This window comes from Nonomuraea marmarensis (genome assembly GCF_043197025.1).
Classification (GTDB): Bacteria; Actinomycetota; Actinomycetes; order Streptosporangiales; family Streptosporangiaceae; genus Nonomuraea; species Nonomuraea marmarensis.
Genome location: NZ_JBICRM010000001.1, coordinates 109,802 through 164,711, shown reverse-complemented (window position 1 = coordinate 164,711; position 54,910 = coordinate 109,802). Strand labels below are relative to the sequence as shown.

59 protein-coding genes and 1 riboswitch (2 of these 60 cut by a window edge) are annotated in these 54,910 nt (G+C 69.8%); of the genes, 32 read left to right on the top strand and 27 right to left on the bottom strand.

All coding sequences use genetic code 11. The features are described 5' to 3' along the window. Positions 1-616, top strand: partial view of a DEDD exonuclease domain-containing protein gene (locus ACFLIM_RS00870; RefSeq protein WP_393160773.1) — the 3' end only. The gene continues 1,109 nt to the left of window position 1, outside the view; 616 of the gene's 1,725 nt are visible here — the last part of the coding sequence; its start codon lies off the left edge, out of view; it ends in the stop codon at positions 614-616. A 17-nt stretch (positions 617-633) separates the two neighbouring features. Further along, positions 634-921 (top strand): Lrp/AsnC family transcriptional regulator, encoded by a 288-nt coding sequence (locus ACFLIM_RS00865; RefSeq protein WP_393160771.1) that lies wholly within the window; start codon positions 634-636, stop codon positions 919-921. Between the two features lie 233 nt (positions 922-1,154). On the opposite strand, the gene qcrB is transcribed toward ACFLIM_RS00865, so the two are convergent. From qcrB to ctaE, 4 genes are read right to left on the bottom strand one after another with little or no spacing between them, the layout of a single operon-like run. Then, on the bottom strand, positions 1,155-2,819 hold the full coding sequence (qcrB, locus tag ACFLIM_RS00860) for a cytochrome bc1 complex cytochrome b subunit (protein WP_393160769.1): 1,665 nt from the start codon (positions 2,817-2,819) through the stop codon (positions 1,155-1,157). Beyond that, positions 2,816-3,928, bottom strand: a complete 1,113-nt coding sequence (qcrA, locus tag ACFLIM_RS00855; protein ID WP_393160768.1) for a cytochrome bc1 complex Rieske iron-sulfur subunit — start codon at positions 3,926-3,928, stop codon at positions 2,816-2,818. Before qcrA ends, qcrB begins: the two co-directional genes overlap by 4 nt. Continuing rightward, entirely contained in the window at positions 3,925-4,734 is an 810-nt protein-coding gene (gene qcrC, locus ACFLIM_RS00850) for a cytochrome bc1 complex diheme cytochrome c subunit (RefSeq protein ID WP_393160767.1), read from the bottom strand. Before qcrC ends, qcrA begins: the two co-directional genes overlap by 4 nt. A 14-nt stretch (positions 4,735-4,748) precedes the next feature. Next, on the bottom strand, positions 4,749-5,402 hold the full coding sequence (ctaE, locus tag ACFLIM_RS00845) for an aa3-type cytochrome oxidase subunit III (RefSeq protein ID WP_393160765.1): 654 nt from the start codon (positions 5,400-5,402) through the stop codon (positions 4,749-4,751). A 205-nt stretch (positions 5,403-5,607) separates the two neighbouring features. On the opposite strand from ctaE, the gene ACFLIM_RS00840 reads away from it, so the two are divergent. Then, on the top strand, positions 5,608-6,006 hold the full coding sequence (locus ACFLIM_RS00840) for a hypothetical protein (RefSeq protein ID WP_393161581.1): 399 nt from the start codon (positions 5,608-5,610) through the stop codon (positions 6,004-6,006). 6 nt (positions 6,007-6,012) lie between these two features. After that, the gene (trpD, locus tag ACFLIM_RS00835; RefSeq protein ID WP_393160763.1) at positions 6,013-7,059 is read left to right on the top strand and encodes an anthranilate phosphoribosyltransferase; all 1,047 of its coding nucleotides are present in this window, start codon (positions 6,013-6,015) and stop codon (positions 7,057-7,059) included. 11 nt (positions 7,060-7,070) lie between these two features. Here the strand turns inward: trpD and ACFLIM_RS00830 are convergent, their stop codons facing one another. From ACFLIM_RS00830 to ctaC, 4 genes are all read right to left on the bottom strand, one after another. Beyond that, positions 7,071-8,276 carry a L,D-transpeptidase gene (locus ACFLIM_RS00830; RefSeq protein WP_393160761.1) on the bottom strand — a complete coding sequence of 402 codons (1,206 nt, stop codon included), beginning with the start codon at positions 8,274-8,276 and terminating at the stop codon, positions 7,071-7,073. Between the two features lie 142 nt (positions 8,277-8,418). Continuing rightward, positions 8,419-8,832 (bottom strand): cytochrome c oxidase subunit 4, encoded by a 414-nt coding sequence (locus tag ACFLIM_RS00825; protein WP_393160759.1) that lies wholly within the window; start codon positions 8,830-8,832, stop codon positions 8,419-8,421. Then, entirely contained in the window at positions 8,832-10,493 is a 1,662-nt protein-coding gene (gene ctaD, locus ACFLIM_RS00820) for an aa3-type cytochrome oxidase subunit I (RefSeq protein ID WP_393160757.1), read from the bottom strand. The genes ACFLIM_RS00825 and ctaD overlap by 1 nt, the downstream gene beginning before the upstream one ends. Then, positions 10,490-11,320 carry an aa3-type cytochrome oxidase subunit II gene (ctaC, locus tag ACFLIM_RS00815; RefSeq protein ID WP_393160755.1) on the bottom strand — a complete coding sequence of 277 codons (831 nt, stop codon included), beginning with the start codon at positions 11,318-11,320 and terminating at the stop codon, positions 10,490-10,492. The genes ctaD and ctaC overlap by 4 nt, the downstream gene beginning before the upstream one ends. Positions 11,321-11,463: 143 nt before the next feature. Between ctaC and ACFLIM_RS00810 the strand changes: the two genes are divergently transcribed. The 3 genes from ACFLIM_RS00810 to ACFLIM_RS00800 all read left to right on the top strand — a co-directional run bounded on the left by ACFLIM_RS00810 (position 11,464) and on the right by ACFLIM_RS00800 (position 13,344). After that, on the top strand, positions 11,464-12,606 hold the full coding sequence (locus ACFLIM_RS00810; RefSeq protein ID WP_393160753.1) for a cysteine desulfurase family protein: 1,143 nt from the start codon (positions 11,464-11,466) through the stop codon (positions 12,604-12,606). After that, entirely contained in the window at positions 12,603-12,848 is a 246-nt protein-coding gene (locus ACFLIM_RS00805; RefSeq protein ID WP_043638353.1) for a sulfurtransferase TusA family protein, read from the top strand. The genes ACFLIM_RS00810 and ACFLIM_RS00805 overlap by 4 nt, the downstream gene beginning before the upstream one ends. Before the next feature lie 61 nt (positions 12,849-12,909). Next, on the top strand, positions 12,910-13,344 hold the full coding sequence (locus ACFLIM_RS00800; RefSeq protein ID WP_393160751.1) for a CBS domain-containing protein: 435 nt from the start codon (positions 12,910-12,912) through the stop codon (positions 13,342-13,344). Between the two features lie 61 nt (positions 13,345-13,405). Here the strand turns inward: ACFLIM_RS00800 and ACFLIM_RS00795 are convergent, their stop codons facing one another. Both ACFLIM_RS00795 and erpA read right to left on the bottom strand, forming a co-directional pair. Next, positions 13,406-14,392, bottom strand: a complete 987-nt coding sequence (locus tag ACFLIM_RS00795) for a carbohydrate kinase family protein (protein WP_393160749.1) — start codon at positions 14,390-14,392, stop codon at positions 13,406-13,408. A 97-nt stretch (positions 14,393-14,489) separates the two neighbouring features. Beyond that, complete coding sequence (gene erpA / locus ACFLIM_RS00790) at positions 14,490-14,843, bottom strand: iron-sulfur cluster insertion protein ErpA (RefSeq protein ID WP_393160747.1); 354 nt, start codon at positions 14,841-14,843, stop codon at positions 14,490-14,492. A 156-nt stretch (positions 14,844-14,999) separates the two neighbouring features. Here erpA and nadA point away from each other — a divergent pair, with 156 nt between their 5' ends. Then, a complete protein-coding gene (gene nadA / locus ACFLIM_RS00785; protein ID WP_393160745.1) occupies positions 15,000-16,157 on the top strand; it encodes a quinolinate synthase NadA in 1,158 nt (385 codons plus the stop codon). A 117-nt stretch (positions 16,158-16,274) separates the two neighbouring features. Here nadA and ACFLIM_RS00780 read toward each other — a convergent pair whose 3' ends face one another. Together ACFLIM_RS00780 and ACFLIM_RS00775 are read right to left on the bottom strand one after the other, a co-directional pair. After that, positions 16,275-17,168 (bottom strand): amidohydrolase family protein, encoded by an 894-nt coding sequence (locus ACFLIM_RS00780; RefSeq protein WP_393160743.1) that lies wholly within the window; start codon positions 17,166-17,168, stop codon positions 16,275-16,277. 114 nt (positions 17,169-17,282) lie between these two features. Continuing rightward, complete coding sequence (locus ACFLIM_RS00775; protein ID WP_393160741.1) at positions 17,283-18,059, bottom strand: SDR family NAD(P)-dependent oxidoreductase; 777 nt, start codon at positions 18,057-18,059, stop codon at positions 17,283-17,285. Between the two features lie 140 nt (positions 18,060-18,199). Between ACFLIM_RS00775 and ACFLIM_RS00770 the strand changes: the two genes are divergently transcribed. After that, entirely contained in the window at positions 18,200-18,838 is a 639-nt protein-coding gene (locus tag ACFLIM_RS00770; RefSeq protein WP_393160739.1) for a TetR/AcrR family transcriptional regulator, read from the top strand. 14 nt (positions 18,839-18,852) lie between these two features. Here the strand turns inward: ACFLIM_RS00770 and ACFLIM_RS00765 are convergent, their stop codons facing one another. The 7 genes from ACFLIM_RS00765 to ACFLIM_RS00735 form a co-directional block, all read right to left on the bottom strand. Continuing rightward, complete coding sequence (locus ACFLIM_RS00765) at positions 18,853-19,452, bottom strand: SIMPL domain-containing protein (protein ID WP_393160738.1); 600 nt, start codon at positions 19,450-19,452, stop codon at positions 18,853-18,855. 98 nt (positions 19,453-19,550) lie between these two features. Beyond that, a complete protein-coding gene (locus tag ACFLIM_RS00760; protein WP_393160736.1) occupies positions 19,551-21,659 on the bottom strand; it encodes a protein kinase domain-containing protein in 2,109 nt (702 codons plus the stop codon). Positions 21,660-21,717: 58 nt separating this feature from the next. Next, entirely contained in the window at positions 21,718-23,196 is a 1,479-nt protein-coding gene (locus ACFLIM_RS00755; protein WP_393160734.1) for an alpha/beta fold hydrolase, read from the bottom strand. 46 nt (positions 23,197-23,242) lie between these two features. Continuing rightward, on the bottom strand, positions 23,243-23,800 hold the full coding sequence (gene pspAB, locus ACFLIM_RS00750) for a PspA-associated protein PspAB (RefSeq protein ID WP_393160732.1): 558 nt from the start codon (positions 23,798-23,800) through the stop codon (positions 23,243-23,245). 6 nt (positions 23,801-23,806) lie between these two features. Further along, positions 23,807-24,706 carry a zinc metalloprotease HtpX gene (htpX, locus tag ACFLIM_RS00745; protein ID WP_393160730.1) on the bottom strand — a complete coding sequence of 300 codons (900 nt, stop codon included), beginning with the start codon at positions 24,704-24,706 and terminating at the stop codon, positions 23,807-23,809. Between the two features lie 5 nt (positions 24,707-24,711). Next, positions 24,712-24,990, bottom strand: a complete 279-nt coding sequence (gene pspAA, locus ACFLIM_RS00740; protein ID WP_393160728.1) for a PspA-associated protein PspAA — start codon at positions 24,988-24,990, stop codon at positions 24,712-24,714. Then, a complete protein-coding gene (locus tag ACFLIM_RS00735) occupies positions 24,987-25,817 on the bottom strand; it encodes a PspA/IM30 family protein (RefSeq protein WP_393160726.1) in 831 nt (276 codons plus the stop codon). Before ACFLIM_RS00735 ends, pspAA begins: the two co-directional genes overlap by 4 nt. A gap of 125 nt (positions 25,818-25,942) precedes the next feature. On the opposite strand from ACFLIM_RS00735, the gene ACFLIM_RS00730 reads away from it, so the two are divergent. Further along, positions 25,943-26,554, top strand: coding sequence for a DUF3043 domain-containing protein (locus ACFLIM_RS00730; protein ID WP_393160724.1), 612 nt, complete (start codon positions 25,943-25,945; stop codon positions 26,552-26,554). A gap of 37 nt (positions 26,555-26,591) precedes the next feature. Here ACFLIM_RS00730 and ACFLIM_RS00725 read toward each other — a convergent pair whose 3' ends face one another. After that, entirely contained in the window at positions 26,592-27,611 is a 1,020-nt protein-coding gene (locus ACFLIM_RS00725; RefSeq protein WP_393160722.1) for an SMI1/KNR4 family protein, read from the bottom strand. Positions 27,612-27,668: 57 nt separating this feature from the next. On the opposite strand from ACFLIM_RS00725, the gene ACFLIM_RS00720 reads away from it, so the two are divergent. Beyond that, positions 27,669-28,670, top strand: a complete 1,002-nt coding sequence (locus ACFLIM_RS00720; protein ID WP_393160720.1) for an aldo/keto reductase family protein — start codon at positions 27,669-27,671, stop codon at positions 28,668-28,670. A 67-nt stretch (positions 28,671-28,737) separates the two neighbouring features. On the opposite strand, the gene ACFLIM_RS00715 is transcribed toward ACFLIM_RS00720, so the two are convergent. Then, complete coding sequence (locus ACFLIM_RS00715; RefSeq protein WP_393160718.1) at positions 28,738-28,944, bottom strand: hypothetical protein; 207 nt, start codon at positions 28,942-28,944, stop codon at positions 28,738-28,740. An 83-nt stretch (positions 28,945-29,027) separates the two neighbouring features. On the opposite strand from ACFLIM_RS00715, the gene ACFLIM_RS00710 reads away from it, so the two are divergent. Further along, the gene (locus ACFLIM_RS00710; RefSeq protein ID WP_393160716.1) at positions 29,028-29,726 is read left to right on the top strand and encodes an SCO2322 family protein; all 699 of its coding nucleotides are present in this window, start codon (positions 29,028-29,030) and stop codon (positions 29,724-29,726) included. A 20-nt stretch (positions 29,727-29,746) separates the two neighbouring features. Then, entirely contained in the window at positions 29,747-30,796 is a 1,050-nt protein-coding gene (locus ACFLIM_RS00705; protein WP_393160714.1) for a bifunctional adenosylcobinamide kinase/adenosylcobinamide-phosphate guanylyltransferase, read from the top strand. Between the two features lie 28 nt (positions 30,797-30,824). Here the strand turns inward: ACFLIM_RS00705 and ACFLIM_RS00700 are convergent, their stop codons facing one another. Next, positions 30,825-31,625 (bottom strand): ABC transporter ATP-binding protein, encoded by an 801-nt coding sequence (locus ACFLIM_RS00700; protein WP_393160712.1) that lies wholly within the window; start codon positions 31,623-31,625, stop codon positions 30,825-30,827. A gap of 34 nt (positions 31,626-31,659) precedes the next feature. Here ACFLIM_RS00700 and ACFLIM_RS00695 point away from each other — a divergent pair, with 34 nt between their 5' ends. Continuing rightward, the gene (locus ACFLIM_RS00695; protein WP_393160710.1) at positions 31,660-32,403 is read left to right on the top strand and encodes an adenosylcobinamide-GDP ribazoletransferase; all 744 of its coding nucleotides are present in this window, start codon (positions 31,660-31,662) and stop codon (positions 32,401-32,403) included. A gap of 16 nt (positions 32,404-32,419) precedes the next feature. On the opposite strand, the gene ACFLIM_RS00690 is transcribed toward ACFLIM_RS00695, so the two are convergent. Genes ACFLIM_RS00690 through ACFLIM_RS00680 form a run of 3 tightly spaced genes read right to left on the bottom strand, consistent with a single transcriptional unit; the run spans position 32,420 to position 34,622 of the window. Then, complete coding sequence (locus ACFLIM_RS00690) at positions 32,420-33,307, bottom strand: CPBP family intramembrane glutamic endopeptidase (RefSeq protein WP_393160708.1); 888 nt, start codon at positions 33,305-33,307, stop codon at positions 32,420-32,422. Further along, a complete protein-coding gene (locus ACFLIM_RS00685; protein WP_393160706.1) occupies positions 33,304-34,278 on the bottom strand; it encodes a hypothetical protein in 975 nt (324 codons plus the stop codon). The genes ACFLIM_RS00690 and ACFLIM_RS00685 overlap by 4 nt, the downstream gene beginning before the upstream one ends. Beyond that, on the bottom strand, positions 34,275-34,622 hold the full coding sequence (locus ACFLIM_RS00680; RefSeq protein WP_393160704.1) for a GntR family transcriptional regulator: 348 nt from the start codon (positions 34,620-34,622) through the stop codon (positions 34,275-34,277). The genes ACFLIM_RS00685 and ACFLIM_RS00680 overlap by 4 nt, the downstream gene beginning before the upstream one ends. A gap of 105 nt (positions 34,623-34,727) precedes the next feature. Between ACFLIM_RS00680 and ACFLIM_RS00675 the strand changes: the two genes are divergently transcribed. The 14 genes from ACFLIM_RS00675 to ACFLIM_RS00610 all read left to right on the top strand — a co-directional run bounded on the left by ACFLIM_RS00675 (position 34,728) and on the right by ACFLIM_RS00610 (position 49,857). Continuing rightward, a complete protein-coding gene (locus ACFLIM_RS00675) occupies positions 34,728-36,197 on the top strand; it encodes a leucyl aminopeptidase (protein WP_393160702.1) in 1,470 nt (489 codons plus the stop codon). A 51-nt stretch (positions 36,198-36,248) separates the two neighbouring features. After that, positions 36,249-37,613, top strand: coding sequence for a dihydrolipoyl dehydrogenase (gene lpdA / locus ACFLIM_RS00670; protein WP_393160700.1), 1,365 nt, complete (start codon positions 36,249-36,251; stop codon positions 37,611-37,613). A gap of 39 nt (positions 37,614-37,652) precedes the next feature. Further along, a complete protein-coding gene (sucB, locus tag ACFLIM_RS00665; RefSeq protein ID WP_393160698.1) occupies positions 37,653-39,110 on the top strand; it encodes a 2-oxoglutarate dehydrogenase, E2 component, dihydrolipoamide succinyltransferase in 1,458 nt (485 codons plus the stop codon). 83 nt (positions 39,111-39,193) lie between these two features. Beyond that, positions 39,194-40,087: a TIGR01777 family oxidoreductase gene (locus ACFLIM_RS00660; protein ID WP_393160696.1), complete on the top strand. Its 894-nt coding sequence runs from the start codon at positions 39,194-39,196 to the stop codon at positions 40,085-40,087. A gap of 42 nt (positions 40,088-40,129) precedes the next feature. Further along, positions 40,130-40,867 (top strand): Type 1 glutamine amidotransferase-like domain-containing protein, encoded by a 738-nt coding sequence (locus tag ACFLIM_RS00655; RefSeq protein WP_393160694.1) that lies wholly within the window; start codon positions 40,130-40,132, stop codon positions 40,865-40,867. A gap of 37 nt (positions 40,868-40,904) precedes the next feature. After that, positions 40,905-41,597 (top strand): lipoyl(octanoyl) transferase LipB, encoded by a 693-nt coding sequence (lipB, locus tag ACFLIM_RS00650; RefSeq protein WP_393160692.1) that lies wholly within the window; start codon positions 40,905-40,907, stop codon positions 41,595-41,597. A gap of 58 nt (positions 41,598-41,655) precedes the next feature. Then, the gene (locus ACFLIM_RS00645) at positions 41,656-42,639 is read left to right on the top strand and encodes a hypothetical protein (protein ID WP_393160690.1); all 984 of its coding nucleotides are present in this window, start codon (positions 41,656-41,658) and stop codon (positions 42,637-42,639) included. Between the two features lie 42 nt (positions 42,640-42,681). Beyond that, positions 42,682-43,611, top strand: a complete 930-nt coding sequence (gene lipA, locus ACFLIM_RS00640) for a lipoyl synthase (RefSeq protein ID WP_393160688.1) — start codon at positions 42,682-42,684, stop codon at positions 43,609-43,611. 132 nt (positions 43,612-43,743) lie between these two features. Beyond that, positions 43,744-44,700, top strand: a complete 957-nt coding sequence (locus tag ACFLIM_RS00635) for an AraC-like ligand-binding domain-containing protein (RefSeq protein ID WP_393160686.1) — start codon at positions 43,744-43,746, stop codon at positions 44,698-44,700. Between the two features lie 86 nt (positions 44,701-44,786). Next, positions 44,787-45,173, top strand: a complete 387-nt coding sequence (locus ACFLIM_RS00630) for a VOC family protein (protein WP_393160684.1) — start codon at positions 44,787-44,789, stop codon at positions 45,171-45,173. Further along, complete coding sequence (locus tag ACFLIM_RS00625; protein ID WP_393160682.1) at positions 45,149-45,955, top strand: alpha/beta fold hydrolase; 807 nt, start codon at positions 45,149-45,151, stop codon at positions 45,953-45,955. The genes ACFLIM_RS00630 and ACFLIM_RS00625 overlap by 25 nt, the downstream gene beginning before the upstream one ends. 65 nt (positions 45,956-46,020) lie before the next feature. Then, positions 46,021-48,351: a beta-glucosidase gene (locus tag ACFLIM_RS00620; RefSeq protein ID WP_393160680.1), complete on the top strand. Its 2,331-nt coding sequence runs from the start codon at positions 46,021-46,023 to the stop codon at positions 48,349-48,351. A 64-nt stretch (positions 48,352-48,415) separates the two neighbouring features. Beyond that, positions 48,416-49,096, top strand: coding sequence for a DUF4191 domain-containing protein (locus tag ACFLIM_RS00615; protein ID WP_393160678.1), 681 nt, complete (start codon positions 48,416-48,418; stop codon positions 49,094-49,096). Beyond that, positions 49,096-49,857, top strand: coding sequence for a class I SAM-dependent methyltransferase (locus ACFLIM_RS00610; RefSeq protein WP_393160676.1), 762 nt, complete (start codon positions 49,096-49,098; stop codon positions 49,855-49,857). The genes ACFLIM_RS00615 and ACFLIM_RS00610 overlap by 1 nt, the downstream gene beginning before the upstream one ends. Before the next feature lie 99 nt (positions 49,858-49,956). Here the strand turns inward: ACFLIM_RS00610 and ACFLIM_RS00605 are convergent, their stop codons facing one another. Next, a complete protein-coding gene (locus ACFLIM_RS00605; protein WP_393160674.1) occupies positions 49,957-50,418 on the bottom strand; it encodes an RDD family protein in 462 nt (153 codons plus the stop codon). 77 nt (positions 50,419-50,495) lie between these two features. On the opposite strand from ACFLIM_RS00605, the gene ACFLIM_RS00600 reads away from it, so the two are divergent. The 4 genes from ACFLIM_RS00600 (at position 50,496) to ACFLIM_RS00585 (ending at position 54,693) form a co-directional block, all read left to right on the top strand. Beyond that, positions 50,496-51,539 (top strand): hypothetical protein, encoded by a 1,044-nt coding sequence (locus ACFLIM_RS00600; protein ID WP_393160672.1) that lies wholly within the window; start codon positions 50,496-50,498, stop codon positions 51,537-51,539. A gap of 92 nt (positions 51,540-51,631) precedes the next feature. Beyond that, positions 51,632-53,056, top strand: coding sequence for a type I glutamate--ammonia ligase (gene glnA, locus ACFLIM_RS00595; protein WP_393160670.1), 1,425 nt, complete (start codon positions 51,632-51,634; stop codon positions 53,054-53,056). A 361-nt stretch (positions 53,057-53,417) separates the two neighbouring features. Next, positions 53,418-53,564: riboswitch (cyclic di-AMP (ydaO/yuaA leader) on the top strand. Between the two features lie 12 nt (positions 53,565-53,576). After that, positions 53,577-54,305 (top strand): glycoside hydrolase family 25 protein, encoded by a 729-nt coding sequence (locus ACFLIM_RS00590; protein ID WP_393160668.1) that lies wholly within the window; start codon positions 53,577-53,579, stop codon positions 54,303-54,305. A gap of 37 nt (positions 54,306-54,342) precedes the next feature. Further along, positions 54,343-54,693, top strand: a complete 351-nt coding sequence (locus ACFLIM_RS00585; RefSeq protein ID WP_393160666.1) for a DUF488 domain-containing protein — start codon at positions 54,343-54,345, stop codon at positions 54,691-54,693. A 15-nt stretch (positions 54,694-54,708) separates the two neighbouring features. On the opposite strand, the gene ACFLIM_RS00580 is transcribed toward ACFLIM_RS00585, so the two are convergent. Beyond that, positions 54,709-54,910, bottom strand: the end of a protein-coding gene (locus ACFLIM_RS00580) for a B3/B4 domain-containing protein (protein WP_393160664.1). It continues 530 nt past the right edge of the window; 202 of the gene's 732 nt are visible here — the last part of the coding sequence; its start codon lies off the right edge, out of view — the gene reads right to left on this strand; it ends in the stop codon at positions 54,709-54,711.

Below are 54,910 nucleotides of genomic sequence, written 5' to 3'. Positions count from 1 at the left end.
CGTGCTGCACGAGATGGGCCGCTGCGGCGCGCCGTGCGAGGGCAGGGAGAGCCAGGAGGAATACGCGATCCACGCGGAGAGCGCCCGCCGCGCCATGACGCTCGACGCCTCGCTCGTCTTCACGGCCGTGTCGGCCCGTATGGAGCGGCTGTCGGTGGAGCAGCGCTACGAGGAGGCCTCCATCGACCGTGACCGGCTGGCCTCGTTCGTCCGTACGGCGGCGCGCATGCAGCGGCTGACGGCCATCACGCGCATCCCGCAGCTCGTGGCCGCCAGCCCGGCGTTCGACGGCGGCTGGGACCTCCACGTGGTCCGATACGGGCGGCTCGCGGCGGCCGGGGTCATGCGGCGGGGCACCCACCCGACCCCTTTCGTGGCCTCCCTGACCGCCACCGCCGAGGTCGTCATCCCCGGGCCTGGCCCCGTCCACGCCGCCAGCGCCGAGGAGACCGAGTGCATCCTCCGCTGGCTGGAGTCCCCGGGGGTGCGGCTGGTGGAGGTGGACGGCGAGTGGAGCCTGCCGGCCCGGGGCGCGGGCCGCCACAAGGCCCGCATCGACCTCGCCTACCGGCACCTCGACCAGCGGCGCGGGCGGGAGGGGCGGCCTTTGAGGTGACCCGATAGAGTTGCCGCATGGTCACGGCTATCGTCCACATCAACGCAGAGGTAGACCGGATCCCGGAGGTCGCCCAGACGATCGCCGAGATCGACGGGGTCAGCGAGGTCTACTCCATCACCGGCGAATACGACCTGCTGGCCATGGTCCGGGTGGCCGCCTACGAGGAGATCGCCGAGGTCATTCCCGGGCGGATCAACAAGGTGGCCGGAGTGCTGCACACGGAGACGCACATCGCCTTCCGCACCTACTCCAAGCACGACCTGGACGCGGCCTTCTCCATCGGCTTCCCTGAGGCCGACTGACCCCCTTCCCGCTGACGTTCGGCCCAGCCGTTCTGACGGCGCCACCGGTTCACCCGTGCCGCGCAGAGCGCGTCCGGCACGTGCCGACCGGCCGGTGCCAGGGTCTGGCGCCCGAGCCCGGTCCCGAGCGACACCCGCGCGTCTGAGCACTCCCGGTCGGCCCGCAAGGGCGTCGGACGCCGACGGACCCGGACGGAGTGCTCCGTCCGGGCCCGTGTGCCGTGGCGGCAGGGTCAGTGCGTGAGGCTGCGGTCCTCGTCGCCACCCGAGCCGATGGCGGCGTGCTCCTCCTCGTCGTGCCCGTGCCCATGCCCGTCGTCCAACGGGATCTTCTCCCCGCCGTACGCCTTCGACATGCGCGCGCGCAGCTTGCCGAGCGGCCCGCGCATGCCCTTGGGCGGGATGCCCGCGGCGTCCTCGGCCACCGGCAACATCAGCACCGGCTGCTTGCCGCGCATGTGAGCCTCGATGTCCTCCGCCGCCGGCGTGTGGACCTCGATGAACTCACCGTGCGGCAGCCGCTTGATCACGCCCGACTCCACGCCGTGCGAGATGACCGCCTGGTCGGAGCGTTGCAGGCCGAGGCACATGCGGTAGGTGATCAGGTAGGCCAGCGCCGGAGCCACGATGATCAGCACCCGCCCGCCGATCGTCGTCCAGGTGAGGCTGATGTGGAAGTTCGCCGAGATCTCGTCGTTGGCGCCGAGCAGCCACAACACGCCGTAGAACGTGATTGCCGACATGCCGATCGAGGTCCGGTGCGGGTTGTTGCGCGGCCGGTCGGCCACGTGGTGCTCGCGGTTGTCGCCCGTCACCCAGCGTTCGAGGAACGGATAGAGCGCCAGACCCGTCATGACGATGCCCATCGGCACCAACGCCGGGATGATCACGCTCAGTGGCAGCGTGCCCGCATGGCTCGCGCCGAAGAGGTTGATCTCCCACGCCGGCATGATGCGCAACGCGCCTTCGAGGAAGCCCATGTAGAAGTCGGGCTGCGAACCCGCGGACACGTCGGCGGGCGTGTAGGGGCCGAACAACCAGATCGGGTTGACCTGGGTGAACGTCGCCAGCCCCGCGACCACGGCCAGCGTGAACAGGAAGTACGCCCCCGCCTTGGCCATGAAGGCCGGGTAGAACGGCGCGCCCACCACGTTCTTGTTGTCGCGGCCCTTGCCGGGCATCTGGGTGTGCTTCTGCACCCACATGAGCACCATGTGAGCCGAGATCAGCGCCAGCAGGATGCCCGGGATGAGCAGGATGTGCAGCGAGTAGAACCGGGCGATGACATCCTCACCCGGATATTCCCCGCCGAACAGGAAGAACGTCAGATACGTGCCGATCAGCGGCAGCGAGATCGCCACGCCCTCGGTGATCCGCAGACCGGCGCCGGACAGCAGGTCGTCGGGCAGCGAGTAGCCGGTCAGGCCCTCGGCCAGCGCCAGCGTCAGCAGCAGCACACCGATGATCCAGTTGAGCTCGCGCGGCTTGCGGTAGGCGCCGGTGAAGAACACCCGCAGCATGTGGACCATCATGCCGGCCACGAACATCAGGGCCGCCCAGTGGTGCATCTGCCGGATCAGCAGTCCACCGCGGACGTCGAAGCTGAGCTCCAGCGACGACGCGTAGGCCTCGGACATCATGACGCCCTTGAGCGGCGCGTACGAGCCGTCGTAGGCGATCTCCATCATGCTGGGCCTGAACCAGAACGTCAGGAACGTACCGGTCAGCAGCAGGATGATGAACGAGTAGAGCGCGATCTCACCCAGCAGGAACGACCAGTGGTCCGGGAAGATCTTGCGCAGGTTGCGCTTGAGGAAGTTGGCCCCGCCGAGGCGGTCGTCGAGGAAGCTCGACGGCCCGGCGATGCCCTTGGGAACTGAGTTCAGATCATCACTCATGCCTGGCCTCCCTTCGCCCTGGCCTCGGCCTCGGCGTCACCGCGTTCCCAGTAGCTGGGACCGACCGGCACGTTGAAGTCTCCCTGGGCGATGAGGTATCCGTCCTGGTCGACCGTGATCGGCAGCTGCGGCAGCGGCCGCGCGGCCGGGCCGAAGATGACCTTCGCGCCGTCAGCGGCGTCGAACGTCGACTGGTGGCACGGGCAGAGGATGTGGTGGGTGTTCTGCTCGTAGAGGGCCGCGGGGCAGCCCACGTGGGTGCAGATCTTGGAGTAGGCCACGATGCCGTCGTGCGTCCAGTTCTGCCGGACGCCGCTCTTGATCTCCTCCGGGCGGAACTTGATCAGGATGAGCGTGGCCTTGGCCAGGGCGGTGAGGTCGTGCTGGTAGCCCTCGGGGACCACCGACAGGATGCCGCCCGGCGAGTTGAAGTCGGCGGCGCGGATCGGCTGGCCCGTGCCCTCGACGACGAGCCGCAGCGGCTTGCCCTCCTTGGTCTTCTCACCCCAGACCGTGTGGCGCAGCACTTTGTTGAACTTGGCGCCGGCCATCTTGCTGTTGTCGAGGTCGCGCAGCAGCACCAGCGGCACCAGGCCCAGCGGCGCGGCCGCCAGCAGCAGCGTGCGGCGCAGCAGCTTGCGCTTGACGAACCCGCTCTCGTTGGCGCCCTGGACGAACGTGTCGGCCACGACCTCGCGGTCGTCCTCGGCGGAGGCCATCGGGTGGCGGTCCTGGACCAGGGAGTATTTCGGCATGATCTGGCGGACCCAGATCACGATGCCGACCGCCAGCCCCAGGATCGCCACGGTCAGCGAGGTGCCCAGCGCGAGGTTGGACACCCCGGTCGCCTCGGGGCTGCCGACCTGGAAGACCACGTAGGAGATGATGAACGCGATGGCGGCCAGGAACGTGATCGTGAAGCAGAGGGCCACGATCCGCTCGGCCCTGCGGGCCTTGGACTCGTCCTGCAGCGTGACGCCCGGGACCTCCCGCTCGACGTCCGCCGCTTCCGCGGTGCCGAGCATCGAGGTGCCCGGCGGGGGGGTGCCGATGACGCGCTTGGGTACGCGTTCGTCCGGCTGCTCGATCTCGTGCTCGTTGTCTGTCATGACTTCTGTCGCTTCTTCGCGGTGATCCAGATGGCGGCGAGTGCGAGGGCGCTCAGGCCCACTATCCACGCTACGAGACCTTCGGTGACCGGGCCAATGCGTCCGAGGCCGAAACCTCCCGGGTCCTTCTGCTCGCGGACCTGGGTGATGTAGGCGATCATGCTGCGCTTCTCTTCGGGCGTGATCGTCGTGTCGTTGAAGACCGGCATCGCCTGCGGGCCCGTGACCATCGCCTCGTAGATCTGCTGGGGGGTCGCCTCGTTCAGGTTGGGCGCGTATTTGCCCTGTGTCAACGCGCCGCCGGCGCCGACCCAGTTGTGGCACTGGATGCAGTTGGCGCGGAACAGCTCGCCGCCCTTGCCGGCGTCGCCGAGCTTGGGGTCGACCTGCTCCTGGCCGGGCACCTGCGGGCCGCCGCCGAGCGACTGCACGTAGGCCGCGATCTGCCTGGTCGTCGTCTCGTTGACCCAGTGCGCCGGCGGCTTGCGCGGGGCCTGGGGCCCGGGGTTGGCGGCGGGCATGCGCCCGGTGCTCAGCTGGAAGTCGACGGCCGCGGCGCCGACGCCGACGAGCGTGGGCGCCGTCGCGGTGCCCTGCGCGTTCATGCCGTGGCAGCTCGAGCAGTGCTGTACGAACAGGCTCCTGCCCTCGGCCACGTCATCGACCTTGCCTGCCGCGAGTGCCGCGTCGGCAGGCTTACCCGCCTGGACAAAGGCGGCGTATACCATCCCGACCAGCGCCAACGCCAAAATCAGGACGGCATATCTCGCGAGGGGATGCCGCCGCCAAGCGGTGATCCTAGTCACAGAGATCCCGTTCCTTAACGAATGATGTAGATGGTCGCGAAAAGACCGATCCAGACGACGTCTACGAAGTGCCAGTAGTAGGACACGACGATCGCGCTGGTGGCCTGCTCATGCGTAAAGCGCTTCGCGGCGTACGTGCGTCCCAGCATGAACAGGAACGCGATCAGGCCACCGGTCACGTGCAGGCCATGGAAGCCCGTCGTCAGGTAGAACACCGAGGTGTAGGCGTTAGCGGACAAGGTCGCGCCCTCTGACGCCAGCTCGCCGTACTCGTACAGCTGCCCGCCGACGAAGACGGCGCCCATGAGGAAGCTGATGATGTACCAGAAGCGGAGCTTGCCGACCTGCCCCTTCTCCGCGGCCCACACGCCGAGCTGGCACGTCACACTCGACAGCACCAGGATGATCGTGTTGACCGTCGCGAACGGGATGTTCAGGTGAGCGCCTTCTGCGGCATGCGTGCCCAGAGGAAGGAGCGCGGGGGCCCACTCGAGGCCTTTGCCCTCGCTCACCGACCGGATGGTGAAGTACATCGCGAACAGCGCCGCGAAGAACATGAGCTCAGAGGACAGCCAGACGATCGTACCGACGCTGACCAGATTGGGTCTGCGGTACGACGATGCTGCCGTCGTCGAAGTTATTGCGGATGCTGTCGCCACGGGCAGCATTATTGCGGTTCCGGTGGTCGGTCCGGCGCACGCCCCCCCGTTAGCAGGTACAAACCACCAACCAACCTGGGAGAATCAGCATAAAACCCCCGCAGAACCGGCCCACCCGCCGGGCGGCCTGGGATTGCATGCCACGGCAACGGTACGATCCAGGGTGACCATACCGCTACGACCGATAGTGAGCACGACCGTGACCGACGACACGATGAGGGTCCTCGTCTACAGCGACGACGCCGCCACCAGGGCCGAGGTGAGCCAGGCCATCGGCAGGCGCCCCGCGGCCGACGTGCCCCTCGTGGAGATCGTGGAGTGCGCCACCGAGCCCAAGGTCCACCAGTGGCTGGGCTCGGGCGAGATCGACGTGGCCGTCCTCGACGGCGAGACCCAGCCCGCGGGCGGCATGGGCGTCTCGCGCCAGGCCAAGGACGAGGTCTACGACTGCCCGCCCATCTGCCTGATCATCGCCAGGCGCGACGACCGCTGGCTGGCCGACTGGTCCAAGGCCGACGCCGTCGTGCCGCAGCCCTTGGAGCCCATGGTCCTGGCCGACACGGTGGCCGACCTGATGCGCCGCCGTTCCTCCACCCGACTCAACGCCAAGTAGGTGCCCATGGACTCCCGCACGACGTGGCCCACCCTGCTGACCGCTCTCCTGTCCGGAGAGCACCTCACCTCCGACGAGACGGCCTGGGCGATGCGGGAGATCATGTCCGGCGCCGCGACGTCCGCGCAGATCGCCGGCTTCGCGATCGCCCTGCGCGCCAAGGGCGAGACGGTGGCCGAGGTGGTGGGCCTGGCCCGCACCATGCTGGACCTGGCCACGCCGCTGAGCGTGGAGGGGCCCGTGGTCGACATCGTCGGCACCGGCGGCGACCGTGCCCACACCGTCAACGTCTCGACGATGGCCGCCATCGTGGCCGCCGCAGCGGGCGCCCGGGTGGTCAAGCACGGCAACCGCGCGGCCTCGTCCTCGTGCGGCGCCGCCGACGTCCTGGAGCACCTGGGGATCCGGCTGGACCTCACGCCCGAGCAGACGGCGCGGGTGGCGCGCGAGGCGGGCATCGCGTTCTGCTTCGCCCCGGTCTACCACCCCGCGCTGCGCTTCGCCGGGCCGCCGCGTAAGGAGATCGGCGTACCCACGGTGTTCAACTTCCTGGGCCCGCTCACCAACCCGGCCCGCCCGGCGGCCCAGGCCATCGGCGTCTTCGACGCCGGCATGCTGCCCGTGCTCGCGGGCGTCTTCGCCGAGCGCGGGGTGTCCGCCCTGGTGTTCCGCGGTGACGACGGCCTCGACGAGCTGACCATCGCCGGCACCTCGACGGTCTGGGTGGTCAAGGACGGCACGGCGACGCAGACGAGCTTCGACCCGAAGGTCCTCGGTATCCCGCGCGCCGACGTGGGCGCGCTGCGGGGCGGGGACGTGGCGTTCAACTCGCAGGCCGTGCACGACCTGGTGCGCGGCAAGACCGGCCCGGTGCGCGACGCCGTGCTGCTCAACGCCGCCGCGGCCCTGGTGTCGCTCGACGGCCCGGGTGACAACCTCGACTCGGCGATGACCGACGGCTACGCCCGCGCGGTCCAGGCGGTGGACTCCGGTGCCGCGGCCGCCACCCTCGACCGCTGGGTGGCGGCCAGCGGCTCCTACCGCCCCGCCTGATGTGATCACTGTTACGACAGCATCATCGTCGGGCCGTCCTTCAGCACGCTCCACTTGAGCCACTGCTTCCAGTTCTCCTGCCAGTGCCCCCAGCCGTTCGTGGGCTCCAGCTTGCGCGGGCCCCCGGTGAGGATGATCGGGTCCCCGATGAGCGTGTTCTTGATGAACCAGGCGGCGTTGTCGGGGCTGATGTTCACGCATCCGTGGCTGACGTTCGAGTTACCCTGCGAGCCCACCGACCAGGGCGCGCTGTGCACGTACTCGCCGCTGTTGGAGATGCGCACGGTGTTGTAGACCATGAGCGAGTAGTAGCCGGACTGGCCTGGGCCGATCCCCGGTGAGGTCATGAGCGTGGACGGCTCGCGGGACATCGCCACGTGGATGCCCGAGGTGGTGTGGTACTTCCACACGCCGCCCTGGCCGGCGCTCATCGGCATCTCGCGGATCTTCTTGCCGTCCCGCCGCACGTAGAGCACGTGCTCGTTGAGGCTGCCCTTGGTGATCTGCGAGCGGCCGATCTTGAAGTCGAGCTTGACGTCGCGCTTGCCGTACAGGCCCGGTCCCCCGCGTACGCCGGCCAGCCGCGCCTCCACTTGCACCTTCGTCCGCGGCGGCCAGTACCTTCGCGGCCGGAAGTCCACGTGGCTGTTGTCGAACCAGTGCCAGGCCCCCTCCACCGGCTTGGAGCTGTGGATGGACAGGTTGCGCTCGACGGCCACCCGGTCGGTGACCGGCTTGTCGAAGGCGATCAGGACCGGCATGCCGACGCCGACGGTGAGCCCGGTGTCGTCCTTGTTCGGGGTGATCGTCTGGATGTCGAACGTCTTGGTGCCCTTGACCGTCGCGAACGTGCTGGTGGTCTCGCTCTGCTTGCCCGCGGGGTTCACGGCGACCGCGGTGACCGTGTAGGAGGTGCTGGGCCGGGCGGTGGTGGTGCTGCGCCAGCGGGTGCCGTCGGCGCTCAGGACCCCGTTCAGGGCGCCGGACTTGCCGCCTTCCACCCGTACGCTCTTGAGCGTGCCTCCCTGGGCCGACACGACCACGGCCTGGTCCGTGGGCACGTTCGCGGCCTTGTCGGGCGGAGAGACCGCCACAGCCGCCGCCCGCGCCCCTCCTGCCATGGCGACCCCTTCGGGATTCTGGGCCGGGCCCGCCGAGCACGCCGTCAGCAGCGCCAAGGCCAGCAGGCCGGACGATCCATACGCTACGCGCCCCACGAGTGACTCCCTCGTCCAAGATCGAACCGCTTCTGCCTCCTTTATTACCCTGCGTGATTGATTCACCACATCCGTGCACTGGTAAAGAACACCAAAAAGCGGGCGTCCTCCCCCAAGGGAGGGCACCCGCTTCGGCAGAACCTCAGTGCGAGAAGTTGCCCCGGTAGTACTGGAACACGAACCCGATCATGGCCATGATGATCAGGAAGACGCCGATCAGGAACATCCAGAAGCCGATCACGAACCCGGCGAAGGCGAAGGCCGCCGCCAGGCACAGGAACAGCGGCCACCAGCTGCTCGGGCTGAAGAACCCGATCTCGCCCGCGCCGTCGCTGATCTCGGCCTGCTTGTTGTCCTCCGGCTGCGCGCCGATGCGGCGCGCGGTGAACATCAGGTAGTAGCCCACCATGAACGCGAACCCGACCGAGATGGCCATGGCCGTGGTGCCGACCGGCTCACCGTGGCCCGTCTCCGCCTTGGTCCAGAACCAGTAGGCGATGTCGACACCGGCGAAGAACACGCCGCACAGCAGGAACAGCCAACCCTGGACCTTCATCAGGCCTCGACCTCCTGGGCGGACTTGGCGGACACGTGCGGATAGTGCAGGTCGAACGCGGGACGCTCGGACCTGATGCGCGGCAGTGAGGTGAAGTTGTGCCGCGGCGGCGGGCAGGAGGTCGCCCATTCGAGCGAGCCGCCGTAGCCCCAGGGGTCGTCGACGGTGACCTTGGGCGCGCTGCGCCAGGTCTTCCAGACGTTGTAGAAGAACGGCAGGGTCGAGGCGCCCAGGATGAACGCGCCCACCGACGAGATCAGGTTGAGGTCGGTGAAGCCGTCGGCCGGGCTGTAGTCGGCGTAGCGGCGCGGGAAGCCGAGCATGCCCAGCCAGTGCTGGATCAGGAACGTGGTGTGGAACCCGATGAACAGCAGCCAGAAGTGCACCTTGCCCAGCCGGTCGTCGAGCATCCTGCCGGTGAACTTGGGCCACCAGAAGTAGAAGCCGGAGAACATGGCGAACACGACGGTGCCGAACACCACGTAGTGGAAGTGCGCGACGACGAAGTAGGTGTCGCTGATGTGGAAGTCCAGCGGCGGCGAGGCCAGGATGACGCCCGTCAGGCCGCCCAGCAGGAACGTGATGAGGAAGCCGATCGCGAACAACATCGGCGTCTCGAAGCTCAGATGCCCGCGCCACATCGTGCCGATCCAGTTGAAGAACTTCACGCCCGTCGGCACCGCGATGAGGAACGTCATGAACGAGAAGAAGGGCAACAACACCTGCCCGGTCGGGAACATGTGGTGCGCCCAGACCGTGATGGACAGGCCGGCGATCGAGATCGTCGCGGCCACCAGGCTGATGTAACCGAAGATCGGCTTACGGCTGAAGACCGGCAGGACCTCGGTCACGATGCCGAAGAACGGCAACGCGATGATGTAGACCTCGGGATGGCCGAAGAACCAGAACAGATGTTGCCACAACAACGCCCCGCCGTTTTCAGGGGCGAAGATGTGGGTGCCCAGCTTGCGGTCGGCCTCCAGGGCCAGCAGCGCGGCGGCCAGCACGGGGAACGCCATCAGCACGAGCATGCTGGTCAGCAGGATGTTCCAGGTGAAGATCGGCATCCGGAACATCGTCATGCCGGGTGCCCGCATGCAGATGATCGTGGTGATGAAGTTGACCGAGCCGAGGATCGTGCCCAGGCCGGACAGGGCCAGGCCCATGATCCACAGGTCGCTGCCGATGCCGGGCGAGTTGATCGCGCTGGACAGCGGCGTGTAGGCGAACCAGCCGAACGACGCCGCGCCGCCCGGGGTGAGGAAGCCCGACACGGCGATGATGCTGCCGAACAGGTAGAGCCAGTAGCTCACCATGTTGAGGCGCGGGAAGGCCACGTCGGGGGCGCCGATCTGCAGCGGCATCAGCTCGTTGGCGAAGCCGGCGAACAGCGGCGTCGCGAACATCAGCAGCATGATCGTGCCGTGCATGGTGAATAGCTGGTTGAACTGCTCGTTGCTGGTGAACTGCATGCCCGGCTGCGCGAGCTCGGCCCGCATGATCAGCGCCATGACGCCGCCGACCAGGAAGAAGGCGAACGAGGTGATCAGGTAAAGGTGCCCGATGATCTTGTGATCAGTGGAGGACAGCCACTTGGCGATCACCTGGCCCTTGGTGACGGGCCTGGCGGGCGCGCGGAGTGGTTCTTGAATGGCGGTCACTGGGCACTCCCAGCCTGGTGGGTCGCGATGTACTGGTCGAACTCAGCCTGTGGAACGAGCTTCACCGAGAACAACATCCGGCTGTGGTCGACACCGCACAGCTCGGCGCACCGGCCGGCGAAGACGCCTGTCCTGTTGAGCGTCGTGATCTCGAACTTGCGGCCCGGGTTGTCCTCCGCGATGCCGGGGATGACGTCACGCTTGAAGAGGAACTCCGGCACCCAGAACGAGTGGATGACGTCGTCGCTCGACAGGTCGAACTCGATCTTCGTGTTGACCGGCAGGACGAGCTGGGGACCCTGGTGGAAGTCGTGCACCGGCACGCCCGCCACCGGCGCCGTCGGCTTGCCGTTGACGGTGGTGGTGAAGCGCCAGCTCCACTGGAACGCCTCGACCTTGACCTTGACGGGCGCGTTGCCGTCCACCCGGGTGAGCGTCTCGCTGTCGCGGGCGGTGAAGAAGAAGAACACCGACACCATGACCAGCGGGATCAAGGTGTAGAGCATCTCGATCGGCAGGTTGTAACGCACCTGCGGCGGGAGCTCGGCCCTGGCCTTGCGCTTGCGGTGGAAGATGGCCGCCCAGATGATCAGGACGATGACGACGGCACCCGTGGCGAGTGCGGCGATCCAGGCCCCGTTCCACAGGCTCTGCACCACGTCGCCCTGCTGGGTGACGTGGTCGGGAAGAAGGCCCCGAGACCACTTGGCCGGGGGAATGTCATTAGCACACGCCGTAGCAGTGGCCAGCAGCAACGCCAAAGCGGCGGCGCGTGGCACCCTGCGCCGGGCCAACGAACGCCGCGTCGTACGGCGAGTCGGACTCACGGATCGCCTACCCCACAGATGAAGCCCAAGAGTCTCTCCCTTGGGCGCTCGTATTTCCAGATGTCACAGCTGATTGCAGACACATTAGCGTGCAGGTGCCTCGCCCTACCGCGCGACCCCTCGATGGCCCCGCAAGTGGGACGATGGGTCTCGTGGCGTATTTCGACACGGCTTCGAGCGAGCCGCTCCACCCTCAGGCACGCGAGGCGCTGCTGGCGGCGATCGACGTCGGCTGGGCCGACCCCGCGAGACTCTACGGCCAGGCCCGCCGCGCGCACCTGCTGCTCGAACAGGCCCGCACGGAAGTGGCCGAGGCGCTCGGCGCGCGGCCCGACGAGGTGTCCTTCACCTCCTCCGGCACGCAGGCCGTGCATCTCGGCGTGCTCGGCACCCTACACGGCAGGCGCAGGATCGGGCGCCATCTGGTCACCAGCGCGGTCGAGCACTCCAGCGTGCTGCACGCGGCCGGCGTGCACGAACGCGACGGCGGCTCCGTGGAGACCGTGGGCGTCGGGCTGACCGGGCGGGTCGACCTGGACCGGTTCGCCGAGGCGGTCACCCGTCCCGGCACCGCGCTGGCCTGCCTGCAGACGGCCAACCACGAGGTCGGCACCCTGCAGCCGGTGGCGGAGGCCGCCGCGGCGTGCCGGGCGCAGGGCGTACCACTGCTGGTGGACGCGGCGCAGACGGCGGGCCGGATGCCGATACCGCCCGGCTGGTCGGTGCTGGCGGCCAGCGCCCACAAGTGGGGCGGCCCCGCCGGCGTGGGGGTGCTGGCGGTGCGCAAGGGGACGCGGTTCCGCTCGTTCCTGCCGGAGGACGAGCGGGAGCGGCGGCGGGTGCCGGGGTTCGAGAACGTACCGGGCATCGTGGCCGCGGCGGCGGCCCTGCGCGCGATGGCCGCGGAGGCGGCGCAGGAGCAGGCCAGGCTCTCCGAGCTCGTCGGCAGGATCAGGGAGACGGTGCCGAAGATCGTCCCCGACGTGGAGGTGATCGGCGAACCCGTCGACCGGGCGCCGCACATCGTGACCTTTTCGTGCCTGTACGTCGACGGCGAGGCGCTGCTGACCGAGCTGGACAAGGCGGGATTCGCCGTATCGTCCGGAAGTTCGTGCACCGCTAGTACGCTTCGTCCATCGCACGTTCTTGAAGCGATGGGCGTGCTGACGCATGGGAATGTCCGGGTGTCGCTGCCCAGGGGCACGTCCGCGGCCGAGGTCGACAGGTTCCTCGCCGTGCTGCCCGAGCTGGTGCGCCGCATTCGGCAGGACGCAGGAGTCGCATGACCGAGGTTACCCAGCCGGCTTTGACGATCGACGCGCTCGGGAAGAAGTGCCCGATCCCGATTATCATGCTCGCCGAACAGATCAACTACGTCCCGCTGAACGCCGTGGTGGCCGTGCTGGCCGACGACCCGGCGGCGTATACGGACGTTCCGGCATGGTGCAGGCTGAAGTCGCATCGGCACGTCGGCTCGTACGAGCTGCCCGAGGGCGGCTGGGCGATCCACGTCAGGCGCAACTACTGATTTTTCCGCACAACGTGGGTAGGGACCTCCCGGACGAGTCACCGACTTCCGGGGGAGAGCCATGACCAGCGGACATCCGCACGAGACCGCCCGTGACCTGATGACCGCGGGCGCGGAGTGCATCGACGCGCACGAGACGCTCGACCGGGCGGCGCAGATGATGCGCAACAACGACGTGGGTGCGCTGCCGGTGTGCGGGCCCGGCGACCGCGTGACGGGCATCATCACCGACCGCGACATCGTGGTGAAGTGCGTGGCGGCAGGGCACGACCCGGCGAAGCTGACAGCGGGCGAGCTGGCGACCGGCCTGGTCTGGGTCTCGGCGGACGCGACCGTGGAGGAAGCGCTGGCGCGGATGGAGGAGAACCAGATCAAGCGGCTGCCGGTAATGGACGACGGCCGCATCGTGGGCATGATCAGCGAGGCGGACCTGGCCAAGCACCTGCCGGACGATCAGCTCGTCGAGTTCGTGCACCGCGTATACGCCAGGGGCTGAACGCTTTTCGGCGGGTGAGGCGCCCCGCCACGTGTGGTGGCGGGGCCTCGTCCAGGTCGCGTCAGGGGTGGTAGCAGCGGACGTGGGCGGAGATCTCCGCGGCCGCGCCGGCGCCGTAGGCGGCGGTGAACCGCTCGAGGAAGCCCTGCTGGCCGAGCTGGTATTCCTGGCCGCCGACGCGTTCGAGCACATGGGTGGCGGTCAGGTTGCCGAGCTGACCGCAGCGCTCCAGCGGCAGGTCCCAGGACAGCCCGGACAGGAATCCGGCGCGGAAGGCGTCGCCGACGCCGGTGGGGTCGGCCTTGCCGAGCTCGGGGGCGGGGGCGACCTGGATGGACGGCTCGCCCTCGCGGTCGATGACGGCGCCCTTGGGACCGAGCGTGGTGATCCGGACGCCGACCCGGCCCAGGATCTCCTCGGCGGACCAGCCGGTCTTCTGCTCGATGAGCCCCTTCTCGTAGTCGTTGGAGAACAGGTAGGCGGCACCGTCGACGAGCTGGCGGATGTCCTCGTCGGCCATGCGCGCGAGCTGCTGGGAGATGTCCGCGGCGAACGGGATGCCGCGCTGGCGGCACTCCTCGGTGTGGCGCAGCATGGCGTCGGGGTCGTTGGGGCTGATCAGCACCAGGTCGAGGCCGCCGATGCGGTCGGCGACGGGCTGCAACTCGATCAGCCGGGCCTCGGCCATGGCGCCGGTGTAGAACGACGCGATCTGGTTGTGGTGCTCGTCGGTGGTGCACAGGAAACGCGCGGTGTGCTGGGTCTCCGAGATGTGCACGGACCCGCAGTCGACGCCGTGCCGCTCCAGCCACGACCGATAGTCGGCGAAGTCGTTTCCGACGGCCCCCACGAGGATCGGCTCGAGGCCGAGACAGCCCATGCCGAAGGCGATGTTCGCGGCGCAACCACCGCGGCGGATCTGAAGGTCATCGACCAGGAACGAGAGCGACACCCGGTCGAGCTGCTCGGCGATGAGCTGATCGCCGAAGCTTCCTGGGAAGGTCATCAGGTGGTCTGTCGCGATGGAGCCGGTGACGGCGATGCGCACGGGATTCTTCTTCCTCGTTGTCAGCAAGCCAATGGGCCCAACGAGAATACGCGAAGGTCCCGCACGCACAAAGGCGGGCGGGACCTGCGGCCACCGACTAGTTGAACGAGTCGCCACAGGCGCAGGAGCCCGTGGCGTTGGGGTTGTCGATGGTGAAGCCCTGCTTCTCGATCGTGTCGACGAAGTCGATGGAGGCGCCCATCAGGTAGGGGGCGCTCATCCGGTCGGTGACCACACCGACGCCGCCGAAGTCCGACACCACGTCGCCGTCCATCGAGCGGTCGTCGAAGAAGAGCTGGTAGCGCAGGCCGGAGCAACCGCCCGGCTGCACGGCGACCCGCAGTTGCAGACCTTCCTCGCCCTGCTGCTCGAGCAGGCTCTTGACCTTCGCGGCGGCCGCGTCAGTCAGGATCAGGCCCTGCGTCGTGGTCTCGCTGCTCTCAACCGTCATCTGCTGACTCCCTAACCCGGCTGTCTGTTTTCGACGTCCTACTTAGACGCTACCAACACGCGAGCCATGCCACACATTCCCGGGCCCCCTACCCCCGGAATAAACGGGTTTGCCCGTGTGTCATCATGAGTATCGTCAAATCGACGATAAGGGGGTATGGCCATGGCCACCCGTACTGGGCTGCCACTCTTCGTCCTCGGTCAGGGCGCCGATCCGCACAGCGAGAAGGGGGTCGAGTGTCCCGGCGAGCTGCCGCCCGCCTCCGACCCGGACCTGGTCGAGCGGGCGCGCAAGGCCAAGGAGGCGCTCGGCGACCGCCTGTTCGTGCTCGGCCACCACTACCAGCGCGACGAGGTCATCCAGTTCGCCGACGTGACGGGCGACTCCTTCAAGCTCGCCCGGCAGGCGGCCGACAGGCCGGAGGCGGAGTTCATCGTCTTCTGCGGCGTGCACTTCATGGCCGAGTCCGCCGACATCCTGACCGCCGACACCCAGAAGGTGATCCTTCCGGACCTGGCGGCCGGGTGCTCGATGGCGGACATGGCCACGTTCGACCAGGTCGAGGAGTGCTGGGAGGCCCTGGAGGACGCCGGGCTGGCCGATCAGGTGATCCCGGTCACGTACATGAACTCCAGCGCCGACATCAAGGCCTTCTGCGGCAGGAACGGCGGCGCGGTCTGCACCTCCTCCAACGCCCGCCGCGCCCTGGACTGGGCGTTCTCACGCGGCGAGAAGGTGCTGTTCCTGCCCGACCAGCACCTGGGCCGCAACACGGCGGTGCTGGAGATGGGCATGTCGCTGGAGGACTGCGTCGTCTGGAACCCGCACCGCCCCAACGGCGGCCTCACCCAGGAGCAGCTCGAGCGCGCCAGGATGATCCTCTGGCGCGGCCACTGCTCGGTGCACGGCCGCTTCACGGCCGAGTCCGTCGATGACGTACGTGCCCGCATCCCCGGGGTGAACGTGCTCGTGCACCCGGAGTGCCGTCACGAGGTCGTGCTCAAGGCGGACCACGTGGGCTCGACGGAGCACATCATCCAGACGCTGGAGGCGGCGCCGGCGGGTTCGAGCTGGGCGATCGGCACGGAACTGAACCTGGTCAAGCGGCTGGCGCAGACGTTCCCCGACAAGGAGATCTCGTTCCTGGACCGGACGGTCTGCTACTGCTCGACGATGAACAGGATCGACCTGCCGCACCTGGTGTGGGCGCTGGAGTCGCTGGTGCTGGGGGAGGTCGTCAACCAGATCACGGTGGACGAGGACACCACCCACTGGGCCAAGGTCGCCCTGGACCGCATGCTGGCCCTCCCCTAACCCCGACATATCGGGTGGCCTCAGCGGCGGCCGGCCGGCCCGACGGCCGCACGGGGGCGGCATTGGTCCTACCGGCCGAGCCGAGCCGGTTCGGCGATGGCTTGACGGAGCCGGGGATCAGCGCTGCCAGCGCAGGACGCTGCGGACCGTCCTGCCGAGCAGCCATTCCTTTTCGGCGTCGGAGAACACGTTCGAGTCCCTCAGGTAGTGCAGGCTGTGCGAGTACGGGGCTGGGTGCGGCGAAAGATGTTCCTTGACCGCCTGCGTGTGGTCGCTCGCCCACAGGACGCGTTCGGGACCGAAGGCGTCGACGACCTTGCGGAAGTGCGGCATCAGGTCCGGGTACGGGTACGGGCCGGCGGCCAGCCGCTCGACGTGCGACCATTTCAGGTACGCATTGCCGTACTGGGAAAGGGCGCGAACCGGGTCGAGGCGGGAGTAACGCTCGGTAGGAGAGGCGTCGGCGGCCGGCCAGCTGATGCCGATGTGGTCGATGATGAACGGCACCTCCGGAAACCGCTTCAAGTACGGTTCGAGGGTGTCCAGGCGAGGGGTGATCATGATGAACACAGGGACTTGATGAGCCTCACAGGCAGCGAACAAGTCGTTGTAGCCACCCTCGAGGAAGGACGGATCGCGCCACACGCCTCCATCGAAGCCGGCGTGCACGCGAATGCCCGCGCAACCTGGCTTCGAGTGCAGACCGGAAACGAGTTCCTTGAGGTCAGGGTCCTTCGGGTCCACACGGGTCAGCCATACGAACCGGTCGGGATACTTGGCCGCGGCGAGCTCGGAGAACGGCCGTTCCGGCCGCCAGGCACCACTGGCGTGGTAGTGCCCGGGAATCATGTGGTACTCGTTGTCGAGGCCGGTGAACTCGTCGATCACGGCTGCGTGGACGCCGACAGCGTCCATCGCGACAACGGTGGCGTCGAGCGTGACATCTAGCCCGACTTCCTGCCAGTTTGGGCCAATTTGGTTGGCGTGTAGCTGGCCGTCAACGATTTCCATCGTCTTGCTCCTTGATACGTCGATGTGAACCCGAGTCCAGTGGGCACCGGCTACGTTCCGAGGTGCCGGGAGTTCGGGCGGGGGCGAACTGTCGGTTGAAGTGCGCCAATTCGGTTACTTATTGGACAGAGACGGCATGCGCGCAATGAGACCGCCGTCGACGGTGATGACCTGACCGTTGATGTACTCACCGTCGCCTGCGAGGAACACGACCGTGTCGGCGATGTCGGAGGGTCGTCCGACCCGATGCAACAGGTCGTTGGCGGATTGGTGGAATGCCGCCTGGCTGGGGTCCTCGTCGACCATGATCACGCCGGGCGCGATCGCGTTGCACCGCACACCTTGCGGTCCGTAGGTGACGGCGATCGAGCGCGTCAATCCGATCATCCCGGCTTTGGCCGAGGAGTAGGCGGTGGCGAATCCAGGAACGCTGTGCAGCGCGGCAGTCGAGGTCACCATGGATATCGAGCCGTTGCCCGCCGCCAGCATGTCCGGCAGTACGAGGCGGGCGCCGAGCATCGCACCCCGCAGGTTCGCCGCGACGACGGCGTCCCACGCCTCCACTGTCGTCTCGAGCAGACCGCCGTCTCCGGCTGCCGAGGCTTTCAGAGCGGCGTTATTGACCAGTACGGTCACCGGCCCGAGGTCTCGGTGTATCGCTTCCAGCGCCGTCTGCCAGGCACTCTCGTCGGCGACATCCAGGGGGTACGAGGCCGATGTTCCACCAGCGGCCTGGACCAGCTCATGCGTTTGCTGCGCGGTTCGGGGGTTGATGTCGGTCACGGCGACGGTCGCGCCCGCCCTGGCCAAGGCCAGCGCGCAGCCCCGGCCGATGCCGGAACCGGCACCGGTGACCAGTGCGACGCGTCCCTGCAGTGGTTGTTTTGGCATGAGGTCCTCTTTCGATCGTGATGCCGGGGGCTCTACGGCCTGCCCTGGCGGTGAGGTCCGTCGATGCTTATCCGTAGGGACCCTACGGATGAGATTAAGCGTAGGATGGCTACGTTTGCAAACGAGAGGCGGGTCATGCCATGAAGACGGTGGTCACAGGCGAGGGCGTGGACCGCAATCCGACCGGTCGGCGGATGCGAGCCGACGCTCGCCGCAACTACGACCGGCTGGTCGAGGTTGCTGATGCGGTCTTCGACGAGCAGGGGGCTGAAGCAGCACTGGAAGACATTGCGCGTCGGGCCGACGTCAGCATCGCAACGCTTTACCGGCACTTTCCGACCCGGCAGGACCTGGTGGAGGTGGTCTTCCTGCGGATCGCCGACACGCTGCGCGATCAGGCCACCGAACTGCTTGGCGCGGAGGACCCGCTGGCTGCGTTCGTGCAATGGCTGCGCCTCCACTTGGAGAGCGGCGCATGCGGGCGCGGGCTGGCTGCCAGCGTTTTAAGTGCGAAACTCCAGGCCGGCACCCCGGTCAACACCAGCTGTCTTGAGATGAAACAAGCCGGCCAGGCGTTGCTGGAGCGTGCGCAGGCCGCGGGGCAGGTGAGGGCCGGCGTCGACCTGGGCGATCTCTTGCTGGTCGTGCACGGCATCGTCTTGATCAATGAGCAGTTGCCGTCCTCGCCGGACCGCCCGGAGCGCATGCTCGCAGTGGTTCTCGACGGTTTGCGTAACGGCCGCCGCGAGCCACCGGGCGCGCACGCCTGGAGCTCCTGATTGGACGGAGGCTCCTAGCCGAAGTCGTAGCCGACCTCGACGGTGAGCGTGAGGGTTTGGCGGCCGGGGCTGATCGAGGCGTTCGTCTCCGCCACCGCCGCGGCCAGCCTCATCGGCTGAGGGCCGCGTTGGATCTCCTCCCTCACCGAGACCACCCTGCCCAGTGGACGGCCCGCCAGCTCGGCGTACTGGGCCGCCTTGGCGGCGGCGTCCCTGAACGCTCTTGCCCTGGCATCCTTCAGAGGTCTCGCCGGGTCGGACAGTTCGAAGGCGACGCCGTTCAGTCTGGCCTCCTCCCCCACTCCGGCCACGGTGTCGATGACATGGTCGGCTCGGGACAGGTCGCGGACGACGACCTCCACGCCCTGTGCCGCGCGGTAGGCGGCCACCTTCGGGTACGCCTCGTACTCCGGGCCCAGGGAGAGCTCCACCGTGCGTACGTCCTCCGCGGCGATTCCCGCCCGGCCCAGTGCCTCGGCCAGCCGGGCGGCGGCGGCTCTGACCGCGGTGAAGGACTCGGCGGCCGACGACCTGCGGACCTCGACTCCCGCGTGCAGCCGCAGGATGTCGGGCGCGGCCAGGACGGCGCCTTCGCCGACGACGGTGATGTCCACACGTGCCCCCTCGAATGGGTTCCGACTTGATCCTAGAACGTGCCTCCCCCGCGGCGAAGGACTCCTGGCGAAGGATCGACCGCTTCGCTGACGCCCCTCTACGAAGCGGTACGGCTGAAGCGGAAGCCCATCTTGTCGAACTCGGCCTTCCTGGGCGCGGTCGCCAGCACCCGGCTCACCTGCCCCGACATGTCGACGACCACGGCCTCGTACCCGGCCCCCTTGGTACGCCACACCGCCAGGTGATCGTCGTCCCACCATCCGATGAGCCTGTTGCTGGTGACCGGGATGGTGACCGGGCCCGTGTCGTCGCCCGAGGTAGAGCGGGCGCAGAGCGAGGTGCCCGCCGTCGTGCAGTGGGCCAGGAAGCGGGTGCCCGACGGTGAGATGTCGTCCCCTTCCACCCACACCGGCGAACCCGCGTCCGGCAAGGTGCGCAGGAGTTCGCCGTTCAGGTCGTAGAACTTCATCTTGCCCCCCACCCAGGTCCCGACCGCCTGGCCGTCCGCGTCCCAGAAGAAGCGCCACTCCCCCGCGCCCGTCTCCTTGATCTCGAACACCCGGCCCTTGTCGTTGGCCACGTCGATGATGCCGTAGCCGTATGCGACGGTGTTGCCGTCCGTGCCCTTGTAGAGGGTGACCAGGCCGTACTCGCCGTCTGGAGACCAGCGGGGCGTCGTGGGGTAGACCGGCTTGGGGCTGAGCTTGACGACGCGTTTCCTGTCGGTGACGTGGTCGATGATGGACACCGTCGCGTAGTAGTCGGTGCTGTAGTCCACGTCGGTGCCGAGGGCCAGGTTGGTTTCGGGGTTGAGCGCGTACTCGAAATAGCGGTTCTCGGGGGTGAAGGCGCCGGTCGCGTGCTTTTTGACGTAGAGGCGCTTGCCGCTGTCCAGGGTGTAGGAGGCGAGCTTGATGGGGTCGTCCTCGTGCTCCTCGATCTCCACCGACGTGCCGGGGAGGGCGATCGAACGGCTCGTGGGCGACGGCGTGGGGGTCGGCGTCGTGGGCGAGGGTGCGGATGACGAGAGGGTGGGTGTCGGTGTGGGGGAGGTGGTGCGGCCGGGGAGGGCGCTGAGGCGGACGGCGACGAAGGCGCTGGTCGCCACGAGCGCCAGCGCGCCCGCGATGCTCCCCGCGATGATCCAGCCCGTGGCCCTCCTCGCAGTGGGCTGCGTCGGCGGGCCCGGGTGGAAGGGGCGGGGCTGCCGCGGGTACGCCCGCGGGACCGGCCCCGACGCGGCCGCCGCGCTGCCCTGCTGAAGAAGGCCGGAAGGCTCGGACTGGAGGGGGCCGGTGAACTGAGGCTGGACGGTGCCGGGAGGCTGGAAGGGGCCAGAGGGCTGGAAGGAGCCAGGAGGCTGGAATTGGAGGGGGCCGGAGGGCTGGGGTGCGGGGGTGTGGCCGAGCAGGCGCATGAGGGCGTCGTTCGCCGACGGCCGGCGCGCCGGGTCCTTGGCCAGGCAGTCCGTCACCAGCGCGCGCAGGGCCGGGTCCTCGATGGCGGCGACGTCCGGCTCGGTGTGCATGATCCGGTTGACCACCGCCGCCAGGCTGTCGGTCCCGAACGGCGCCTGCCCCGACGCGGCGAACAACAACGTGCACGCCCACGCGAACATGTCCGACTTCGGCCCCGGGCTCGACTCCGTGAGCTGCTCGGGCGCCATGTACGACGGCGTTCCGATCGCGGCCCCCGTGAGCGTCGAGGTGAGGTCGAGCGCCCTGGCGATGCCGAAGTCGATCACTCGGGGGCCGTCGGAGGCCAGCACCACGTTGGACGGCTTGAAGTCGCGGTGCACGATGCCCGCCTGGTGGATGGCGACCAGCGCGGTGATGGTACCGATCGCGAGCCGGTGCAGGGAGGTGCCCGAGCGCGGCCCCTGCGTCCGTACGACGTCGGCCAGCGTGGGGCCGTCGATGTACTCGCTCACGATGTAAGGCCGGCCGCCGAACAACCCGGTCTCGATCACCTGGGCCGTGCAGAACGGCGCCACCCGCCGGGCCATCGCCACCTCGCGGACGAACCGCTCCGACGCCTCGGCGTTCCCGGCCAGGTCCGCGCGCAGGAGTTTGAGCGCCACCTTGGCACCGTCCGGCGCGGTGGCGAGGTAGACGATCCCCTGCCCGCCCTCGCCCAGCCGCCCGGCCACCGCGTACTCCCCCACCGACGCGGGATCCCCTGGCCTCGGAGCCGCGAGATCCGGCATGTACAACCCCCACATATGGCGTCTTTCTCGCCATTCTGGTGCGTCGCGCGGCTCCCCGTCACGTGTTCCGCCAAGGCGCCAGATCACTGCCGGGTACGGCTAACACGGCGTCGACGATCGCCTCCGGGTCGTCGAGCTGGACCTGGTGCCCGGATTCCGGCAGGCGGACGAGCTTGGCCCCGAGGTCGCCCGCCAGCCGTTCCTGACGGCCGTCCCTCTCTCCCGGGCTGATCACGGTGACCGGAACGTCGGGGAACGGCTTCTCCGCCCTGACCCGGCGCAGGTCGGCGGCCATGTCGCGGCGGGCCAGCCACTCCCCCGCCACCGCGACGGGCACCTTGCCCATGCTGTAGACGCCGGACGGGTCGGGTACGCCGGTGAGCAGCCGGTGCGCGGCGGGTCCCGTCAGGCGGGCCAGGACGGTCGCCCCCCACGTGCCGCCCAGGGCGGGCAACCACCGGCCGGCGGTCCTGGCCGGCGCGAACGGCCTGCGGGTCACGGCGCAGGCCGGGTCCACCAGGACGAGCTTGGCCACGCGCAGCGGGTGCAGCCTGGCGAACGCCTCCGCGTGCCAGCAGGCCACGCCGTGGGCGACGACGGTCACCTGTTCCGGGTGGGCGGGGGCCAGCGCGGCCAGGCGGGCGACCTCGGCGTACAGGTCGGGTGGGGTGGGCGAGCGGGGGCTGAGGCCGAGGCCCGGGCGGTCGAAGCGGATGACGCGGCGGCTGCCGGCCAGGTCCCCGGCCACCCGGTCCCAGTGGAACCAGGCGCCCCCGGGTCCGGCCGTGATGAGCACCGCGGGACCGGCGCCCTGCACGACCACATGCGGCGGCCCGTACCCATCGGCCCCGCCCGCCCCAGCGCCCGCCGTCGGGCCCGCCGCCGGGCCCGGTCCCTGCCCGGCCCAGTTGGGCGAACCGTGCTCCGCAGCCTGGTCGTCGTCGGTGATGAGCAGGTGGACCGCCGCGTACACCAGCCAGACCGCGAACATCGTGAGCTGCGCCCGATGCGCGATCCCCACCCCGTGCCGGTCGGCGTGGGCGGCCGCGGTCAGCAGCGTGGCCGCCAGGCTCAGCCACGTGAACAACCACGACACCCACGACCGCCACCGCGAGCTGATCAGCACCATGGCGGCCAGCACGGCGAGCGTGGCGAGCGCCCCCGCCAGCGTGTGCACGCGGTGCCCGTACGAGATCGCGCGCTGCCCGCAGGCCGGATCGCTCAGCGCGGCGCAGTCCAGCGGGAACAGCCCGGCCACGAAGGTGAACAGCCCGAACGCGGCCAGCGCCAGCCAGCCCCGCCACTCGCGCGCCACCCGCGGCACGAGCGCCACGCCGAACGCGCACGCCAGCCCCGACAGCGCGTCGCTGACCCTGAACAGGCGCGTCCACGGCTGGTCGCGGGCGGCCAGCTCGCTGACGTACCCGTCGGTCCTGTCGACCGCCGGCGTGGTGAACTGGCCGGTGATCCACGCGCTGCCCAGCACCGCCGCCACGATGAACGCCGAAGCCGCGAACACGAACAACCTTCGCTCCACGTGATCATTAGATCACCCTGAGCGACGACAGGCCCGCAGCGCCCCGTCAGAGCCCGGGAGCGCCCCAGACCGGGAACCAGCGGCTGAGGTCTTGTTCCAGCGGCAGCTCGCCCTCCAGCACGCCCCTGGCCTGCAGTTCGAGCGCGTTGTCCCGCCGCTGACCGGCCAGCGGCGCGAACGGGTAGAACGTGCCCCGTTTGTACAGGTACACGACCGCCAGCCGCCTGCCGTCCGGTGCGGCGAACGACACCAGCGAGCACAGCAGCGAAGGCCCGAACCCGGCCCCCTCCAGCGACGAGTTCACCGCATGCAACTCCGTCACCAGGTCGCTCACCGCGTCGGGCGCGCGGCGTACCATCAGCCAGGTGTAGCCATAGCCGTCATCGGACTCCTCGACGCGCCCCCCGAGCAGCTCCTTGACGTCGCGTTCGAGCGTGGCGAACGCGCCGCCCTCCGCGGCCCGGAACGCCACAGAGCCGAGACCGGTGGGAACGAGACCGGTCGCGGCCTGCAGCGTCACGGCCGCGGACGGCAGCGCGAACAGCGCGTCGAGGTTGGGCTTGACCGGCTTGGACCGGCCCAGCAACGCGTCGAGCCAGCCCATCCGGTTTCAGCCCCTTCCGAGTTGCTTGGAGATGTTCGCCAGTTGCTCCAGCCGCCGTTCGAGCGGCGGGTGCGTGGCGAACAGCGTCGCCAGCCCCTGGCCCCCGGTCAGCGCGGGCGCGAAGTAGAAGGCGTTGAACGGCTCCGCCTCGCGCAGGTCCCGGGTCGGGATCCTGGACATGTCGCCGGTGATCTTGGTCAGCGCGCTGGCCAGGGCCGACGGTCGTTGCGTGAGCAGCGCGCCCGCCCGGTCGGCGGCCAGCTCGCGATAGCGCGACAGGGCGCGGGTGAGCAGGAAGCTGATGGCGTACACGAGGGCCGAGACCAGCAGGATGATCAGCCCGATGGGCAGTCCGCCCTGGCCGTTGCCGCGGCGGCCGCCGAGGCCGGTGTAGAGGGCGAACCTGGTCATGAGCCCCGCCATGATGCCCAGGAACGAGGCGATCGTCATCACGGCGACGTCGCGGTGCGCGACGTGCGACAACTCGTGGGCGATCACGCCCTCGAGCTCCTGAGGCTCCAGCCGGCGCAGGATGCCGGTCGTCACGCAGACGACCGCCCGCTTCTGGTTGCGGCCGGTGGCGAACGCGTTGGGGACGTCGGAATCCGCGATCGCCACCCGCGGCTTGGGCATGTCGGCCAGCGCGCACAGCCGGTCGATCAGGCCGTGCAACTCCGGGGCCTCCTGCGGTGAGACCTCCCGCCCGTGCATCGCGAACAACGCGATGCGGTCGGACAGGAAGTACTGCACGAACAGCAGACCCCCTGCGATCACCAGCACGGTCAGCGCCTGTACGCCGAGGGCGATCAGGACGCCGACGAACACCACGTAGAGCAGCCCGAGCAGGAACATCGTCACGACCATGCGGCTGGTCAGGCCGCGGTCGGACGCGAACCGTGTACGCACGGGGATCAGCCCGGGATGAGGCCCTGGTCGCCCAGCATCTCCCGGACCTCCTCGATCGAGGCGTCCGCGGGGGGAAGGATCAGCTCTGACGGCTCAAGGCTGTCATCGGGGAGCGCCTTGCCTACGTGGCGCACCTTGTCGAGCAATGCGTGCAGCTTGGCGCGGAACTCGTTCTCGTCGCTCGCGTCGATGGCCGCTTCGAGCTCGCTGTCCAGCTCGTTGAGGATCGAGATGTCGTCGGCGGAGATCTCCACCTGGCCCTCGCCCATGATCCTGACAATCATGCGCCCTCCCCGGGCTGATGCAGTTGCTGGGTCTGACCCTGGCCCTGACCCTGCTGCTGAGGTTGCGACTGCGGCTGGGCCTGCTGCTGCGGCTGACCCTGCTCGATGGCGCTCTTCGGCGCGGGACCCTGGCCCAGCTCGGACTTCATCCTGGCCAGCTCCAGCTCGACGTCCATGCCGCCGCCCATGCGGTCGAGCTCGGCCTGGATGTCGTCGCCGCGGGCGCCGGTGTAGTCGTCGAGCGCGCCGCTGGCCAGCAGCTCGTCGATCGCGCCCGCGCGGGCCTGCATCTGCGCCGTCTTGTCCTCGGCACGCTGGATCGCCAGGCCGACGTCGCCCATCTCCTCAGAGATGCCGGAGAACGCCTCGTTGATGCGCGTCTGCGCCTCCGCGGCGGTGTACGTCGCCTTGATGGTCTCCTTCTTCGTACGGAAGGAGTCGACCTTGGCCTGCAGCCGCTGGGAAGCCGTGGTCAGCTTCTCCTCCTCGGCCTGCAGGTTGTCGTGCTGGACCTTGAGATCGGCCATCTGCGTCTGCAGACCGGACCGGCGCTGCAGCGCCTCCCTGGCGAGGTCCTCACGCCCGACGGACAGCGCCTTGCGACCCTGGTCTTCGTAGCGCGTGGCCTGCTTCTCGAGGCCGGTTATCTGCAGCTCTACCCTTTTACGCGAGGTGGCGACGTCGGCCACTCCCCGGCGCACCTTCTGCAGCAGCTCGAGTTGCCGCTGGTAGGAGTAGTCGAGGGTCTCGCGTGGATCCTCCATCTTGTCCAGGGCCTTGTTGGCCTTGGACTTGAAGATCATCGAAAGTCTCTTCATCACGCTCATGCGCGTCGGCCGTCCCCTTCTAGGTCGTGCTGGTGTTCACCCAATGCAGCGCAGCCGCCTTGGGATTACCCTACGCATAACGCACGGGGGCGTCACTAAGTTGCAGTCCAGGTAGGGTTGACGTCGTGCTGCGACGCCGATCCCAAACCTCCGTGGACGACACCCCCGTCCCCGCTGACGATCCTAAGCCCCAGGGTAAAGGTCGTCCCACACCCAAACGCCGGGATGCCGAAGGCAAACGGCGCCAGCTGGTCTCCGCGCCGAAGGACCGCAAAGAGGCCTATCGGCAGACGCGGGCCAAGCAGGCCTCTGACCGCGACAGGGCCAGACGAGGCATGCTCGCAGGTGACGAGCGGTATTTTCCTGCTCGTGACAAGGGCCCGGCGCGCAAGTTCGCGCGTGACTGGGTCGACTCGCGGCGGCTGCCCAGCCAGTATTTCCTGCCGTTCTCGCTACTGATCCTGCTGGCGACATGGGTGCCGTGGCCCGTCGAGATCCGCACCCAGGTGCTCAATGTCGTGATCACGGTCGGCTGGCCGATCATGATGATCGGCGTGCTCTTCACCTCGGTCTACGTGGCGTGGAAGGTGAAGAAGCAGGTGGCGGAGAAGCTGCCCAACGAGAGCGTCAGGGGCGTGGGCTTCTACGCGGCGATGCGGGCGCTGCAGATCCGCCGGCTGCGTTTCCCACCGCCTCAGGTGTTGCCTGGCGGCAAGCCGGTGCCTGCCAAGAAGTGACGAAAATTTTCCGAAATTTCGTTGCTCTGGGCCTCCGTCATGGCGTCTCCCAGCGCAACACGCCGCGCTTGACTGCGGGCCGCCAGCCGTCGATCTCCGTGCCCTGTTCCAGGGCATCGGCGACGGCCCGCATCAGCGCGTAGTACGACGGCTTCCTCGGCGCCATGCCTGAGATCGTGTCGTCCCACCCGACGGCGCCCCCCGCGGAGTCGACCACGGCATACGGCATGTCCTCGTTGTCCCGCTCCGCGAAGGCGAGGAACGGGATCATCCTGCCGTTCCAGTACTCGATGCTCGGGTCGGTGCCGTAGTCGGCGCGCTCCCATGAGCACATCCAGCGCCAGGTGTCCCTGATCTCGCGCGTGCCGAGATTGGCCGCGCCGCCGAACCAGAAGCCGAACCTGGACGCCCAAGTCCCTCGTGAGCCGTTGTGCCGCAGGAGCGAGGCCCTCAGGTCGTCGGGGAAGTCCACGCCCATCTGGGACTCGGCGACGGCGATCGTGCGCGCCCTGCCCGGGGCCCCGAGTGTGCGGTACGTGCGGGGCGCGTTCGCCTTGAGCCACCGCTCGATCCGCCGCCACTGCCGGTCCACGGCCCGCCTGACCTTCGGGCCGATCGGCCGCACGGTGACGGGGCGGAGCGCGGGCGAGCAGTTGGGGTCGGGGATCTCCGGCTCCAGCCCGGTGGGCACGGGGGCCGGCGTCCAGGCGGCCGCCGAGCCGGTCGGCGCCGGGCCGGGGGTGCTCGCCTGCGACCCCTCGGAGGTCTCGGACTGCTGCTTCAGCAGCTCGGCGGTCAGGGCGTCCTGCTCGGCCTGATAGGTCCGCCACGCCGCCGCCTCGGCCTCCTGCGTCTCCGTGGGGATCACGGCGGCCGCCAGGGTGACGGCCACGATCGCCGCGATGGCGGCCCACACCAGGCCCATCCGCGTGCTCCTGGCCGGCCTGGGCGCCGGGTGCGCGGGCTCCCTGGCGGGCAGGCGGGCGCGGCGGCGCAGCCGTACCACTATCGCGGTCAGGATGGCCGCCGTCAGCGCCAGCCGTACGAGCTTCAGCACGTCGCGCACCCTATCCCGAAACGAATCACCCTATGGACCGGCATTAAGGTCGGATGCATGGAATTTCGACACCTTGGTCGCAGCGGCCTCAAAGTCAGCGAGATCAGCTATGGCAACTGGCTCACCCACGGCTCCCAGGTCGAGGAGGACGCCGCCAAGCAGTGTGTGCAGGCGGCGCTCGACGAGGGCATCACCACGTTCGACACCGCGGACGTCTACGCGGGGACGAAGGCCGAGGAGGTGCTCGGCCGGGCGCTGAAGGGCGTGCGCAGGGAGTCGCTGGAGATCTTCACCAAGGTCTACTGGCCGACGGGTCCCGGCCAGAACGACCGCGGCCTGTCGCGCAAGCACATCACCGAATCGATCAACGGCTCGCTGCGCCGCCTGCAGACCGACTATGTCGACCTGTACCAGGCGCACCGTTTCGACTACGAGACACCTCTGGAGGAGACCCTCAAGACTTTCGACGACCTCGTACGCCAGGGGAAGGTCCTCTACCTCGGCGTCAGCGAGTGGAACGCCGAGCAGATCGCCCAGGCCCTGAAGATTGCCGACGAGATGGGCTTCGACCGGATCGTGTCGAGCCAGCCCCAGTACTCCATGTTGTGGCGGGTCATTGAGGCCGAGGTCGTGCCGCTGAGCGAGAAGGAGGGCATCGGCCAGATCGTCTGGTCCCCGATCGGTCAGGGCGTGCTCACCGGCAAGTACGTGCCCGGCCGGCAGCCACCCGAGGGCTCCCGGGCGACCGACGCCAGTGGCGGCAGCGCCATGATCGCGCGGTTCATGAACGACGACGTGCTCACCCGCGTACAGGAGCTCAAGCCGCTCGCCGCCGACCTCGGCCTGAGCATGGCGCAGCTGGCCATCGCCTGGGTTCTGCAGAACCCGAACGTCTCCAGCGCCATCGTCGGCGCCAGCCGGCCCGAGCAGGTGCGTGACAACGTCAAGGCGGCGGGCGTCAAGCTCGAGGCCGACGTGCTGAAGCGGATCGACGACGTGCTCGGCGAGGTCGTGGAGCGCGACCCCGCCAAGACCGTGAGCCCGCGCACCCGTTCATAACCCCTCGCACCATCAAAAACCCCTTGAGCCACAACTGCGCTCAAGGGGTTTTTCAGTTACCCGGAATTCACTCCGGACGCAATGACATTCCCGCGTATTCAACGCGGTCCTCATCCAGCAAAGCCACCTGCTCAACCCCGGATTCGAGCAGGTCACGCCAGTTTTCGCCGAGCCACGACTCGGCGTCCGCCTGGCTCGGAAAAACTTCTCGCGGCAAAGGGCGATCTGTCACCTCACCACCATTTGCATTTTCATAACGCCACCGCCATGTCATGCCATACGCTCCTTTTCCGCGGGTTCGCCGGCGCACCCTCCGCAGGCACTGGAACCCTACTCCCGAGCTTGGAGGTCAATCGAATGCTGCGCGCGTATCGTGTTGCGGCTGGAGTCGCCCTCGGGGCGGCCGCCTTCCTCTCTCTCCCCTTCTCCGCCCTCGCCTCACCTTCCATCGATCCCAACGACCCGGTCCCCGGCGCGGCCGACCCGAACGCCACCCGCGTGTGGAGCGTGTGGCAGAGCGACGGCACGGCCTGGCTGGCGGCCACGGCCAAGGACGCGCCGCCGGACGGGTCCGTCATCGGCTGGCGCTTCTCGGTGGCGCTCGACGGCGCCCGAGCTCCGGCGGCCGAGTCCCCCGGCGGGGACCAGCCGTCGTTCCAGGCCGTGTGCGGCAAGGACGCCGCCGCCTCCGGGCACAAGCGCGTGGTGGTGGCGGTGGACTTCGGCGACGGGGACGCCGACGCCTACCCCGGCGACCGGCCGCCCGCCCAGGGGGCGGTCAAGTGCGTGGCGGGTGCCGAGGACGCCACCACCGCCCAGCTCCTCGCCTCGGCGGCCAGGGTGCGCGTGAACGCCCAGGGCGACGTCGTCACCGTCGACGACTACCCGGCCAGGGAGAAGGGCGGCACCGACCTCGGCGCCGCCACCGCCCCTGCCGCCGACCAGGGCGGCGGACCGCCGATCGCGCTGATCGCGGGCGGCGCGGGCGCGCTCGCCCTGCTCGCCGGCGGCGCGGTGGTGGCCACCCGCCGCCGCGCGAAGTCCCCCGCCCGATAGGTGTCGGTACGCTCGGCGCGGTGAAAGTCCTTCTCTCCGGTACGGGCGGCGGCGCGGGCTGGCCGGAACCCGGCTGCGGATGCGCTTCGTGCGCCGGGCTGCCGTCCGCCCATCGCCGCCCGTTCGAGCTGGTCGTGGACGGCGTGGTCCGGTTCCCCTTCGTCGACCTGCCGGCGGGGTACCGGGCCTGCGCGGGCGGCCTGGGGCTGACCGGTCCCGACGGTTCGGGGCTCCTCTGCCTGCCGTCGGGGCGGCCCGTGCCTGTGCCTGCGCCCGTGGATGGGCCGGCTCGGTACGACGTGGTGCTGATCGACCTCCTCGACCGGCCGGAACGGCTCGGTGAGCTGCGCCGGGCGGGGCTGGCTGACGACGCGACCCTGGTGGTGGCCGTCGGGCTGGATCATCGGGTGCGGTCGGAGGAGGAGCTGGCCAGGCGGCTGCGCTTGTGGGGCGCACTCGCCCTTCCCGACGGGACGGAGCTGGAAAGCGTCCCCGACGGGACGGAGCTGGAAAGCGGAGTGGGACCGCTAGCGGCGGCCGGAGCCGAGCGGGGCGCCCGGCGGGCGTTGTTGCTGGGCGGTTCCCGGTCGGGGAAGTCGGCCGAGGCCGAGCTGCGGCTGGCGGCGGAACCGTACGTCACCTATGTCGCCACCGGCCCGGACGGCGCGGGCGACGACGAGTGGGCGGCGCGGGTGCGGGCGCACCGGGAGCGGCGGCCCGCGCACTGGGCGACGGCCGAGACCACCGGCCTCGCCGCGGCGATCAGGGACGCCACCACGCCGCTGCTGATCGACGGGCTCGGCACCTGGCTGGCGGCGGTGTTCGACGAGCACGGGGCCTGGGAGGGCGACCGCGCACCGGTCACCGCCCGTTGCGACGAGCTGGTGGCGGCGTGGCGGCAGGCGCCGCAGCGGATCGTGGCGGTGTCCGACGAGGTGGGAATGGGCGTGGTGCCCGCCACGGCCAGCGGGCGGGCGTTCAGGGACGCGCTCGGACGGCTCAACGAACGCCTCGCCGCCGAGTCCGAGTACGTGGCGCTCGTGGTCGCGGGACGCCTGCTCGAACTGTGACAGCGCTCAGACGCCTGCGCCGGGCCGGTTACGGGCGGACGGCCCGGGCGTACCAGCGGCCGTCGAGGCGGTCCACGTGGAGTGAGCGGCCGAAGCAGTCGGAGAGGTTCGCCGGGGTGAGCACGTCCGCCACCGGCCCGGCGGCCAGCACCCGGGCGTCGCCCATCAGCATCGCGTGTGTGGTCGTCGCGGGCACCTCCTCCAGGTGGTGCGTCACGATCACGGTGGTCAGGACGGGCCGGGTCGTGGCCAGGTCCTCGACGGCGGTGATCAGGTCCTCCCGCGCGGGCAGGTCGAGCCCCGCGAACGGCTCGTCGAGCAGCAGCACCGCCGGGTCCGCCATGAGCGCCCTGGCCACCCTGATCCTGGCCCGCTCCCCCTGGGAGCACACCCGGAACGGCCGGTCCGCCAGGTCCTTGCACCCCAGGTCGGCCAGCAGCCGGTGGGCCCGGTCGCGCTCGATCTCGCCGTACTTGTCCCACAGCGGAACGCTCGTCCCCGTGTGCCCGGTGAGCACCACGGTGTGCGCGGTCGCGCCCTCCTCCTCCATCAGCTCCTCGTCGATCAGCCGCTGGCTGGAGGCGACCAGGCCGATGTGGCGGCGCAACTCCCGCAGGTCCACCCGGCCGAGCTGGTGGCCGAGCACCCTGACGGTGCCCTCGGTGGGATGCCGTACGGCGCCGGCCAGCGAGAGCAGCGTCGTCTTGCCCGCGCCGTTGGGCCCGATGATCACCCAGTGGTCGCCGTAGTCCACCTGCCAATCGACCCCGTCGAGCAGCGCCTTGCCGACGACCCGGACACCTACGCCTTCCAGTTCAACCACGTGCATCCCGCCACACTAGTGGGCCCTAGGATCGTCCGTTATGCGGCTGATGCACGGGCTGCGGTTCGCGGTCGGCACGCTCAGCGTCTTTCCGGTACGGGTCGAGCGGGTGGATCGCGAGGTCGCGGGGCAGGCGATGACACTGGCTCCGGCCGTCGGGCTGGTGCTGGGCCTGGCCGCCGGACTGCCCTTGCTCCTTCCCTGGCCGCCGTTATTGGCGGCGGCGCTGGCGCTCGGGCTGCTGGCCGTGCTGACCCGGGGTCTGCATCTGGACGGGCTCGCCGATCTCGCGGACGGGCTCGGGAGCGGCAAGCCCGCCGCTCAGGCGCTCGACATCATGAAAAAGTCGGACATCGGGCCGTTCGGGGTGATGGCGCTGGTGTTCACCCTGGTCATCCAGGTGGCCGCGCTGGCGGAGGCGGGGTACCCGGCCCTGGTGGCGGCCTGCGTGGCGGGGCGGCTGGCGCTGACCTGGGCCTGCCGGGCGAGCGTCCCCGCCGCCCGGCCAGGCGGGCTGGGGGCGATGGTAGCGGGCACGGTACGCCCTTCCGCCCCCTGGCTCGCCACCCTGGCCGCCCTGCTCGCCACGGCCGCCCTCGGCCTGGCCACCGGTCCAGGACCTGGCTTCGTGTTGCCGCTCGGCCTGCTCGCCGGGCTGGGCGTCGCCCTGCTGCTGCTCCGGCACGCCGGGCGGCGCCTGGGCGGGGTCACGGGTGATGTCCTGGGCGCGCTCGTGGAGACCGCCACGGCCGCCGCACTGGTGGTGTGCGTATTGCTGGGCTGACCGGGCGGTGGCGGGGTCAGGGGGCCGGTTGCGGCCGGCGTACCGGATAGAGGCGGAGCAGGGCCGCGCCGAGCAGGGCCAGCAGGACCCAGCCCACCAGCCCGGTGAGGCCGACCAGGACCTCGTTCGGCGGCGCGGCGGCGTCGCCGAGCAGGAGGACCTGCGCGTTGATGGCGTTCAGCGAGCCGTGTGCCACGACGGCGGGCCAGATGCTGCCCGTGCGCAGCCGCAGCCACCCGATCAGCACTCCGGCCAGCACGCAGAAGCCGATGAAGTAGAGGGCCGCCCAGGAGCCGAGGCGCGGGTAGTTGTAGCCGAGCAGGGTGAGCGGGGCGTGCCAGACGCCCCAGATGGCGCCGGAGAGCAGGAGCCCGGCGAGCATGCCGTTCGTGGAGACGAGCCGGGGCAGCAGCCAGCCGCGCCAGCCCCATTCCTCGCCGAAGGTCAGGATGGCGTTCACCACCGGGCCCGCGACGATCCCGACCACGATCTGCAGGACGGCGGCCGTGCCGAGATCGGCGGGGACCTGCAGGCCGCGCGCCTGCAGCACCGTTCTGAGCAGGCTGAACTGGTCGAGGTCCAGCGACACCAGCCCGATGGCGGCGCTGAGCCCCATCGCCAGCAGCACCAGCAGCGGGACGCCGAGCCAGGCGGCGAGCACCAGCGCGCCGGTGCGTCCCTTGCGTTCGCCGAGCGTCAGGCCGGTCTGCCTGGCCCACTCGCGGAACGGCGTGCGCGAGACCGCCCACACGCCGAGCACCCCCACGGCGGGCGTGCACATCATCAGCGACGGCGACACGGCCATCAGCGGCGAGCTCAGCCCGCCGTCGAACCAGACGGGCAGCACCGCCGCCCAGGACAACCCGAAGGCCAGGACGATGAAGATGAGGAGAGGTCTTTTCATGGTTCCACTCGCTCCGCGATGAGGGCGTTGATGAGGGATGCGCCGCGGGCGGCGTCGTCGATGCTGATCGCGAGCTGACCGCCAGAACGGTAGCGGATGATCAGGCAATCGCCGCCGCGCAGCATGATGGTGGCGCTGCCGGGCAGCCCGCGGAAGCCCCAGCCGCCGACCTGGCTCGGGTGGCGGACCTCCGGGTACGCCGAGACGATCTGGGACAGCCGGATCCTGCGCACCGGCCAGCCGAGCGGCCCGAACCCGATCGCGACCCCGTCGTCGCTCACCCGGACGGTGACCGCCGCGGTCATCACCCCGGCGACCAGCACGAGGGCGAGCGCGGGCAGCGCGGTGCCCGCGGCGGCGCCGGGGATGACGCCGATCAGCCGCAGGACGGCCAGCACGCCGATGACGGCGACCGCGACCCCGGTGACCGCGACCAGCCACGGGTTCGAGACGTGGCCGACCCAGACCGTGCGCTCGCCCGCCCGCAGGCGCAGGCGGGGCGGCCGCTCGCCCTCCGGGCGCGGCTGGTCGGGCTCGCCCCTGCCCAGGTAGCCGGCCACCACCGCGGCGGCGGCAGCGGCGAGGACGAGCGCGATGACGTGCCATCCCGACAGCCTGGCGTGCGTCCAGTCGGGCGCGTCGAGGTTGGCCAGCAGCGTGGTGAGGCGTATGCCGAGCGCGAACACGCTGGTGAAGGCGAGCGCACCGCACCAGTACGTCCGGCCGAGCCTGCGGTCCAGCGCCCGGCCGGGTACGGCGAAGGCCAGGCCGGCCAGCCAGGGCACCACCCAGAGCAGCACGCCGACGACGACGCTCGCGGTGAACGGCATCGAACCGTTGGCCACGCCGTCGGGTCCCCAGTGCGTGGCCTCCGGATCGGGCAGCCGGTCGCGCAGCGCCAGCGGAAGCAGGACCAGCGCGGCGGTGACGGCCAGGCCCCACACGGTGGCGATGAGGACTCGGGGGTTCATGACAGCTCCTCCAGGATGGTGATGAGGTCGTCGCGGCCGTAGCCGTACCTCCTGGCCTCGTCCAGCAGTTCGCGCGCCCGCTGCACGAGTAGCGCGCGGCCGTCCGCGCGGCCCGCCACGCTGACCCCGCGGCCCCGCCGGAACTCCAGCAGCCCCTCGTCCCGCAGGTCGCGCAGCGCGCGCAGCACGGTGTTGGAGTTGATGCCGAGTGCCTGGGCCAGGTCGCGGGCCGGCGGCAGGCGGTCTCCCGGGAGGTAGGAGCCCTCGCCGATGGCGCGCCGGATGGCGGCGGCCACCTGCTCGTGCAGGGGCCGCGCGTCGTTGAGATCGAGCGTCAGCAACATGGTGCTAATGACACTAGCACCAAGTCGCGAGAAACGCTGACCATTGATTGGTAGGATGAACCCCTGTTTGTGAGTACGTAGAAACCGTGGATAGCATCGGTTTACGTGACCACTGTGCGGCTGAACTCAGCAGATCCAGTCTCCATCGACACCGACGCGTTGATCGTCGGCTTCAGGTCCGGCCAGGAAGGCCCACGTGCCGCCGCAGCCGCCGAATCCCTCGACGCGGCCTTCGGCGGCAAGCTCGCCGCCTCCCTCAGCGCCGTCGCCTTCTCCGGGAAGGCCGGCGAGCTGGCCAAGCTGCCGACGTTCGGCGCCATCGCCGCTCCGCTGCTGGTCGCGGTCGGCCTGGGCGACTCCCCTGACGCCGAGGGCCTGCGCAGGGCCGCGGGGGCCGCCGTGCGCTCCCTCGCCGGCACCTCTCGCGCCGCGCTGGCCCTGCCCGCGGGCAGCCCTGAGGAGGCCGAGGCCGTCGCGCTGGGCGGGCTGCTCGGCGCGTACGCGTTCTCCCGCTACCGGACGAACGGCGAGCAGAAGGCGCCGGTGGCCGAGCTCACGGTGGTCTCGGCGCAGCCGGCGGGCATCGCGGAGCGCGCGGGCGTGCTGGCCGAGTCCGTCGCGCTGGTCCGCGACCTGGTCAACACGCCTCCTTCCGACCTGTGGCCGGCCAAGTTCGCCGAGATCGCCGAGCAGTCGGGCGGCAAGGCCGGGCTGACTGTGGAGGTGCTCGACGACCAGCAGCTCAAGGACGCCGGCTACGGCGGACTCGTCGGCGTCGGCCAGGGCTCGGTCAACGGGCCGCGCCTCGTCCGCCTGTCCTACAGCCACCCGGACGCGGGCAAGACGCTGGCGTTCGTGGGCAAGGGCATCACGTTCGACTCGGGCGGCCTGAACCTCAAGCCGTCGGCCTCCATGGCCTGGATGAAGTCCGACATGGGCGGCGCGGGCGCCGTGCTGGGCGCGCTGATCGGCATCGCCAGGCTCGACCTGCCGGTGAACGCCGTCGGCTACCTCTGCCTGGCCGAGAACCTGCCGAGCGGCACCGCGCAGCGCCCGTCCGACGTCATCCACAGCTACAGCGGCAAGACGGTCGAGGTGCTCGACACCGACGCCGAAGGGCGCCTGGTGCTCATGGACGGCATCGCCCGCGCCGCCGAGGACGACCCCGACGTGATCGTCGACGTCGCCACCCTCACCGGCGCGCAGATCGTCGCGCTCGGCTGGCGCACCGCCGGCGTCATGTCCAACGACGACGCCGTCAGGGAGCTGGTCCTCGAGGTCGCCAAGGGCGCCGGCGAGGGCGCCTGGGGCATGCCGCTGCCAGAGGAGCTGCGCAAGGGTCTCGACTCGCCGATCGCCGACATCGCCAACCTCCACCCGGAGCGATGGGGCGGCATGCTGGCGGCGGGCATCTTCCTGAAGGAGTTCGTGCCCGATGGGGTGCGCTGGGCCCACATCGACATGGCCGGGCCCGCCTTCAACAGCGGCGAGCCGCACGGTTACACGCCGAAGGGCGGCACGGGCGCCATCACCCGCACCCTCATCGGACTGGCAGAGCGGCACGCGAGCATCTGAAACAAATGAAAAGATGACGGCATCACGAACACCCCGACAAGGAGCCTTCCTGTGGCCTATGACATCGTCGTCCTAGGTGGCGGCAGCGGCGGTTACGCCTGCGCGCTTCGGGCGGCCGAGCTGGGCAAGTCGGTCGCCCTGATCGAAAAGGACAAGATCGGCGGCACCTGCCTCCACAGGGGATGCATCCCCACGAAGGCCCTGCTGCACTCCGCCGAGGTCGCCGACGAGACCCGCGAGAGCGAGTCGTTCGGCGTCAAGGCGCGCTTCGACGGCATCGACGTCCAGGGCGTCCACGCGTTCAAGGACAAGATCGTCACGCGGGCCTGGAAGGGCGTGCAGGGCCTGCTCAAGGGCGCGGGCGTGACGGTCGTCGAGGGCGAGGGCCGGCTGGCCGGCGCCAACAGGATCCAGGTGGGCCAGGAGGTCTACGAGGGCCGCAACCTCGTCCTGGCCACCGGCTCGGCGCCGAAGTCGCTGCCGGGCCTGGAGATCGACGGCGAGCGCGTCATCACCAGCGAGCACACCCTCAAGATGGACCGCGTGCCCACTTCGGTGATCGTGCTGGGCGGCGGCGTGATCGGCGTCGAGCTGGCCAGCGTCTACCGCTCGTTCGGGGCCGAGGTCACGATCGTCGAGGCGCTGCCGCACCTGCTGCCGACCGAGGAGGAGTCCAGCTCCAAGCTGCTCGAGCGGGCCTTCCGCCGCCGCGGCATCAAATACGAGCTCGGCGTCTTCTTCGACAGCGCCAAGACCACCGAGACCGGCGTGGTCGTCACGCTGGCCAACGGCAAGACCCTGGACGCCGAGCTGCTGCTGGTGGCCGTCGGCCGGGGCGCGGTGTCGGCGGGCATGGGCTTCCAGGAGCAGGGCATCACCGTCGAGCGCGGCGCGGTCGTGGTCGACGAGCACTGCCAGACGTCCCTGCCCGGCGTCTACGCCATCGGCGACCTGATCCCGACGCTGCAGCTCGCGCACGCCGGGTTCGCCGAGGGCATCATGGTGGCCGAGCACATCGCGGGCCTCAACCCGCCGCCGATCGACTACGCGGGCGTGCCGCGGATCACCTACTCTGACCCCGAGGTGGCCTCGGTCGGCATCACCTCGGCGCAAGCGGCCGAGCGCGGCATCGAGATCGTCGAGCAGGTCTACGACCTCGCGGGAAACCCCAAGAGCCAGATTCTCGGCACCTCGGGCGCCGTGAAGGTCATCGCCCAGAAGGACGGCCCCGTCGTCGGTGTCCACATGGTGGGCCGGCGCATCGGTGAGCTCGTCACCGAGGGCCAGCTGATCTACAACTGGGAGGCGCTGCCGTCAGAGGTCGCCCAGCTCGTCCATGCACACCCGACCCAGTCCGAGGCCGTTGGTGAGGCGATGCTGGCCCTGGCCGGCAAGCCGCTGCACGTACACAACTAGTCCAAGCCCTCGAGATCAGAACGCGAGAGAAGAATAACGATGCCGGTCTCCGTACAGATGCCCCAGCTCGGCGAGAGCGTGACCGAGGGCACGGTAACCCGTTGGCTGAAGAAGGAGGGCGAGCGCGTCGAGGCTGACGAGCCGCTCCTCGAAGTGTCGACCGACAAGGTCGACACCGAGATCCCGTCGCCGTCCGCGGGTGTCCTCACCAAGATCGTCGTGGCTGAGGACGAGACGGTCGAGGTCGGGGCGGAGCTCGCCATCATCGACGAGAGCGGTCAGGCGGGCGCCCCGGCGGCGGCCCCGGTAGCGGCCCCCGCGCCGGCTCCGCAGCGCGAGCCGGAGCCCGAGCCCGCGCCGGCTCCTCCTGTCTCCTCGATCCCGCAGCCCGCGCCGCCGGCGCCCCCGGCTCCCGCTCCGGCGCCTGCCCCACAGGCCGCTCCCCCGGTGCAGCCGTCGCCGATCGCCACCACGCCGGCCGCCGAGCCCACGCCGCTGCCGTCCACGGGTGAGAGCCCCTACGTGACGCCGCTGGTGCGCAAGCTCGCCAACGAGCACGGTGTCGACCTCGACTCGATCAACGGCACCGGCGTGGGCGGCCGGATCCGCAAGCAGGATGTGCTCGAGGCGGCCAAGGCGCAGCGCGAGCAGGCCGCCGCGGCTCAGGCGGCCCCGGCTCCCGCCGCCCAGCCCGCCCCGGTCGCCGTTGCTCCGGCTGCGGCCCCGCAGGCTCCGGTCGCCGCCGCTCCCGAGGCGGTGGAGGTCGACACGACGCTGCGCGGCCGTACGGAGAAGATGTCGCGTCTGCGCCAGACGATGTCGAAGCGGCTGGTCGAGTCGCTGCAGACGGCGGCCCAGCTCACCACGGTGGTCGAGGTCGACGTCACCAAGATCGCGCGGCTGCGCGACCAGTCGAAGGCCGACTTCCTGCGGCGCGAGGGCGTCAAGCTGTCGTTCATGCCGTTCTTCGAGATGGCCGCCATCGAGGCGCTCAAGCAGCACCCGAAGCTCAACGCGACGATCAACAACGAGACCATGGAGGTCACCTACTTCGACGTCGAGCACCTGGGCATCGCGGTCGACACCGAGCGGGGCCTGATCGCGGCGGTCATCAAGAACGCCGGCGACCTCAACCTGGCCGGGCTCGCCCGCAAGACGGCCGACCTGGCCGAGCGCACGCGCGCCAACAAGGTGACGCCCGACGAGATCACCGGCGGCACGTTCACGCTGACGAACACGGGCAGCCGCGGGGCCCTGTTCGACACGCCGATCCTCAACCAGCCGCAGGTCGGCATGCTCGGCACGGGCGCCGTCGTGAAGCGGCCCGTGGTGATCGACACGCCCGAGGGCGAGGTCATCGCGGTGCGGTCGATGGTGTACCTGGCGCTGACCTACGACCACCGCCTGGTGGACGGGGCGGACGCGGCGCGCTTCCTGACGACGGTGAAGCGCCGTCTGGAGGAGGGCCGCTTCGAGGCGCAGCTCGGCCTCTCCTAGGCACGTCGGGCGAAGGCCGGGCGGTCCGTGTGGGCCGTCCGGCCTTCGCGTGCGGCCGTCCGGTGGCGGCGTAGTGTGGGCTTATGGCGATCATCGTGACGGGGGCGTCGGGGCTGCTCGGAAGCGCGCTGGTGGAGGCGTTGCGGGCCGACGGCCAGGAGGTCATCAGGCTCGTACGCCGTAAGCCCCGCGCCGCCGACGAGGCGTTCTGGCAGCCCGCCGAGCAGGTGGTCGACCTGGCCGCGCTCGAAGGCGCCGAGGGCGTGGTCCACCTGGCCGGGGCGTCGATCGGGGACCGGCGGTGGAGCGAGGCCTACAAGCGGGAGCTGGTGGCCAGCCGGGTGGAGGGCACGCGGGTGCTCGTCAACGCGTTGCGGGAGCTGTCGAGGCCGCCCGAGGTGCTCGTGTCCGCCTCCGGGGTCGACTTCTACGGCGACACGGGCGACCGGGAGATCGACGAGAGCCAGGGCAAGGGCGCCGGGTTCCTGGCGGACCTGTGCGAGCAGTGGGAGGGCGAGGCCAGGCGGGCCGGGGAGTCGGGGATCAGGACCGTGCAGCTGCGTTCGGGGCTGGTGCTCAGCCGGCGCGGCGGGATGCTCGGGCGGGTGTTGCCGATCTTCAAGATCGGGCTGGGGGCGCCGCTCGGGTCGGGGAAACAATACTGGTCGTGGATCACCGTGGACGACTGGGCGCGGGCCGTACTCCATGTATTGAAAAATCGGGATATTTCCGGGCCGGTTAATCTGACCTCCCCCTCCCCCGTCACCAACGCCGAATTCACCCGCACACTCGGAAAAGCCCTGCGCAGGGGCACGATGCCGATCCCCGTTCCGGCTTTCGCGCTGTCCGCCGGGCTCGGCGAGTTCGCCCGCGAGGGATTGCTGCCCGGGCACCGGATCCTGCCGAAGAAGCTGCTGGACAGCGGTTTCCGCTTCACCCATACCTCTCTCGGAGAGGCGCTCAGCGACGTACTCTAGGATGCCGTTCGTCTTCTTTCATTACGTGGGGAGAATCTTGACATGAGCGGGTCAGGGCAATCGCACATCCTCGCCATCGGCGGTGGATCGTTCCGTCAGAGCAGGCGTCACAACTTCATCGAGGCCAGCCCACTGCTGCGCTACGGCCTCGATCTGACCGGGCAGGACCGGCCGAAGCTGGGCCTTGTCGCCACCGCGGGGGGTGACTCGGCGGACTGGCTGCTGAAGATGTACGGCGCCTTCGCGGGCTGGGACGTCGAGCTGAGCCATCTGACGGTGTTCCCGATGCCCAACGTCGAGGATCCCGCGGCGTGGATGCTCGAACAGGACATGATCTATGTCAGCGGGGGCAGCGTGGCCAATTTGATGGCGTTGTGGCGGCTGCACGGGTTCGACGAGGCTTTCGCGGAGGCGTGGCGGGCCGGAGTGGTGCTCTCGGGGCAGAGCGCGGGCGCGTTGTGCTGGCACGTCGGCGGCAACACCGACTCCTTCGGCCCCGACCTGCGGGTGTGGGCCGAGGGCCTGGGCTTGCTGCCCTACTCGTGCGGCGTGCACTACAACGCCGAGCCGCAGCGCCGCCCGCTGCTGCAGAAGTCGGTGGCCGAGGGCGAGCTGCCCGGTGGCTACGCCGCCGACGAGGGTGTGGCGCTGCACTACGTGGGCACGGAGTTCATCCAGGCGGTGACCGTCGATCCGGGCGGCTACGCGTACAAGGTGGACAGCGACGGGGCGGGCGGCGTCAAGGAGCTGAGGATCGAGCCACGGCTACTGACCCCCTGATTACCCTTCAAGGGTGAGGCAACGGCACAATAGGCTCATGCGCCCCATCCCCGGGGACGATCCCCACGCACTCGCCATCGTCCGACTTGGCGTCGACGTCCCCTACGAGCAGGCCTGGTCGCTGCAGCGCTGGGTGCACGGCAAGCGGGTCGCCGGAGAGCTGACCGACACCGTCCTGATCCTCGAGCACGCGCCCGTCTACACCGCGGGCAAGCGCACCGCGCCGCACGAGCGCCCGGCCGACGGCACGCCGGTCGTCGACGTCGATCGGGGCGGCCGCCTCACCTGGCACGGTCCCGGACAGCTCGTCGCCTACCCGATCGTCGCCATCACCGACGTGACCGCGTTCGCCTGCCGCCTGGAGGACACGATGATCCAGGTCTGCGCCGACTTCGGCGTCACGGCCAGGCGGGTGCGGGGCCGCGGCGGCGTCTGGGCGGCCGGCGACGCCAGCCTCGGCCTGCCCGACCGCCAGCTGGGCGCGGTCGGCCTGCGTGTCGCGCGCGGCGTCACCATGCACGGCTTCGCCCTCAACTGCGCCAACGACCCCCGCTGGTTCAACCGGATCGCGCCGTGCGGCATCCCCGACGTGGGCGTCTCCTCGTTGTCGGCGGAGACGGGCCGGCGCATCGTGGTGGAGGAGGTCATGCCGATCGCGGAGAAGCGGCTGGCGGAGGCGCTCGGCCTGGAGTCGTACGAACTCCACGAAGAGGACCTTCTCCGGCGGTAACCGAATCGGCATCTAATAGCGGCGAAATTCCGGATTTATCCGGCTTACGATCTCCCGTGTGAAGCGCCTCTTCGCTTTCGTCCTCGCGCTCATGGTGCACCTGCTGACCCTGGGCTTCGTCCTGCTGGGCGCGTGGGTCATCCTGAACCACCTCGACTCCCTCCTGGCCTGGCTGGTCGGTGGCGTGAGCCTGGCCGTCGGATGGGCGCTGCGGCCGCGCCTGGGCCGCCTGCCCGCCGACGCCGAGGTGCTCGACCGCTCCTCGGCCATGGAGCTGTACGCCGCCGCGGACCGCGTGGCCGACCAGGTCGGCGTCGGGCGGCCCAGGAAGGTGGCGATCAGGGACCTGGCCACGGAGACCCGCTATGACCGCGTCGGCCTGCCGCGTACCCCGGTGCTGGTCGTCGGCCTGCCGCTGTGGCTGGCGTTGCCGCCCAGGCAGCGGGTGGTCCTGCTGGCCATGGCGTACGCGGGGGTACCGACCGGGGCTGAGCTGGTCGTGAGCGGCGCCCTGTTCACGCTGGACGCCTGGCGTGACGCGCTGATGGGGGCCCGGCCGTTGCAGGTCAGGCAGGAGGCCCAGACCAAGATCGCGGCTTCCTCGCTGGGCGGGATGGATCACCCGGGGACCACGTACGAGGTCGCGAGCGGGATCGGCCGCGACCTCGGCCGGGTGCTCGGCGGCCCCGTGCTGCTGCTGGAGTACGCACTGTCCAAGCTGGCCCGCGCCGGCGAGAGCCGTACCGCGCAGCGGCAGCAGGCGCTTGCACTGCGGGTCGCCTCCGAGCGGGAGCTGGCGAAGCTGGACGAGCTGGCGGCCGGCGGCGGCTACCTGGCGCCGATGCAGGCGGCGGCGCTGCGCGGCGAGAGCGCGTCGTCGATCAGGCAGGGCGTGCTGGCCAGGTCCAGGCTCACCGACGACGGCGTGCTCACCTCGGCCCCGCACTCCGAGCTGCTCGGGACGCGGGACTCCGAGCGGATCGACGACGAGCTGCTCGCCCACTACACGCGTGCGATCCGCGGTTTCGGTCTCATCACCTGACCCTCGAACCGGCCGGTTCAACAGGAGACGTAAGCTGAGAGCGTGACCGTTGCCCCTGAAGGCCGAAAGCTCCTCCGCTTGGAGGTGCGTAACGCCGAAACCCCTATCGAGCGCAAGCCCCCGTGGATCAAGACCAAGCTGAAGACGGGCCCCGAATACACCGAGCTGAAATCGCTCGTGCGCCGGGAGGGCCTGCACACGGTCTGTGAAGAGGCGGGCTGTCCCAATATCTACGAGTGCTGGGAAGACCGCGAGGCGACCTTCCTCATCGGCGGCGACCAGTGCACGCGCCGCTGCGACTTCTGCCAGATCGACACGGGCAAGCCGAAGGCGTACGACCGTGACGAGCCGCGCCGGGTGGCCGAGTCCGTCCAGCAGATGGGCCTGAAATACGCGACCGTGACCGGTGTGGCCCGTGACGACCTGCCCGACGGCGGGGCCTGGCTCTACGCCGAGACCGCCCGCCAGATCCACGGCCTGCTGCCGGGCTGCGGCGTCGAGCTGCTGGTGCCCGACTTCAACGGCGACCGCGACCAGCTGGAGGAGGTCTTCTCCAGCAGGCCGGAGGTGTTCGCGCACAACATCGAGACGGTGCCGCGGATCTTCAAGCGGATCCGTCCCGCGTTCCGCTACGACCGCTCGCTCGCGGTGATCACGATGGCCCGCGAGGCCGGGCTGGTCACCAAGTCCAACCTGATCCTGGGCATGGGCGAGACGCGCGAGGAGATCGTCGAGGCCATGCGCGACCTGCACGCGGCGGGCACCGACCTGCTGACGATCACCCAATACCTGCGGCCGACGCCGCGCCACCACCCGGTGGAGCGGTGGGTGAAGCCGGAGGAGTTCGTGGAGCTGCAGGCCGAGGCGGAGGCCATCGGGTTCGCCGGTGTCCTGTCCGGCCCGCTGGTCCGCTCGTCCTACCGGGCGGGCAGGCTCTACAAGCAGGCCATCGAGGCTCGCCAGACCGCTTGAGATCGGCAAGCACAGCCCCGGGTGCGCCCGGGGCTGCTTCATGTCCGGAGGGCCGGTGGGGTGGTTTGGGCGGCTTTCCGGAGCTGAGGGGCGTCGCTAGCATGGCAGGGCAACCGACGGAGGGCGACGGGCATGGCCGTTCTGATCCGCACGAGTGACCTGCCCGCCGAGCGTCGTCACGACGCCTGGCGCAGCATCGTGTGCGACACGCTGGGCCCGCTCGACCTGCGGATCGACCCCGACGCGCCGCTGCGGGGCCAGATCGAGTTCGGCAAGCTCGGCTCCGTGGGTGTCGGCAGCATCCGCACGTCCACGCCGCACAGCGTCCACCGGACCTCGGGCCTGATCCATCGCGACAATCCCGACCTCTACCGGGTAGTGCTGACCTTGTCGGGCAGCCCGCGGATCTCCCAGGACGGCCGGCAGACGCAGCTCAGCCGGGGCGAGTTCGCGATCTACGACTTCACCCGGCCCTACGAGCTGGCCTACGACTCGGCGGTGCGGCTCGCGGTGTTCAGCTTCCCGCGCGACCTGCTCACAGTGCCGGTCGACTCGGTCGCGGCGCTGGCCGCGGTCCCCATCACCGCGGAGTCCGGTGCCGCCGCGCTGGCCGTGCCGCTGCTGCGCCGGGTGGCCCTCAACCACGAGACCTACCAGCCGGGCAGCGCCGCGAGGTTGTCGACCGTGGTGATGGACCTGGTCAGCACCGCCGTGGCCGAACGGGCCGAGCAGACCCGGTCGCTGCCGCCCGACTCGCGGCAACGCATGTTGCTGCTGCAGGTCCACGCCTTCATCGAGCAGCGCCTGGGCGAGATCGACCTCGACCCGGCCACCGTGGCGGCCGCGCACCACATCTCCGTGCGCTACTTACACCGGTTGTTCGAGTCGGAGCACACGACGGTGGCCGCCTGGATCAGGCAGCGCCGCCTGGAGCGTTGCCGCACGGAGCTGGCCCAGGGCAGGACCGAGTCCGTGAGCGAGATCGGGGCCCGGTGGGGGCTGCCGGACTCGGCGCATTTCAGCAGGTTGTTCCGGCGCGCGTACGGGCTGCCACCCGCCGAATACCGCCGGCTCAACACCGTGCGCTGAACGTCAATCCGCCTGGCGCCCAGATCCAAGACCGGCGAGCCCCCGGACGGCAGACTGGGGGCGAATCGATGAGAAGGGACCAGGAAATGCAGCTCTTCGTCAACCTGCCGGTCAAGGATCTGGACCGGTCGAAGAAGTTCTTCACCGACCTCGGCTTCGACCTGTTCGGCATGGCCGAGGACATGGCGTCGGTGATCATCAGCGAGCAGACGCAGGTCATGTTGCTGACCGAGCCGACGTTCGCCTCGTACATCACCAAGGAGATCGCCGACGCCGGCAAGGCCACGGAGGCCGTCCTGGTGCTGGGACTGGAGAACCCGGCCCAGGTGGACGAGCTGGTGGACAAGGCGCTGGCGGCGGGCGCGACCCCCGCGGGCGTCCAGCAGGAGGACGGCTTCAGGTACCAGCGCGGCTTCGCCGACCTCGACGGCCACCACTGGGAGGCGCTGTGCCTGGTGCAGCCCGCCGGCTGAGCGGCAAGGCGACCTCGGCGGACGGCACCGCCATCGCCTTCGACCGCTGCGGCGCGGGCCCGGCGGTCGTCCTGGTCCAGGGCGCGTTCGCGGACAGGGGACACCCCATGATGACCGCCATCGCGGCCGCCCTGGCGCCGTGGTTCACGGTGGTCAACTATGACCGCAGGGGCCGCGGCGACAGCGGGGACACCCAGCCGTACGCCGTCGAGCGGGAGATCGAGGACCTGGCGGCCGTCATCGAGGTGGCGGGCGGCTCGGCCATGGTGTTCGGCGGATCGTCGGGCGCGGCACTGGCGCTCGAGGCGGCCGCGGTGACCCCGGCCATCTCGAAGCTGGCCCTGTGGGAGCCGCCGTACCACCTGGACGACAGCGCCCCCGCGCTGCCGGACGACTTCGCGGCGCAGCTCGACGCACTGGTCAGGGCGGGCAGGCGGGCGGAGGTGGTGGAGCGGTTCATGGTGGCGGCCGAGGTGCCGCCGGCGGCCGTGGCGGCGATGCGCGCGCAGCCGTCCTGGCCGCAGGCCGAGGCGGTGGCGCACACCCTCGCCTACGAGGCGGCCGTGCTGGGCTCCGGGAATGCCCTGGCCGGCCGGCTCGCCGGCGTCACGCAGCCGACGCTCGTGCTCAACGGCGAGAACAGCCCTCTGTGGATGGCGAACGCGGGGCTGGCGGTCGCGGCGGCGGTGCCCGGCGCGGTGCGCCGCGTGCTGGCGGACCAGGCGCACAACGTGGCGGTCGAGGCGCTGGTGCCGGAGCTGCTGGAGTTCTTCGTGGCGTGACGGCTTTACGTGACGCGGAGATGGCGAACCTATCGAGCGCTCGGTTCGCTGGCGAAGATGTGTTCGTGGACTTCGACGAACTCATCGGCCGGCTCGACCTCGCCACCAAGATCCGCCTGCTCACCGGGGCCGGCATGTGGTCGCTCCCGCCGCTGCCCGAGATCGGCCTCGACCGGCTCGTGATGAGCGACGGCCCCATCGGCGTACGCGGTGAGCAGTGGAGCTCCACCGACCCCTCGATCGCCCTGCCGAGCCCGACGGCGCTGGCCGCGACCTGGGACGTGGACCTGGTCAGGCGGGCCGGGCGGCTGCTCGCCCAGGAGGCCCGGCGCAAGGGCGTGCACGTCCTGCTCGCCCCCACCCTCAACCTGCACCGCTCCCCGCTCGGCGGCCGGCACTTCGAGTGCTTCTCCGAGGACCCGTACCTGACGGGCGAGATCGGCGCCGCCTACGTCGAGGGCGTCCAGGAGGGCGGGGTCGCCACCACGCCCAAGCACTTCGTGGCCAACGACTTCGAGACCGAGCGCTTCACCGTGGACGTCCGGGTGAGCGAGCGGGCGCTGCGTGAGGTGTACCTGCGGCCGTTCGAGCGGGTGGTGGGTGCGGGTGCGTGGGGTGTCATGACCGCGTACAACTCGGTGAACGGCACCACCATGACCGAGCACGCGGACCTGGTGAACGGGGTGTTGAAGGGCGAGTGGGGGTTCGACGGGCTGGTGGTGTCCGACTGGACGGCGGTGCGCACGACCGAGGCCGCCGCCCTGGGCGGGACGGACGTGGCCATGCCCGGCCCGTCTGGGCCCTGGGGGAAGCGGTTGGAGGCGGCGGTGCGGGAGGGGCGCGTGCCCGAGTCGGCCGTCGACGACCGTGTCCGCCGCATCCTGCGCCTGGCCGAGCGTGTCGGCGCACTGCGCGGCCCGGAGCCGCGCGGGACCGAGCGGCCCGTCGATGGGGTGGCGCTGGCCCGGGAGGTGGCCGCGCGCGGGTTCACGCTGCTCACCAACGACGGCATCCTGCCGTTCGACGGCGTCCGGACACTCGCCGTGATCGGGTCCGCCACCGCCGAGGCGCGCGTCATGGGTGGCGGGAGCGCACAGGTCTTCCCCGACCGGATCGTCTCGCCGCTCCAGGGTCTCAGCGAACGCACCCAGGTCCGGTACGCGCTCGGCACCGATCCCCGCATCCGCCTGTCACCGCTCTCCGGCCCGGCCCAGGCCGCGTTCCTGGACGCGGAGGGTGGCATGCTGGCCGAACATCGGCTGGCCACCGCCGAGGTGCGGTGGATCGGCCAGTTGCCGCGCGACGTGGACGGCGACCGGCTCAAGGCGGTGCGGTTGCGGGCCGCGTACGTACCGGAGGTCTCCGGCGAGCACCGGTTGTCCGTCGCCGGGGTGGGCGCCTACACCGTCACCGTCAACGGCGAGACCGTCTTGGACGAGAGCATCGAGCCGCCCGGCGACCCGGCCGTGGCGTTCCTGTCCCCGCCCGAGCGGCGGGTGAGCGTGCCGATGACGGCCGGGCAGCGGTATGAGGTGGCCGTGACGCATCCGGCAGGGGTGTTCGGCGGCCTGGCGTTCGTCTCCTTCACGCTCGGCCACGCCGCCCCGGCCCCCGGCGAGGACGAGCTCATGGCGGAGGCGTTGCGGGTGGCGGCGGAGTGCGACGTTGCGGTGGTCGTGGCCGCGACCACGCCGGAGGTGGAGAGCGAGGGCTTCGACCGCTCGGACCTCGCGTTGCCGGGACGGCAGGACGAGCTGATCCACGCGGTGACGGCGGCGAACCCGCGCACCGTGGTCGTGGTGAACGCGGGCTCGCCGGTCGAGCTGCCGTGGCTGGAGGAGGTGGCGGCCGTGCTGCTCACCTGGTTCCCGGGGCAGGAGGCGGGGGCGGCGCTGGCCGACGTGCTGTTCGGGGACACCGAGCCGGGCGGGCGGCTGCCCACGACCTGGCCACGGCGGTTGGCGGACGCTCCCGTGGTGAAGGTGACGCCGGTGGACGGCGTGGTGGCGTACGACGAGGGGGTGTCGATCGGGTACCGGGCATGGGAGGGGCGGACGCCCATGTTCTGGTTCGGGCACGGCCTGGGCTACACGACCTGGTCGTACGACTCCATCGCCGCCGAGGGCGCGAGCGTGACGGTGGCCCTCACCAACACGGGGCCGCGGCCCGGCCGCGAGGTCGTGCAGATCTACCTGTCCAACGGGTCCGGTCGCAGGCTGGCCGGGTTCGACGTGGTCGAGGCCGAGCCCGGAGAGACGGTGATCACGACGATCTTCCTGCCGGAACGCGCCTTCCAGGTCTGGGAGGGCGGGTGGCGGACGGTCGAGGGCGAGTACACGCTGGAAGCCGCACACCACGTGGCCGATCTGCGACTGTCGGTCACCGTGAAGGTCTGATCGTGGCCAAATTGGCGGGGCCACGTTTTCCTACCTGCACCAGTTGGTTTGTATTCTTCTGAGCATGGCAAAGTCCGAAGACTCAGAGAAGCCGGGGCGCATCAAGCAGCTCCGTATGATCGCGCAGATCATCAAGCAGGCCAATCCCAAGGGGATGCCGATCGTCTTCCTCTCGGCGGTCGGCACGCTCGCTGTGGTCGTCGTGATCGGCCTGGTCACGGACTACCTGTGGTATTCGGTGTTCATCGGCGTGCTGGCGGCGTTCACGGTCGGGCTGGTGGTGTTCGGGCAACTCGCGCAGAAGGCCCAATACTCGATCCTGCACGGCCAGACCGGCGCCGCGGCGGCGGTGCTGCAGGGCATGCGCGGCAACTGGCAGGTCACCCCGGCCATGGCGGTCAACCGCGACCAGGACCTGATCCACCTGGTGGTCGGCTATCCGGGCGTCGTGCTGGTGTCCGAGGGGCCCGGCAACCGGGTGGCCAAGATGCTGGCGGCCGAGAAGAAGCGGGTCGCGCGGGTGGTGCTGGGCATCGAGATCTACGACATCCAGTGCGGCGACGGCGAGGGGCAGGTGCCGCTCGGCAAGCTGCAGCGCCACATCATGAAGCTGCCGCGCAACCTGAAGAAGCCGGCCGTCAACGAGGTGAAGGACCGGCTGCGCTCCCTGCCGAAGAACATGCCGATGCCCAAGGGCCCGATGCCCAAGGGCACCCGCATCCCGCGCGGCCCCAAGATGCGCTAGTGCAAGTTTCGTCCAGGGCCAACCGTGGCTGGTGGGACGGCAACGCCGACGACTACCAGGTCGAGCACGGCGAGTTCCTGCGTGACAGCGGGTTCGTGTGGTGCCCTGAGGGCGTGGACGAGGCCGACGCGCACCTCCTCGGCGAGGTGCGCGGGCGGCGCGTGCTGGAGCTCGGCTGCGGCGCCGCGCAGTGCGCGCGGTGGCTGGTGACGCAGGGGGCCGAGGTGGCGGCGTTCGACCTCTCCCACCGCCAGCTACGCCACTCGCAGCGCATCGACCTCGACACCGGGCTGCACGTCCCCGTGGTGCAGGCCGACGCCGAGGCGCTGCCGTTCGCCACTGCGGGCTTCGACCTGGCCTGCTCGGCGTTCGGCGCGCTGCCGTTCGTGGCCGACCCCCTCGCGGTCTTCCGCGAGGTACGCAGGGTGCTCAGGCCGGGCGGCCGGTTCGTGTTCTCGGTGAGCCATCCCGTCCGTTGGGCCTTTCCCGACGATCCGGGGCCGCGCGGGCTGACGTCGGACCGCTCCTACTTCGACCGCTCCCCCTACGTGGAGCGGGACGAGTACGGCACCCCCACGTACGTCGAGCACCACCGCACGATGGGCGACTGGGTGAACCTGGTGGTCGCCTCCGGGCTGACGATCACCGGGCTGCTGGAGCCGGAGTGGCCCGAGGGACACGAGCGGGTGTGGGGCGGCTGGAGCCCGCTACGCGGCCGCCACCTTCCCGGCACGGCCATCCTCAGCTGCGCGAATATCTAGCCGCCAGGGCGTGGAAGACCTTCCTGGGCTCCCATCTCGCCTCGTCGAGCATTTTCACCACGCCGTACGAGCCGAGGTCGTCAGCGCCGCTCCCGCAGGTCACATGCGGACGACCATCGTGTTGGACACGCGGTCGTGCACCCCTCGGTGGTCGCGGTCCCAGATCAGCGCGGGCACGGCCAGGCACAGCAGCACGGTGCGCACCAGCACGGGCAGCAACCGCGGGTTGCCGCCGTCCATCGCGGTGACCCTGATCCCCGCCAGCCGATGCCCGAACGTCTGCCCCATGAACCCCACCAGGATCAGGTACTGCAGGGCGAAGACCACGACGGGTGCCCACGGCGACTCGGCCGGGTTCATCCTGAGCAGCAGCTGCACGATGGCCCACGTGCAGATCATCCAGTCGATGACCAGCGCGCCGATCCTGCGCCCCCACCCGGCGATCGACCCGCGGCCGCCCTCGGGCAGGCCCAGGCGCTCTCCCGGGTATCCGAGATCGACCCCGGCGGACCGGAGCCCGCCCAGCCACGTCTGCGTCCACCGAGGTCCGTTGCCGCTCATGCCCTCCACGGTAGCCGCCCGGTGGGCCGGTCCGGATTGTGACCCAACCGCGTCAAGAGACGGTCATGATGTACGCCATGCCACACGGGGATGACCTTGACGAGCGCTTCAACGCGCTGGTCTCACAGATCGACGCCGAGGAACAGCGCAGGATGCGGGCCGACGCGAAAAGAGGGGCCAGAGAGCGGCGTACAGACCGGTCGGACGCCCGCTTATCCACGGCGGCCAGGCCCGAGACAGGACCGCCGCGGCGGGTCGGGCGGGCCTGGCTCGCGATGGCCACGATCACGGCGCTGATCGCCGCCGCGGGCGTGGTGGTCATGTTCCGGCCCGACCTGCTCGCCCCCTCGGGCGCGGTGCCCGAAGAGACCACGCCGGTGGTTGCTATGGCCGAGGAGACCACACCGGTGGTCGCGGCGCCGGCGGAGGTGGTGAGCCCGTTCGCCGGGTCCCCGGCCGAGGACTACGCCGACGGGATCGACGGGTTCGTGCTGCCGGAGGCGAAGGCGCTGGGCGGGTTGTCGAAGAAGGACGTGGCCAAGGGGCTGGAGCGGACGCGCGAGCTGCTGGCCGCCGCCTACCTCGACAAGAAGACGCTGCTGGGCGGAGATCCGGACGCCTTCGCCAAGTTGCTGGACCGCGAGCAACGCGACTGGTTCCGCGATGACCTGGACGACTCGAAGGAGCCCAACCGGCCCATGGTGAACAGCTTCGCCCCGAAGACGGCCGAGCTCACCACCGAGGTCATCAAGGTGAGAGGACAGGCCACGCTGGGCACGTTCCGGGAAGACGGCCTGCGCGGGGTCGAGGTGAAGCTGAACCACCTGGTCGTCTACGCGGTGCACCGCCCCGGCCAGCCCGCCACCACCGTCAGGCTCGTCACCCATCCCACCGGAAGCGTGCAGTTGTACCGCGAGTCCGGCCGGCTCGTCGTCTGGGTGGACGGGTGGGGTGCGAGCGCGACGCCCGCCCGCTGCGACGTGGAGGACGGGTTCATTCACCCCTACTACGAGGATTCGCCTGAGGACAAGGTGGGTGCCACCGGACCACCCTCAGATCCCTACGTTCTGGACGACGAGCCGAGCAGCGACGACGGCTGCGAGGCGTCGCAGGGCACCTGACCTACGTAACATGTGTGAAACAAACGAGACACCATTCGGAAACGGCCACGGCCTAACGTCGGCATGATGGCCAGTCCCAGGGAGGTTCGAGAGTGTTCAACTCCGCCGACGACGTCCTGAAGTTCATCAGTGACGAAGGGGTGCAGTTCGTCGATGTCAGGTTCACAGACCTGCCGGGGACGACTCACCACTTCACCTTCCCGGTTGAGAACTTCGGCGCGAGCGTCTTCACAGACGGACTCATGTTCGACGGCTCGTCGATCCGCGGATTCCAAGCGATCCACGAGTCCGACATGCTGCTGCTGCCCGACCCGACCAGCGCCGTGGTGGACCCGTTCCGCCAGCACAAGACGCTCAATCTGAACTTCTTCGTGCACGACCCGCTGACCGGCGAGGCCTACAGCCGCGACCCGCGCAACGTCGCGCGCAAGGCCGAGGACTACCTCAGGGGCACCGGCATCGCCGACACGGTCTACTTCGGCCCCGAGGCCGAGTTCTATATCTTCGACGACGTGCGCTTCGAGACGAAGCAGCACGCCGGCTACTACTACATCGACTCCATCGAGGGCGCCTGGAACACCGGCAAGGCGACCGAGGGCGGCAACCTCGGCTACAAGCCGCGCTACAAGGGCGGCTACTTCCCCGTGCCGCCGATGGACCACTTCACCGACCTGCGCTCGGAGATGGTCCGCAACCTCATCGAGTGCGGCATCGACGTCGAGATGCAGCACCACGAGGTCGGCACCGCGGGTCAGGCGGAGATCGACTTCAAGTTCGGCACGCTGCTCAAGACGGCCGACAACCTGATGCTCTACAAGTACATCATCAAGAGCACCGCGCTCGAATTCGGCCACACGGTCACGTTCATGCCCAAGCCGCTCTTCGGCGACAACGGCTCCGGCATGCACTGCCACCAGTCGCTCTGGAAGGACGGCTCGCCGCTCTTCTACGACGAGGTCGGCTACGCGGGGTTGTCCGACACGGCCCGCTACTACATCGGCGGCCTGCTCAGGCACGCGCCGTCGCTGCTGGCCTTCACCAACCCGACGGTCAACTCCTACCACCGCCTGGTCCCCGGCTACGAGGCCCCGGTCAACCTGGTCTACTCCCAGCGCAACCGCTCGGCCTGCGTACGCATCCCGATCACGGGCTCCAACCCGAAGGCCAAGCGCATCGAGTTCCGGGTGCCGGACCCGTCGTGCAACCCGTACTTCGCCTTCTCGGCGATGCTGATGGCGGGCATCGACGGCATCCGCAACAAGATCGAGCCGCCGGAGCCGGTCGACAAGGACCTCTACGAGCTGCCGCCGGAGGAGGCCCGCCAGGTGCCGCAGGTGCCCGGCTCGCTGCCCGAGGTGCTCACGGCGCTGGAGGAGGACCACGACTACCTGCTCGAGGGCGGCGTGTTCACGCCGGACCTGATCGAGACGTGGGTGGCGTACAAGCGGGAGAACGAGGTCGACCCGATCCGGCTGCGGCCGCACCCGCACGAGTTCGAGCTCTATTACGACATCTGATCCCGTAGCCCGTAAAAGGCCATCGGCTGTCCCGTTGAGGGCACGGTCGATGGCCTTTCGGTTGCCACGAGAAAGTCACCAAGACTGAAAGCGCCGGTCGAGAGCCGATCACCGTGAACCCCACCGGCACCTCCCGCCACGAGCGGAGAGGTCACGAATGTCCCCCGGTCCCGGGCTCGCGTACCGCGCCGAAGATTTTGCCAAAGCCCTGAAATCCCTACAGGTACGGCGATTCAGGGTTTACGCGAGTACGCGTACATTGCGAGGGGATTTGCCCCACTTGCAATGATTATGGGGGCATATATACCTTTTTCAGCATTACGGCCCACGTTTTGGCGAGCACTCGCCGGATCGTTGCCGCATCGTTGACAGGCCGAATCCGCACATCACGGAGCCGGGGACCCGCCTTTATCCCGGGGTGAATCGGACGCCAGCCCAGGCTGCGCCCGTAGGGCACTTCCAAGCCCGAACCCGTCAGCTAACCCGGTAGGCGACATGGAAGCAAGGAGTCAAATCCCCCATGCTCGATCTCTCCAAACGGCTCAGCCTCTCTGCCGCCGGCGCTCTCCTGGCCGGGGCCACCACACTGGCGAGCGTGACCGGCCCGGCGATCGCGTCGACCGCCGAGCATGGCCCGGCGCACGCGGCCGTGCAGGAGCAGGAGCCGCTCACCTACGGCCAGGACGTCTCCAACTACCAGCCGCTGTACGACTGGAACGCCAGCCCGGCCCAGTTCGGCATCATCAAGGCCACCGAGGGCATGACCTTCACCGACGCCGCCTTCGCCAGGCACTGGCGGGAGCTGGGCAAGAAGGGCATCGTACGCGGGGCCTACCACTACGGCCACCCCCGCAACAACCCCATCGCCGAGGCCGACCACTTCCTGTCCGTGGTGAACGCCCAGCCCGCCAAGAGCGGGGACCTGCTGGTCCTCGACATGGAGACGACCGACGGCAAGTCCGTCGCCGAGGTCAACGCCTGGGAAAAGGCGTGGCTGTCGCACGTGAAGGCCAAGACCGGGATCACCCCGATGTTCTACAGCGGCTGGCGCTTCGCCAACATCTACGGCAAGGGCCTGTCCGAATATCCGTTGTGGGTCGCCCACTACGGCAAGGCCAAGGGGATGGTGACCCCGCCCGCCGACTGGAAGTCCTGGACCATCCACCAGTACTCCGACTACCCCGTCGACCAGGACGTCTCCGTACTGACCCCTGACCAGCTGCGCCACCTGGGCCGCCAGTCCGCCTGACCGGGCGGGCCACGAGGTGGTTGGGTAGGAACCGGTCATGGGACCGATCGTCATCCAGCGTGTCTACGATCACGCGCCTGCCCGCGGCGCGGTGTTCCTCGTCGACCGTGTGTGGCCTCGGGGAGTGCGCAAGGACGACCTGCGGCTCGACGGATGGCTGCCGGACGTCGCGCCGTCGAAGGAGCTGCGCCAGTGGTTCGGCCACCGGCCCGAGCGGTTCGCCGAGTTCGCCGAGCGTTATCGGGCCGAGCTCGCCGAGCACCCCGAGACGGTCGAACCGTTGCTCGCCGCCGCCGAGAAGGGGCCGGTGACGCTGCTCTACTCGGCCAAGGACACCGAGCACAACCAGGCTGTGGTGCTGCGGGACCATCTTCAGCGCGCCCGCTAGGGATCTCCTACGGCCTCACGTCCCCGCGAACTCGAACCGGGGCGCGGACGGGGCCAGGATCGCGGACTTCGGGGTGACGGGCCAGAGGGTGCTCAGCTCGTCGGAGAGCGTGGCCGTGAGGGACTCGATGTCCTGCCGCGCCGTGTCGTGCAGCGCCTCCGCGACGATCAGGACGTCGGTGGTCGTGTCGCGGATGGCCGAATAGCCGCTCTGGCGG

Coding starts and splice junctions, on each gene's coding strand:
- ACFLIM_RS00770 (WP_393160739.1), top strand. CDS start 18,200: ATGAAGACGGTGGTCACAGGCGAGGGCGTGGACCGCAATCCGACCGGT.
- ACFLIM_RS00680 (WP_393160704.1), bottom strand. CDS start 34,622: ATGTTGCTGACGCTCGATCTCAACGACGCGCGGCCCCTGCACGAGCAG.
- ACFLIM_RS00760 (WP_393160736.1), bottom strand. CDS start 21,659: ATGCCGGATCTCGCGGCTCCGAGGCCAGGGGATCCCGCGTCGGTGGGG.
- ACFLIM_RS00710 (WP_393160716.1), top strand. CDS start 29,028: ATGCTGCGCGCGTATCGTGTTGCGGCTGGAGTCGCCCTCGGGGCGGCC.
- ACFLIM_RS00685 (WP_393160706.1), bottom strand. CDS start 34,278: ATGAACCCCCGAGTCCTCATCGCCACCGTGTGGGGCCTGGCCGTCACC.
- ACFLIM_RS00865 (WP_393160771.1), top strand. CDS start 634: ATGGTCACGGCTATCGTCCACATCAACGCAGAGGTAGACCGGATCCCG.
- ACFLIM_RS00615 (WP_393160678.1), top strand. CDS start 48,416: ATGGCAAAGTCCGAAGACTCAGAGAAGCCGGGGCGCATCAAGCAGCTC.
- ACFLIM_RS00825 (WP_393160759.1), bottom strand. CDS start 8,832: ATGAAGGTCCAGGGTTGGCTGTTCCTGCTGTGCGGCGTGTTCTTCGCC.
- pspAA (WP_393160728.1), bottom strand. CDS start 24,990: ATGATTGTCAGGATCATGGGCGAGGGCCAGGTGGAGATCTCCGCCGAC.
- pspAB (WP_393160732.1), bottom strand. CDS start 23,800: ATGGGCTGGCTCGACGCGTTGCTGGGCCGGTCCAAGCCGGTCAAGCCC.
- ACFLIM_RS00695 (WP_393160710.1), top strand. CDS start 31,660: ATGCGGCTGATGCACGGGCTGCGGTTCGCGGTCGGCACGCTCAGCGTC.
- ACFLIM_RS00735 (WP_393160726.1), bottom strand. CDS start 25,817: ATGAGCGTGATGAAGAGACTTTCGATGATCTTCAAGTCCAAGGCCAAC.
- trpD (WP_393160763.1), top strand. CDS start 6,013: ATGGACTCCCGCACGACGTGGCCCACCCTGCTGACCGCTCTCCTGTCC.
- ACFLIM_RS00720 (WP_393160720.1), top strand. CDS start 27,669: ATGGAATTTCGACACCTTGGTCGCAGCGGCCTCAAAGTCAGCGAGATC.
- ACFLIM_RS00810 (WP_393160753.1), top strand. CDS start 11,464: ATGGGTCTCGTGGCGTATTTCGACACGGCTTCGAGCGAGCCGCTCCAC.
- ctaE (WP_393160765.1), bottom strand. CDS start 5,402: ATGCTGCCCGTGGCGACAGCATCCGCAATAACTTCGACGACGGCAGCA.
- qcrB (WP_393160769.1), bottom strand. CDS start 2,819: ATGAGTGATGATCTGAACTCAGTTCCCAAGGGCATCGCCGGGCCGTCG.
- erpA (WP_393160747.1), bottom strand. CDS start 14,843: ATGACGGTTGAGAGCAGCGAGACCACGACGCAGGGCCTGATCCTGACT.
- sucB (WP_393160698.1), top strand. CDS start 37,653: ATGCCGGTCTCCGTACAGATGCCCCAGCTCGGCGAGAGCGTGACCGAG.
- ACFLIM_RS00590 (WP_393160668.1), top strand. CDS start 53,577: ATGCTCGATCTCTCCAAACGGCTCAGCCTCTCTGCCGCCGGCGCTCTC.
- qcrA (WP_393160768.1), bottom strand. CDS start 3,928: ATGACAGACAACGAGCACGAGATCGAGCAGCCGGACGAACGCGTACCC.
- ACFLIM_RS00630 (WP_393160684.1), top strand. CDS start 44,787: ATGCAGCTCTTCGTCAACCTGCCGGTCAAGGATCTGGACCGGTCGAAG.
- ACFLIM_RS00655 (WP_393160694.1), top strand. CDS start 40,130: ATGAGCGGGTCAGGGCAATCGCACATCCTCGCCATCGGCGGTGGATCG.
- ACFLIM_RS00690 (WP_393160708.1), bottom strand. CDS start 33,307: ATGAAAAGACCTCTCCTCATCTTCATCGTCCTGGCCTTCGGGTTGTCC.
- ACFLIM_RS00600 (WP_393160672.1), top strand. CDS start 50,496: ATGCCACACGGGGATGACCTTGACGAGCGCTTCAACGCGCTGGTCTCA.
- ACFLIM_RS00585 (WP_393160666.1), top strand. CDS start 54,343: ATGGGACCGATCGTCATCCAGCGTGTCTACGATCACGCGCCTGCCCGC.
- nadA (WP_393160745.1), top strand. CDS start 15,000: ATGGCCATGGCCACCCGTACTGGGCTGCCACTCTTCGTCCTCGGTCAG.
- ACFLIM_RS00805 (WP_043638353.1), top strand. CDS start 12,603: ATGACCGAGGTTACCCAGCCGGCTTTGACGATCGACGCGCTCGGGAAG.
- ACFLIM_RS00605 (WP_393160674.1), bottom strand. CDS start 50,418: ATGAGCGGCAACGGACCTCGGTGGACGCAGACGTGGCTGGGCGGGCTC.
- lipB (WP_393160692.1), top strand. CDS start 40,905: ATGCGCCCCATCCCCGGGGACGATCCCCACGCACTCGCCATCGTCCGA.
- ACFLIM_RS00660 (WP_393160696.1), top strand. CDS start 39,194: ATGGCGATCATCGTGACGGGGGCGTCGGGGCTGCTCGGAAGCGCGCTG.
- ACFLIM_RS00780 (WP_393160743.1), bottom strand. CDS start 17,168: ATGGAAATCGTTGACGGCCAGCTACACGCCAACCAAATTGGCCCAAAC.
- ACFLIM_RS00775 (WP_393160741.1), bottom strand. CDS start 18,059: ATGCCAAAACAACCACTGCAGGGACGCGTCGCACTGGTCACCGGTGCC.
- ACFLIM_RS00635 (WP_393160686.1), top strand. CDS start 43,744: ATGGCCGTTCTGATCCGCACGAGTGACCTGCCCGCCGAGCGTCGTCAC.
- ACFLIM_RS00715 (WP_393160718.1), bottom strand. CDS start 28,944: ATGACATGGCGGTGGCGTTATGAAAATGCAAATGGTGGTGAGGTGACA.
- ACFLIM_RS00840 (WP_393161581.1), top strand. CDS start 5,608: ATGAGGGTCCTCGTCTACAGCGACGACGCCGCCACCAGGGCCGAGGTG.
- ACFLIM_RS00800 (WP_393160751.1), top strand. CDS start 12,910: ATGACCAGCGGACATCCGCACGAGACCGCCCGTGACCTGATGACCGCG.
- ACFLIM_RS00700 (WP_393160712.1), bottom strand. CDS start 31,625: ATGCACGTGGTTGAACTGGAAGGCGTAGGTGTCCGGGTCGTCGGCAAG.